The 57,483-nt window shown below is 66.4% G+C and carries 49 protein-coding genes, 1 tRNA gene and 2 pseudogenes (1 of these 52 only partly in view); 23 read left to right on the forward strand and 29 right to left on the reverse strand.

The annotated features are described in order from the left end of the window. A partial coding sequence (locus DM816_RS04090) for a serine/threonine-protein kinase (protein WP_162907106.1) occupies positions 1–930 on the reverse strand: 930 nt, incomplete at its 3' end. Between the two features lie 957 nt (positions 931–1,887). Between DM816_RS04090 and DM816_RS04095 the strand changes: the two are divergent. The 5 genes and pseudogenes from DM816_RS04095 (at position 1,888) to DM816_RS04115 (ending at position 9,378) form a co-directional block, all read left to right on the forward strand. After that, positions 1,888–3,191, forward strand: a pseudogene (locus tag DM816_RS04095) (family 2B encapsulin nanocompartment shell protein). A gap of 49 nt (positions 3,192–3,240) precedes the next feature. Beyond that, a complete protein-coding gene (locus tag DM816_RS04100; protein WP_117208702.1) occupies positions 3,241–5,484 on the forward strand; it encodes a terpene synthase family protein in 2,244 nt (747 codons plus the stop codon). A gap of 5 nt (positions 5,485–5,489) precedes the next feature. Continuing rightward, positions 5,490–6,881 carry a family 2B encapsulin nanocompartment shell protein gene (locus DM816_RS04105; protein ID WP_117208703.1) on the forward strand — a complete coding sequence of 464 codons (1,392 nt, stop codon included), beginning with the start codon at positions 5,490–5,492 and terminating at the stop codon, positions 6,879–6,881. Positions 6,882–7,046: 165 nt separating this feature from the next. Further along, the gene (locus tag DM816_RS04110) at positions 7,047–7,283 is read left to right on the forward strand and encodes a hypothetical protein (RefSeq protein WP_117208704.1); all 237 of its coding nucleotides are present in this window, start codon (positions 7,047–7,049) and stop codon (positions 7,281–7,283) included. 295 nt (positions 7,284–7,578) lie between these two features. Continuing rightward, positions 7,579–9,378, forward strand: a complete 1,800-nt coding sequence (locus DM816_RS04115; RefSeq protein WP_117208705.1) for a CocE/NonD family hydrolase — start codon at positions 7,579–7,581, stop codon at positions 9,376–9,378. Positions 9,379–9,514: 136 nt separating this feature from the next. Here the strand turns inward: DM816_RS04115 and cysD are convergent, their stop codons facing one another. Continuing rightward, positions 9,515–10,423: a sulfate adenylyltransferase subunit CysD gene (cysD, locus tag DM816_RS04120; protein ID WP_117208706.1), complete on the reverse strand. Its 909-nt coding sequence runs from the start codon at positions 10,421–10,423 to the stop codon at positions 9,515–9,517. Continuing rightward, positions 10,341–11,768 (reverse strand): cation:proton antiporter, encoded by a 1,428-nt coding sequence (locus DM816_RS04125; RefSeq protein WP_117208707.1) that lies wholly within the window; start codon positions 11,766–11,768, stop codon positions 10,341–10,343. The genes cysD and DM816_RS04125 overlap by 83 nt, the downstream gene beginning before the upstream one ends. A 53-nt stretch (positions 11,769–11,821) precedes the next feature. Here DM816_RS04125 and DM816_RS04130 point away from each other — a divergent pair, with 53 nt between their 5' ends. Beyond that, positions 11,822–12,568 (forward strand): SDR family NAD(P)-dependent oxidoreductase, encoded by a 747-nt coding sequence (locus DM816_RS04130; RefSeq protein WP_117208708.1) that lies wholly within the window; start codon positions 11,822–11,824, stop codon positions 12,566–12,568. Between the two features lie 5 nt (positions 12,569–12,573). Here the strand turns inward: DM816_RS04130 and DM816_RS04135 are convergent, their stop codons facing one another. Genes DM816_RS04135 through DM816_RS04160 form a run of 6 tightly spaced genes read right to left on the reverse strand, consistent with a single transcriptional unit; the run spans position 12,574 to position 20,272 of the window. Beyond that, positions 12,574–13,971, reverse strand: a complete 1,398-nt coding sequence (locus DM816_RS04135; protein WP_117208709.1) for a class-II fumarase/aspartase family protein — start codon at positions 13,969–13,971, stop codon at positions 12,574–12,576. Between the two features lie 25 nt (positions 13,972–13,996). Continuing rightward, positions 13,997–15,157, reverse strand: coding sequence for a Glu/Leu/Phe/Val dehydrogenase dimerization domain-containing protein (locus DM816_RS04140; RefSeq protein ID WP_117208710.1), 1,161 nt, complete (start codon positions 15,155–15,157; stop codon positions 13,997–13,999). After that, positions 15,154–16,437 (reverse strand): pyridoxal-phosphate dependent enzyme, encoded by a 1,284-nt coding sequence (locus DM816_RS04145; RefSeq protein WP_117208711.1) that lies wholly within the window; start codon positions 16,435–16,437, stop codon positions 15,154–15,156. The genes DM816_RS04140 and DM816_RS04145 overlap by 4 nt, the downstream gene beginning before the upstream one ends. Continuing rightward, positions 16,424–18,037 carry a thiamine pyrophosphate-binding protein gene (locus DM816_RS04150; RefSeq protein WP_117208712.1) on the reverse strand — a complete coding sequence of 538 codons (1,614 nt, stop codon included), beginning with the start codon at positions 18,035–18,037 and terminating at the stop codon, positions 16,424–16,426. The genes DM816_RS04145 and DM816_RS04150 overlap by 14 nt, the downstream gene beginning before the upstream one ends. Beyond that, positions 18,034–19,209: an ABC transporter substrate-binding protein gene (locus DM816_RS04155; protein ID WP_246001530.1), complete on the reverse strand. Its 1,176-nt coding sequence runs from the start codon at positions 19,207–19,209 to the stop codon at positions 18,034–18,036. The genes DM816_RS04150 and DM816_RS04155 overlap by 4 nt, the downstream gene beginning before the upstream one ends. After that, complete coding sequence (locus DM816_RS04160) at positions 19,196–20,272, reverse strand: sulfotransferase family protein (protein ID WP_117208746.1); 1,077 nt, start codon at positions 20,270–20,272, stop codon at positions 19,196–19,198. The genes DM816_RS04155 and DM816_RS04160 overlap by 14 nt, the downstream gene beginning before the upstream one ends. Before the next feature lie 376 nt (positions 20,273–20,648). Here DM816_RS04160 and DM816_RS04165 point away from each other — a divergent pair, with 376 nt between their 5' ends. Then, positions 20,649–21,647, forward strand: a complete 999-nt coding sequence (locus DM816_RS04165) for a bifunctional lysylphosphatidylglycerol flippase/synthetase MprF (RefSeq protein ID WP_117208714.1) — start codon at positions 20,649–20,651, stop codon at positions 21,645–21,647. A gap of 28 nt (positions 21,648–21,675) precedes the next feature. Next, positions 21,676–21,840 (forward strand): hypothetical protein, encoded by a 165-nt coding sequence (locus DM816_RS42175; RefSeq protein WP_162907107.1) that lies wholly within the window; start codon positions 21,676–21,678, stop codon positions 21,838–21,840. Here DM816_RS42175 and DM816_RS44190 read toward each other — a convergent pair. The 7 genes from DM816_RS44190 to DM816_RS04200 form a co-directional block, all read right to left on the reverse strand. After that, positions 21,837–22,517, reverse strand: a complete 681-nt coding sequence (locus DM816_RS44190) for a DNA-3-methyladenine glycosylase family protein (RefSeq protein ID WP_246001532.1) — start codon at positions 22,515–22,517, stop codon at positions 21,837–21,839. The genes DM816_RS42175 and DM816_RS44190 overlap by 4 nt on opposite strands. Next, positions 22,514–23,029, reverse strand: coding sequence for a methylated-DNA--[protein]-cysteine S-methyltransferase (locus tag DM816_RS44195; RefSeq protein WP_117208715.1), 516 nt, complete (start codon positions 23,027–23,029; stop codon positions 22,514–22,516). The genes DM816_RS44190 and DM816_RS44195 overlap by 4 nt, the downstream gene beginning before the upstream one ends. A 104-nt stretch (positions 23,030–23,133) precedes the next feature. Next, entirely contained in the window at positions 23,134–23,481 is a 348-nt protein-coding gene (locus DM816_RS04180; protein ID WP_117208716.1) for a VOC family protein, read from the reverse strand. 223 nt (positions 23,482–23,704) lie between these two features. Further along, positions 23,705–24,694, reverse strand: coding sequence for a VlmB-like protein (locus tag DM816_RS04185; protein ID WP_117208717.1), 990 nt, complete (start codon positions 24,692–24,694; stop codon positions 23,705–23,707). Next, positions 24,691–25,209 carry a flavin reductase family protein gene (locus DM816_RS04190; protein WP_162907108.1) on the reverse strand — a complete coding sequence of 173 codons (519 nt, stop codon included), beginning with the start codon at positions 25,207–25,209 and terminating at the stop codon, positions 24,691–24,693. Before DM816_RS04190 ends, DM816_RS04185 begins: the two co-directional genes overlap by 4 nt. Beyond that, on the reverse strand, positions 25,206–25,727 hold the full coding sequence (locus DM816_RS04195; RefSeq protein WP_117208719.1) for a hypothetical protein: 522 nt from the start codon (positions 25,725–25,727) through the stop codon (positions 25,206–25,208). The genes DM816_RS04190 and DM816_RS04195 overlap by 4 nt, the downstream gene beginning before the upstream one ends. A gap of 29 nt (positions 25,728–25,756) precedes the next feature. After that, the gene (locus DM816_RS04200; protein ID WP_117208748.1) at positions 25,757–26,896 is read right to left on the reverse strand and encodes an acyl-CoA dehydrogenase family protein; all 1,140 of its coding nucleotides are present in this window, start codon (positions 26,894–26,896) and stop codon (positions 25,757–25,759) included. A gap of 205 nt (positions 26,897–27,101) precedes the next feature. On the opposite strand from DM816_RS04200, the gene DM816_RS04205 reads away from it, so the two are divergent. Both DM816_RS04205 and DM816_RS04210 read left to right on the forward strand, forming a co-directional pair. After that, positions 27,102–28,475: a pyridoxal phosphate-dependent decarboxylase family protein gene (locus DM816_RS04205; protein ID WP_117208720.1), complete on the forward strand. Its 1,374-nt coding sequence runs from the start codon at positions 27,102–27,104 to the stop codon at positions 28,473–28,475. Positions 28,476–28,539: 64 nt separating this feature from the next. Continuing rightward, positions 28,540–29,337: an AfsR/SARP family transcriptional regulator gene (locus DM816_RS04210; protein ID WP_117208721.1), complete on the forward strand. Its 798-nt coding sequence runs from the start codon at positions 28,540–28,542 to the stop codon at positions 29,335–29,337. A gap of 8 nt (positions 29,338–29,345) precedes the next feature. On the opposite strand, the gene DM816_RS04215 is transcribed toward DM816_RS04210, so the two are convergent. Genes DM816_RS04215 through DM816_RS04235 form a run of 5 tightly spaced genes read right to left on the reverse strand, consistent with a single transcriptional unit; the run spans position 29,346 to position 36,138 of the window. Continuing rightward, positions 29,346–29,801 carry a nuclear transport factor 2 family protein gene (locus DM816_RS04215; protein ID WP_117208722.1) on the reverse strand — a complete coding sequence of 152 codons (456 nt, stop codon included), beginning with the start codon at positions 29,799–29,801 and terminating at the stop codon, positions 29,346–29,348. 49 nt (positions 29,802–29,850) lie between these two features. Continuing rightward, entirely contained in the window at positions 29,851–30,534 is a 684-nt protein-coding gene (locus DM816_RS04220; protein ID WP_117208723.1) for a thioesterase II family protein, read from the reverse strand. Beyond that, positions 30,531–32,057, reverse strand: coding sequence for a long-chain-fatty-acid--CoA ligase (locus DM816_RS04225; RefSeq protein ID WP_117208724.1), 1,527 nt, complete (start codon positions 32,055–32,057; stop codon positions 30,531–30,533). Before DM816_RS04225 ends, DM816_RS04220 begins: the two co-directional genes overlap by 4 nt. After that, positions 32,054–35,764, reverse strand: a complete 3,711-nt coding sequence (locus tag DM816_RS04230) for a type I polyketide synthase (RefSeq protein WP_117208725.1) — start codon at positions 35,762–35,764, stop codon at positions 32,054–32,056. Before DM816_RS04230 ends, DM816_RS04225 begins: the two co-directional genes overlap by 4 nt. Further along, entirely contained in the window at positions 35,761–36,138 is a 378-nt protein-coding gene (locus DM816_RS04235) for an acyl carrier protein (protein ID WP_246001534.1), read from the reverse strand. Before DM816_RS04235 ends, DM816_RS04230 begins: the two co-directional genes overlap by 4 nt. 160 nt (positions 36,139–36,298) lie before the next feature. On the opposite strand from DM816_RS04235, the gene DM816_RS42180 reads away from it, so the two are divergent. The 7 genes from DM816_RS42180 (at position 36,299) to DM816_RS04265 (ending at position 42,284) form a co-directional block, all read left to right on the forward strand. Then, positions 36,299–36,385 (forward strand) — tRNA-Arg (locus DM816_RS42180). 83 nt (positions 36,386–36,468) lie between these two features. Continuing rightward, positions 36,469–36,849 carry a cupin domain-containing protein gene (locus DM816_RS04240; RefSeq protein ID WP_117208727.1) on the forward strand — a complete coding sequence of 127 codons (381 nt, stop codon included), beginning with the start codon at positions 36,469–36,471 and terminating at the stop codon, positions 36,847–36,849. Positions 36,850–36,861: 12 nt separating this feature from the next. Continuing rightward, positions 36,862–38,115 (forward strand): LLM class flavin-dependent oxidoreductase, encoded by a 1,254-nt coding sequence (locus DM816_RS04245; protein ID WP_117208728.1) that lies wholly within the window; start codon positions 36,862–36,864, stop codon positions 38,113–38,115. Continuing rightward, entirely contained in the window at positions 38,115–38,897 is a 783-nt protein-coding gene (locus tag DM816_RS04250) for an alpha/beta fold hydrolase (protein WP_117208729.1), read from the forward strand. The genes DM816_RS04245 and DM816_RS04250 overlap by 1 nt, the downstream gene beginning before the upstream one ends. Positions 38,898–39,129: 232 nt before the next feature. Beyond that, entirely contained in the window at positions 39,130–40,038 is a 909-nt protein-coding gene (locus tag DM816_RS04255) for an ADP-ribosylglycohydrolase family protein (protein WP_117208730.1), read from the forward strand. A 652-nt stretch (positions 40,039–40,690) separates the two neighbouring features. Next, positions 40,691–41,707: a papain-like cysteine protease family protein gene (locus DM816_RS42185; RefSeq protein WP_211588539.1), complete on the forward strand. Its 1,017-nt coding sequence runs from the start codon at positions 40,691–40,693 to the stop codon at positions 41,705–41,707. Between the two features lies 1 nt (position 41,708). Beyond that, positions 41,709–42,284: a hypothetical protein gene (locus tag DM816_RS04265; RefSeq protein WP_117208731.1), complete on the forward strand. Its 576-nt coding sequence runs from the start codon at positions 41,709–41,711 to the stop codon at positions 42,282–42,284. A 337-nt stretch (positions 42,285–42,621) separates the two neighbouring features. Here DM816_RS04265 and DM816_RS04270 read toward each other — a convergent pair whose 3' ends face one another. Continuing rightward, positions 42,622–42,753 carry an MbtH family protein gene (locus DM816_RS04270; RefSeq protein WP_246001539.1) on the reverse strand — a complete coding sequence of 44 codons (132 nt, stop codon included), beginning with the start codon at positions 42,751–42,753 and terminating at the stop codon, positions 42,622–42,624. Between the two features lie 517 nt (positions 42,754–43,270). On the opposite strand from DM816_RS04270, the gene DM816_RS04275 reads away from it, so the two are divergent. Continuing rightward, the gene (locus DM816_RS04275; protein WP_246001536.1) at positions 43,271–43,879 is read left to right on the forward strand and encodes a S8 family serine peptidase; all 609 of its coding nucleotides are present in this window, start codon (positions 43,271–43,273) and stop codon (positions 43,877–43,879) included. A 302-nt stretch (positions 43,880–44,181) separates the two neighbouring features. Here the strand turns inward: DM816_RS04275 and DM816_RS04280 are convergent, their stop codons facing one another. Continuing rightward, on the reverse strand, positions 44,182–45,249 hold the full coding sequence (locus DM816_RS04280; protein WP_117208733.1) for a hypothetical protein: 1,068 nt from the start codon (positions 45,247–45,249) through the stop codon (positions 44,182–44,184). 418 nt (positions 45,250–45,667) lie between these two features. On the opposite strand from DM816_RS04280, the pseudogene DM816_RS44200 reads away from it, so the two are divergent. Both DM816_RS44200 and DM816_RS44205 read left to right on the forward strand, forming a co-directional pair. Beyond that, positions 45,668–46,003: pseudogene (locus tag DM816_RS44200) on the forward strand (sigma-70 family RNA polymerase sigma factor); the annotation flags it as partial. A gap of 217 nt (positions 46,004–46,220) precedes the next feature. Beyond that, positions 46,221–46,451: a hypothetical protein gene (locus DM816_RS44205; RefSeq protein WP_246001540.1), complete on the forward strand. Its 231-nt coding sequence runs from the start codon at positions 46,221–46,223 to the stop codon at positions 46,449–46,451. 163 nt (positions 46,452–46,614) lie between these two features. Here DM816_RS44205 and DM816_RS04290 read toward each other — a convergent pair whose 3' ends face one another. Next, positions 46,615–47,697, reverse strand: coding sequence for a glycoside hydrolase family 113 protein (locus tag DM816_RS04290; RefSeq protein ID WP_246001538.1), 1,083 nt, complete (start codon positions 47,695–47,697; stop codon positions 46,615–46,617). 158 nt (positions 47,698–47,855) lie between these two features. Here DM816_RS04290 and DM816_RS04295 point away from each other — a divergent pair, with 158 nt between their 5' ends. Continuing rightward, entirely contained in the window at positions 47,856–49,247 is a 1,392-nt protein-coding gene (locus DM816_RS04295) for an aminotransferase family protein (protein WP_117208736.1), read from the forward strand. 15 nt (positions 49,248–49,262) lie between these two features. After that, positions 49,263–50,285, forward strand: coding sequence for an alcohol dehydrogenase catalytic domain-containing protein (locus DM816_RS04300; protein WP_117208737.1), 1,023 nt, complete (start codon positions 49,263–49,265; stop codon positions 50,283–50,285). 63 nt (positions 50,286–50,348) lie between these two features. Here the strand turns inward: DM816_RS04300 and DM816_RS04305 are convergent, their stop codons facing one another. From DM816_RS04305 to DM816_RS04325, 5 genes are read right to left on the reverse strand one after another with little or no spacing between them, the layout of a single operon-like run. Beyond that, a complete protein-coding gene (locus tag DM816_RS04305) occupies positions 50,349–51,566 on the reverse strand; it encodes a cytochrome P450 family protein (RefSeq protein WP_117208738.1) in 1,218 nt (405 codons plus the stop codon). 26 nt (positions 51,567–51,592) lie between these two features. Next, positions 51,593–52,810, reverse strand: a complete 1,218-nt coding sequence (locus DM816_RS04310) for a cytochrome P450 (RefSeq protein ID WP_117208749.1) — start codon at positions 52,808–52,810, stop codon at positions 51,593–51,595. After that, a complete protein-coding gene (locus DM816_RS04315; protein WP_117208739.1) occupies positions 52,810–54,036 on the reverse strand; it encodes a cytochrome P450 in 1,227 nt (408 codons plus the stop codon). Before DM816_RS04315 ends, DM816_RS04310 begins: the two co-directional genes overlap by 1 nt. A 2-nt stretch (positions 54,037–54,038) precedes the next feature. Further along, entirely contained in the window at positions 54,039–55,064 is a 1,026-nt protein-coding gene (locus DM816_RS04320; RefSeq protein ID WP_117208740.1) for an NAD-dependent epimerase/dehydratase family protein, read from the reverse strand. A 2-nt stretch (positions 55,065–55,066) separates the two neighbouring features. Further along, positions 55,067–56,413: a nucleotide sugar dehydrogenase gene (locus DM816_RS04325; protein WP_117208750.1), complete on the reverse strand. Its 1,347-nt coding sequence runs from the start codon at positions 56,411–56,413 to the stop codon at positions 55,067–55,069. A 121-nt stretch (positions 56,414–56,534) separates the two neighbouring features. On the opposite strand from DM816_RS04325, the gene DM816_RS04330 reads away from it, so the two are divergent. Further along, positions 56,535–57,483: the 5' portion of a class I SAM-dependent methyltransferase gene (locus DM816_RS04330; protein ID WP_117208741.1), read on the forward strand. Its footprint extends 266 nt past the window's final position; 949 of the gene's 1,215 nt are visible here — the first part of the coding sequence; the start codon lies at positions 56,535–56,537; the stop codon falls past the right edge of the window.

Genomic DNA, 57,483 nt, shown 5'->3' on the forward strand with positions numbered 1-57,483 from the left:
CGGTTGGGCCGGACGCTCCGCCTTCGCTGGCGCAGGCGTTTCGGCCAACGGTCCGGCTTGCGATCCGGTCGGGGGATTGTGTGCCGCGCCGGTGCCGGCGATGGCCCGCTCGGCCGCGAGCCCGAACTCCGCGGCGGTCTGCCAGCGCTGGGCGGGCTCGGCCGCCAGCGCCTGGGCCACCACGCGAGCCACGTGCTGCGGTACATCGGCAGGCAGCGGCGGTGCGGGGCGATGCACGCGTTGCAGGGCCGCAGCGAACGGATCGTCCGCTACGAAGGGCTTCTGCCCGGCGAGACATTCGTAGGCGACCACACCGAGCGCGTACACGTCGCTGAGCGCCGAAACCGGCTGGCCCAGAACCTGTTCGGGGGCCAGGTAGGACGGCGTGCCCAGGATCATCCCCGGCATGGTCAGCGCCGTGGCATCCGGATTGGTGGCGATACCGAAATCGGTCAGTACGATGGCTCCGTTGAGCCGGATCAACAGGTTGGCCGGCTTGATGTCGCGGTGCACTATTCCGTGCTCGTGCACGGCCTGCAGCGCCTGCGCGGTCTGCCTGACCAGGTCCATTGTGGTCTCGGGAGACAGCCGGCCGACCCGCCTCAGCAGCGCAGACAGCGGCTCCCCGGCAACATGCTCCATGACCAGGAACGCGGCCGTGCCCTGAGGTCCCGATCTGTCGGACAGCTCGGTCTCACCAAAGTCGTGGATAGCGACCACTCCCGGGTGGTGGACGCTGGCCAGGGCCCGCGCCTCGGCCAGAAACCGCCGGCCGAACTGGGGATCGGCCTGCAGATCCGGCAACACCACCTTGACCGCGACCGTGCGGCCGAGAATCGCGTCGGTGGCCCGCCAAACCTCGCCCATACCACCAGCGCCGATCAGCTCGACAAGGCGGTAACGGCCGGCCAAGGCCGCACCCTGCTGCATGGCAGTTCCCTTCGGTCAACCCACGCCGGACGAACCCGACGCCCAAAACAAGCGGCTATATCGCGGCCGGTGCCGCCCTGGGCGGGCGTCATGGCACGGCGGCCAGGCCACGCTAAAAGCGCAGAGAGGTATTATGCACGATCATGGCGGACACGCGCGGATTGCTGTCCACAGTGGACCGGGCCGGCCCGCGTCGGTTCAGCGAACGCCTCCAGTGCTGATCCAGCTCGGCTCATGGACGGTGTGACTCCGAGCCGGGCGCAGGCGGCGGTGGCCCGCACATGACGACATTCGACAGGCGTCGCTACGACCTCGGTCCTTTGGGGTATGGCCGATGCCTGCGCACGAAGGGTAGCGTCCGGTCACAGTCGCCGCACCGGTCTCGACGGTTTTGGTGCCACCTCACGGCGATGTGTGGCTCCAACCATCGGGGAATTCCCCGTTGGAGGCGATTCGCGACGCTGTTTCTCTGCACGCGCTCGGCCACTACCTGAAGCGGCAACGGGCAAAGCCGATGTTGTGTATGCAGCCTTCGAACCGGCAGTGGCCGTCGTCGCACCTCGGACAGCAACAACCCGTGCCAGGCGGCGTCACGTAGCGGCAAGTGACGTCCGTCGAGCTGTGTGACGAGCCGCGGACGAACACAATCTTGGGATCCCGTACAAGACTCCGACCGTCGTCACACCGACTAATCCGGCAACGGTAAAGAACTGTTGCCGTGCTCAAGTCGTACAGACCGACCAACATCAGGATGGAATGAATTCGGCGAGGTATTGCTTTTGTTGAGTTGCCCTCTCAGACTATAGATTCACATGTATCGATCCTTCCTCGAAGAAGGGTGATGTCATGACCGAGTCCGTTGAAATGGGTGTTTCGGTCCACGACGAGCAGACCCCGTTGAGTCTTGGCACCGCCGCTGCTCGGAACTTGGCGACGACAACGAAGTCCGTACCGCAGATGCAGGGGGTGACGTCGCGATGGTTGCTGCGGATTCTGCCGTGGATCCAGGCATCCGGCGGCACGTTCCGGGTCAACCGGCGGTTGTCCTACGCGCCCGATGCAGGGCGGGTGAGGTTCACTGAGACCGGCGGTGGCGCCGGGGTGCGGGTGGATCCTCAGGCGTTGGGCGAGCTTCCGCCGCTGCGGGGGTTCGTGGACGCTGAGGTGTTCGAAGGGCTGGCCGAGCGGTTTGTGCAGCGGCAGTTCGCCTCGGGCGAGGTGGTCGTGCAGTCCGGTCAGCCGGCCGACCAGGTTGTGCTGATCGTCCACGGCAAAGTCGAGTTGATCGGCTCTGGCAGGTACGGCGGCGAGACATTACTGCGGGTGCTGTCCGACGGTGAGTATTTCGGTGAACAATCGCTGGTGGAGCCGAACGCGAATTGGGACTACACGGTCCGCGCGATGACCCCGTGCTCGGTGTTGGCCCTGCCGAGCCGAGATTTTCAGGAGCGGCTTGAGCGGTCCGAGGCACTGCGCACGCATGTCGAGCAGGTGCGTACCCGGCCGAAGCCGTCGCTCAACGAATACGGAGAGGTAGCCATAGAAGTAGCGTCCGGGCATGTCGGGGAGCCGCGACTGCCGGGCACCTACGTGGCGTACGAACTGGCGCCGCGAGAGTACGAGCTGAGCTTGGCGCAGACCGTGTTGCGCATTCATTCGCGGGTGGCGGATCTGTACAACGATCCGATGAACCAGTTTGAGCAGCAGTTGAGACTGACTATCGAAGCGCTGAGGAGCGGCAGGAACGGGAGCTGGTAAACAATTCTGATTTCGGGCTGCTGTACAACGTGGACCCCAGACAGCGGGTCTCTACCCGTACGGGGCCGCCCACGCCGGACGACTTGGACGAGTTGCTCACTCTGGTGTGGAAGGATCCGTGCTACTTCCTTGCCCACCCGAGGGCGATCGCGGCGTTCGGCCGCGAGTGCAGCCGCCGCGGCGTCTATCCGACCAGCGTCGATCTGCAGGGCCACGCGGTACCCGCTTGGCGGGGCATCCCAATCCTGCCTTGCAACAAGATCCCTATCTCCGACGCTTACAGTACATCCTTCCTCCTGCTACGTACCGGGTTGGACAGCCAGGGCGTGATCGGTCTCCACCAGATCGGTATCCCGGACGAGTACCAGCCGAGCCTTTCCGTCCGGTTCATGAACATTAACGAGCAGGCGATCATCTCGTACCTGGTCACCGCTTACTACTCCGTCGCGGTCCTGGTGCCGGACGCGCTCGGCATCTTGGACAACGTCGAAATAGGACGGTAGGCCGACTGACACCCGACCCGGTGCCCAGGCGACAGGGAAGAGGTAGCCCATGCAACCTTTTGACCTCCCCGAGTTCTACGTGCCGTATCCGCCACGGCTGAATCCTCGTCTGGAGCCGGCGCGCCAGAACAGCAAGACCTGGGCATACGAAATGGGCTTCCTGGACGGTGAGGACCATCCGCGAAGCCGGGCCGTCTGGAGTGAACGCAAGTTCGACACCATGGACTTCGCCCTGTTCTGCGCGTACGTGTGGCCGGACGCCTCCGGCCCCGAACTCGACCTGCTGACCGAGTGGACGATCTGGGCTTTTGCCTTCGACGACTCCTTCGACGCCTTCGAACGTGGCAAGGACCTCACCGGGGCGCAGGAGTGGTTCGCCCGCCTGCTCGCGTTCATGCCGACGGAGCCGACGGCCACCCCGGCGCCGACAGATGTGATGCAGCGGGGCTTGACCGACCTGTGGCCCCGCATCATGCGTCCCGCCTCGCCCGACTGGCGGCGCCGGTTCGCCACCGACGTCCAGGACTGTCTCCGGGAACCGTTGTACCGACTGGCCAGGCTTACCCACGGCCGCACCGTCGACCCGGTCGAATACATCGGGATGCGGCGCAAGGACGGCGGCGCACTGTGGGCGGCGGACATGGTCGAGCACGCTGCCGGCACGGAGCTTCCGGCGAGGATTGTGCTGTCCCGGCCGATACAGATCCTGCGGGACACCTTCGCCGACGCTGTGCATCTCCTCAATGACATTTTCTCGTACCAGCGGGAAGCCGAGGAGGAGACGGGGGCTCCCAGCAACAGCGTGCTACTGACCGAGCGATTCCTCGGCTGTACGCCCCAACAGGCCGCCGATGTGGTCAATGACTTGCTGAACTCGCGGTTGCACCAATTCGAGAACACCGTGGTGGCCGAACTGCCCGTCCTGTATGAGGAGAACCGGCTACGGCCGGCAGAACGGCTGGATGTGCTCAGATACATCAGGGGACTACAGGAGTGGTATTCAGGTTCGTACGAGTGGCACAAGCGGTCCAGCCGCTACGCGGATCCCAGTTCGCAGGTCGGTCCGATGCGCGTACCATGGCTTGCCGGTCCTATCGCCTTGGGCACTTCGGCAGTCCACATTGGAGTACGAGGTGGCGCAGCGCGGCGGCGCGGGTGCCCGGCCATCCGGCTCGGGGTGGACGACGGCCGCACGCAGCCCGTGGAGCCACCAGATTTCTACATGCCGTTCCAGGTCCGGTTGAACCCTGACCTGGAGACGATCCGCCGGCACGCGACGGCATGGGCCGAGCAGATGGGCATGTTCGACTGGCCATCCGGTTTCGCCACCCCCACTGTGTGGAACCGTCCGGCATTCGACCGCATGGATCTCGGATTGTTCGTGGCGCTAAGGTTTCCCGAAGCCACGGACCGCGCGCTCGACCTCGTGACCGAATGGACCATCTGGACGGTCTACCTGGACGACTTCTTCCTGAAGGTGTTCAAGCGAGGCCACAACCTGCCGGCCGCAACGGCATACATGCGCCGCCTGATGACGTATCTGTCCGAACCGTCGCTCGATATCCCCGCGCCGACGGATCCGGTCCAGCGAGGACTGAAGCAGGTGTGGGCCCGCACCCGACCGAATCTGCCGGAAGACGCGCGTCGCCGGTTCATCGCCCGCGCCCGAGGATTTCTGGACACGTTTCTGTGGGAACTCGGCAACCTGGTCCAGAGCAGGCTTCCTGACCCAGTGGACTACATGGAAATGCGCCGGCGGTCGGTCGGGGCGCGCTTCGAGGACGCGCTCGGCCAGTATGTCACCGGCCAGGACCTGCCGGCCGAATTCCTGGCGGCCCGGCCGATGCGGATGCTGTCGGACATCATCGGCGATGTCTACGGCATCTACAACGACATCTTTTCCTACCGGCGGGAGATCGAGGAGGAGGATGAAACCCACAATGGACTACTGGTCCTGCGGCGGACCTTCGACTGGGACCTGGACCGCGCCGTCGGAGTGCTCAACAATCTGGCCACCGCACGGCTGCACGAGTTCGAGGGCATCGTAGCCTTCGACCTACCCGCTCTTCTCGACGAGCACCACGCGCAGGACGGCCAGAGGACCAGCCTGCACAGGTACATCGAGGCCGTACAGACCCGCCTGGCCGGGTTCCTCCGTTGGCATTCGGCGACAGGCCGCTACCGCAGCGACGAAACCCGGTACCCGAATCTCCATCGACTCCTTGCCGGTCCGACGGGGCTGGGCACCTCCGCCGTGCGTCTGCCCACACCTGAACCCCGACGGGATCGGTGAGACCTATGTCCACGATAGGGATCCAGCCGCTTTCCGCGCTCGGAACCGCAGCCGCTCGTACCCTGTCCGCCACAACCAAGTCCGTGCCTCAAATGCAGGCCATCTCACCCCGATGGCTGCTGCGCATGCTGCCCTGGGTGCAGGTGGGTGCAGGCACCTACCGACTCAATCGGCGAGCCTACTTCAGGATCGGCGATGGTCGGGTGGATGTCACCAAGACCGGTGATCAGGTACGGGTCATCCCCCGGGACCTGGGCGAGCTGCCGACACTGCGGGGATTACGCGACGTGGAGGTGCTGGAGGGACTGGCCGACCGGTTCGTCCAGCAGCAGATCCAGCCCGGCGAGATGATCGTGGAGTCCGGACAGCCGGCCGACCGGCTGGTACTTATCGCGCATGGCAAGGCCCGGCAGATTGCCACCGGCAAATACGGTGACGAGACTGTGCTGCGTGTGCTCGCTGACGGTGACTACGTCGGCGGTCAGGCTCTCACCACTGACGAGAGCGACTGGGACTTCAGCCTCCGCGCCGAGACCCCCTGCACGCTGCTGATCCTGACCCGCGAGTCGTTCCAGGAGGTGAACAGCCGGTCGGAGACCCTGCGTGAGCACATCCAGCGCGTGCGGGATTCGCTTCTGCCACCGCGCAACCGTGTCGGCGAAAGAGACATCGCGATCGCTGCAGGACAGTCTGGGGAGGCCAGGCTGCCCGGTAGCTACGCCGACTACGAACTGGCACCCCGGGAGTACCCGCTGAGCGTTGCCGAAACGGTACTGCGCATCCACACCCGCGTCGCCGACCTGTACAACAACCCGATGAACCAGCTTGAACAGCAACTACGGCTGACCATCGAGGCGCTGCGGGAACGGCAGGAGAAGGAACTAATCACCAATCCCGAGTTCGGCTTGCTTCACAACGTCGACCTGCGCCAGCGCATCTCAACGCAGACCGGCCCACCCACTCCGGACGACCTCGACGATCTACTCGCTCGCCGCCGCAGGTCACGGTTCTTCCTCGCTCATCCCCGAGCCATCGCCGCATTCGGTCGTGAATGCAGCCGCCGCGGGCTCTACCCGCAGACCGTCGAGGTGCACGGCCGCCGGGTGCCCGCGTGGCGCGGGGTACCCCTGTTACCCAGCGACAAAATCCCCATCAAGGCGGACAACACCACATCGGTTCTGGTCCTGCGTACTGGTGAAGAGGACCAGGGTGTGATCGGCCTACACCAGACCGGCATCCCGGACGAATACCAGCCCGGCCTGTCCGTACGGCTCACCAGCGTCAACAACAAAGCGGTGATGTCGTACCTGGTCAGCGCCTACTATTCGGTCGCCGTCCTCGTGCCGGACGCCCTCGGCATCCTCGACAACGTCGAAGTCGCCCGATACCACGACTAAAACCGCCGCCGAGCAGCTAAGGCTGGAAGCCGTCGCTGCCAGCAGCCGGTAAAGCAAGGCACCGGTGGCCACGGAACGATCATCGACTGAGCGGCCACCACAAAAACAAGGCATGCGCCCGACCCACCACGCCCTACGGCCGCCCCATCCCGAAGGAGGAACCCGGTGTCCGCCCTCGGCCACCCCCACCGGCGACCACGCCGCCGACATCCTGTCACCGACACCGACACCGCCCGCGCCGCCGAGCTCATCAACGCCACCGGCGCCCGCGACTGGAGCCAGCACCAAGCCCGCCAACTCCACACCCAAGCCCTGCATGAACTACACACCGTCAACCCCAACCCACCAGCCGCCGCTCACCTCACCACCCTCGCCAGCCTGATCATTAACCGCCAGCACTGAGCCCCGGATTGGTTGAGGCGGTGTCGGCGTAGCGGACATGATCGCCGACCGGTATTGCGGGCAAAGCCCCGGTGACATGAATGAGCTCATGAATATAACATCATGTTGCGTCGATTTGCATCCGCCGCGAGCTGGTATTTAATCCGAATGGTTGCTCACGCGAGGGTGTATCAGTCCGCCATATGGGCTGCTTATCGCCTCGCAACGTGAATGTTCAAGTCATTCAACCGCAGACCACCCCAAGCTGTAAGCAGGCACCAAGCCTGGCGGCCGATACGCATCAAGGAGTCTGCGCATGTCAAACGACACTCATCCAACGAGTTCCAGCGCACCGACGGTCTTCGACACGGTCTTCGGGCGGGGAGCCCGAGAGATCACGTTGCCGGTGATCGGCAACGACTTCCGCAAGGATTTCATCAAGATCGATGTCGACCCGGAGCCCGAGGACAATATCGCTGTCCAACTCGACGCCGCCGTTTTCGAACCCACGGACGAGTCCCTGTACGGGCCCGGTCCGTATCCGGTGGTGATCATGCCCGCTCCGCTGATCGGCACCGGTTGGCGGGCCTACTACCAGGACCCGGAGGACGGCGGTAGCGATGAGTACCCCGAGGGCTCCGGCATCACCATCAAGCTGGTGCGGCAGGGTTACATCGTGGTCGCCTACAGTCAGCGCGGCCTGTCCCACTCGACCGGTTACATCGACGTCGCGGGCGACCTCGATGTGGCGGACGGCAGGAAGGTCATCGACTGGGTACGGGACAACACCGCCAACCCGAACATGGGCAAGGTGGGATTCGCGGGTGCGTCCTATGGCGCGGGCACCAGCTTGCTGATCGCCGCCCATGATGATCGGGTCAAGGCGGTGGCGGCCCTGAGCGCATGGGCCGATCTCTACGCCTCGCTCTACGAGAACGAGACCCGGCACATGAAAGCGTTCCTGAACCTCAAGACGCTCTTCGAAGGTGGGGTGGGGATCCCGCGAAAGCGGATCTCGAACAAGACCCGGCAGGTCTTCGACAACTACCTGGCCCATGAGGACGTCGAGAACTTGAGGACCTGGGCATTGACCCGGTCACCCAGCGAGTATCTGGCCAAGTACAACGCCAACGGCACCGCCATCTACCTGCACACCTACTACCACGAGACGATTTTCAACAACGCGGCCGTGATCGAGCTCTTCCGCAACCTGACCACGCCGAAGCGGCTGCTCGCACAGATCGGTGACCACGGCAACGCGGAGGGACTGGGTCTGGCCGGGATGGACACGTACCCGACCGGACACCTCTACCAATGGTTCGCGCGGCACCTCAAGTGCGAGGGCGAGGACAATCCCAACACCGTGTTCGTCGAGGAGATGTGGAAGCCGGCCGCAGGTCCGAAACCTTTCCCGGACCTGGCCGCGGTAGAGAATCCGGTTCGACGTCGCTACCTTGTGCAGGGTCTCGGCCTCGACGGCAGGCTCGCCGAAACCGCGCCGCCCACCGTTACCGTCGCCAGGTTCACGGTGGGACAAAACGACGACGTCTCGGTCGAGTCGGCGCCACTGGTGGTGCTCAGCGGCATCCTGGAGCGGCTTGATGTGCCGGTCAACTACAACATGACCGTTCAGCAGCTGCCGCCGGTCCCGGTCCCGGTCATTCCGGGGGCTCCATTCGATCTGGAACCGCACTTCCTGCCTCGCTCACGGCCCTTGCCGCGCCAACATGCCGCGGTGTGGTCGGAGCAAACCGGCGCCGGCAGCCGACCGCGACAAATCAAGGGGCGGCCGACGGCTCACCTGCGGGTCAAAGCGGAAGCCACCCGGATCACCGTCTGCGTATATCTGCTCGTATCGGGTCCGCTGCTCAATGTCGGCAGGATGGTGACCAGCGGCGTGTTCTCCTACACCAACGCCACGCCGGGAGCGGTGAAGGAGATCGACATCCCGATGCAGTTCGTCAACTACATCGTGCCCGAAAATCACCGGATGGTAGTGGTCGTCACGGCGAACGACCCGCTCTACGAGGGTGCCGTCGAGTCGGTGATCGGTACCCCGGTGGAGATCCTGTCCGGACCCGGTGCCGAATCGTCGTGGGTGGACGTTCCCATCTAGACACCCAGTGACCGACGTCGGGGCCACGACACGTCAGTCGTGGCCCCGGCCGCTTGATCAGGCACGCGGCGCCACCGCGCCGGGTTCCCCTACGGCTTGCGCCGTCTGGTCGCCGGGGACTTCGACGGCGGCGGGTTCAGAAGTAGCCTTCGCGCTTGCGGTCCTCCATCGCCGCCTCGCTTACCCGGTCGTCGCCGCGGGTGGCGCCGCGCTCGGTCAGCCGCGTCGCCATGAGCTCGGCGATCACGGCGGGGACGTCGTATGCGTCGGAACGCACGGCGGCGGTGCAGGACGCGTCGCCGACGGTGCGGTAGCGGACCATCGCCTCGAAGGGCTGTTCGTCCTCGCGTGCGGGCAGCGCCGGATGGACACCGTAGAGCATGCCGTCCCGCTCGACGACATCGCGGGGGTGAGCGAAGTACAGCGACGGCAGCTCGATCTTCTCCCGCTCGATGTAGTGCCAGACGTCCAGTTCGGTCCAGTTGGACAGCGGAAACACGCGCAGCGACTCACCGGGTTGCTTCCTGGTGTTGTACAGGGCCCACGGTTCCGGACGCTGGTTCTTCGGATCCCACTGCCCGAACTCGTCGCGCAGGCTGCATACCCGTTCCTTGGCCCGCGATTTCTCCTCGTCGCGGCGCGCGCCGCCGAAGAGCGCGTCGAACCCGTTGTCCTCCACCGCTTTCAACAGTACCGGGGTCTGGATGGGGTTGCGCATGCCGGAGGCGGGTTCGGTGACCAGGCCGCTGTCGATCGCCTCCGGCACGCTGCCCACCACCAGCTGGAGGCTGAGCTCGGCGACGCGCCGGTCGCGGAAGTCCAACACCTCGTCGAAGTTGTGGCCGGTGTCCACATGCAACAGCGGAAACGGTACCGGTGAAGGACTGAAAGCCTTCTCCGCCAGGCGAAGCAGCACGATGGAGTCCTTGCCACCGGAGAAGAGCAGGGCGGGATGTTGCGTCTCAGCCACCACTTCGCGAATGATGAAGATGGCTTCCGATTCGAGGGCGTCGAGCTCCAGGGTCATGTCCAGTTCCAGGGTCATGAGGTGTGGCCTCCGGGGTGGTCAGGCGAAGCAGCGGACCTGTCATCGCGGTGGTCAGAAGCGCCATGATGACGAACATGGCGAACAGCTGGGTGCTCAGGATTCCCAGCTGGAGTCCCAGGCTCAGGACGACGAGCTCGGTCAGGCCGCGGCAGTTCATCATCACGCCAAGCGCCAGCGCCTCACGCGGTGGTGAACCCGTTGCCAGGGCGGCACTTCCGGTGCCCAGCAGCTTGGCGGCGATGGCAATAGCGGTGATCAGTGCGCAGGCCAGCCACTGCCGGGCGCTATCCAGACTGTCCAATTTGGTGCTCAGGCCGACCGCGACGAAGAAGATGGGCAGCATGAACCAGAGCGTGACGCCCTCCAGCTTGCTGGTGAGCTCGGTGACCGCCCGCGAGTCGCGCGGCATGGCCAGCCCGGCGACGAAGGCGCCGAAGATGGGATGCACGCCGATCTGCTCTGTGGTCACCGCCGCCACCAGCACGAGTGTGATCAGGCCGGCGAAGACGGTAAACCTGGGCCAGGCTCGGGCTTCAGACCTTTCAAGAATTCTGGCGAGTACGGGACGGACCGCGCCGAGCATGAAACCCGCGAAGACCGTCACGAGCGCCACCGCGGTCAGGGCCGACAGCGGTGAGGTGCCCCGCACGATGGCCACGACGGCGACCAGCAGGCACCAGGCGGTGACATCGCCGATGCCGGCAGTGGCGATTCCCGTGGTGCCCAAAGGGGTCCGTACCATTCGCAGGTCGGTGAGGATCCTGGCGAGGACCGGAAACGCCGTGATGGCGAAGCAGACGCCGATGAACAGCACGAAGGGCAGCACCCCCGGGTCGCGGGCGGGTGGGAAGGTGGTGTACAGCCACCAGCCCGTGCCGATGCCGGCCAGCAGCGGCAGCGCGATCGAGGCGTGCCCGATGACCAGACCGCGTGCTCCGCTGGCCAGCAGGGTGCGGGGGGCCAGTTCGGCGCCGACGAGGAACATGAAGAACACCACGCCGAACTGGGCCAGTGTTTCCAGGTGCGGCATGATGTAAGGCGGGAAGAGCCACTGCTGCTCGCGTGGGGCGATCAGGCCCAGGACGGACGGCCCAAGCACCAGGCCGGTGGCCATCTCGCCGATGACCCGGGGCTGGCCGAAGCGCCGCGCCAGCGCACCGGCGGCCGCGGCCAGCGCGACGACGACGGCCGTGGCCAGCAGGAGCCGGTAGAGCAGCTGGCTGGGCCCGCCGTGGCCCGCCGGTGACGGCTGAGCGGTCCCGGCCAGCCGTGTCAGCATGAAAACCGTTGCGGCAAGCGGCAAGGCAACGGTCACGAGGTACCCGCCGAAGAGTCTTTTCATCACTTCATCCGCCGATCGTGTTTCGGGTGCACGCCGGCCGGGTAGCGCGGGTCATGACCCGACTCGCCATCGTTTCCGGTGGTGCGACCGGTATCGGCCGCGCCATCGCCGCCGCTTTCGCCGCCGACGGGGTGGACGTCGTGATCGTCGGCCGCCGTGCCGAGCTGCTGGCGGCTTCCGCCGAGGAGATTAACGAAACCGTTGGTACGCCGCGTGTCCGCGCCGTGTCCGCCGACCTGCGGGAGGTCGACGGGGCGGCGAGCGTGGCTGCGTCGGTCTCCGCCGGGCGCGCCGTCGACATTCTGGTCAACAACGCCGGTGGAAACGTCGCCCCCGGCCCGGCGGCAGACCTGCAGGGTGTGCGAGAGTCTTGGATGTCCAATGTGGAGGGCAATGTGCTGCCCGCGGTGTTGCTCACGCATGCCGTGCTGCCGCTGATGGCCCGTCCGGGCGGGCGGATCGTGACGGTGACCTCGATCGCGGCGTTTCGCGGGCCCGCCACCTACGGCGGGGCCAAGGCGGCCCTGCATCCGTGGACGGCCGAGCTTGCCGTTCAGCTTGCGCCCGAAGGGATCACGGCCAACGTCGTGGCGCCCGGCTACGTGCCCGGCACCGAGTTTTACGGCGAGCGCATGAACCCCGAGTTCCATGCCGGCCGCGCGGCGCAGAACCCCATGAACCGCGGCGGCGAAGTGGAGGAGATCGCCGCCACGGTGGTCCATCTGGCGGGCCCGCACGCGGGTTTCCTCACCGGTCAGATCATTCAGATCAACGGTGGGGCGTTGCTGGGCCGCGGTTAGTGCCCTCACCGGCCAACCGGTGCCGGCTCGGCACCCAGGCGCTCGCGCGCCCGGGCCACGGCCCGTGCCGTGAGAGTGGTCGACGATCCGAGGTAGCCCACCGGGTCGAACACGTTGTCCAGCTGTGCCTTGGTCAGTTGCGAGCGCACCTCCTCGTGCCTGCCGATGAGCTCGTGGATGCTGACACCATCCTCAATGGACTGCTGGGTCAGGCCGTAGACGATCTCGTGGGCGCGCTGCTTGCCAACGCCCTCGCCGAGGGCGAGCATCAGTCGCTCGGACATGACCTGGTCGGCGACGGCGGCCACGTTTTGCGACAGCCGGTCGCGGTGCACGATCAGGCCGCTGACGCTTTCCAGCATCATGGTGCAGGCGGCCAGGCAGTAGTGTGCGACGTCGGGAACGCAGGCCCACTCGATGCGCAGGGCGCGGGAGTCCCGCTCGTGGTCGCCGATCATGCCGGCCAGCGCCAGGCCAACCTGGGCCGCGGCCAGGCGCGCCATCACCACGACCTGCTCGCAGCGTTCGGGGTTGCGCTTGTGCGGCATGGTGCTGCTGCCGACGGCGCCGGGTTTCCACGTCTCCTGCAACTCCCCGAACTCCGGCCGCGACAGGATGCGGATCTCGTCGGCGATCCGGCCGAGCGTGCCGGTGATCATCGCCAGCAGCGAGACGAACTCCACCACGCGATCGCGGGCCACATGCCAGCCGACCGAGGGCGCTTGCAGGCCAAGCCGTTCGGCGAAGCGCTCCAGCAGTTGTGGACCGTGCGTCCCGAAACCAGCCATCGTGCCCGCACCGCCAAACAGTTGTGCCACAAGGATTCGCTCGCGCGCCTGGGCCATACGGTCAAGGTGACGCAGCATTTCGTCGATCCAGCTGGCCAGCTTCAGCCCGAAGGCCATGGGCAGGGCGGGCTGCGCATGGGTGCGTCCCAGGGCGACGGTGGCGGCGTGCTCTTCGGCCAGGTCGGCCAGCCGGCCCAGGATGGCGTTCACCAGCGGCTCGATCTCGTCGAGCACATCGCGCATCTCCAGCGCCTGCCCGGTGTCCTGGATGTCCTGCGTGGTCGCTCCATAGTGGATGAACTGCCCGGCCTGCTTGCCACAGGCCGATTCGAAGACCCGCAGCAACCCCACGAGCGAATGCCCGCTGCGTTCGATCTCCTTCTCCACGGCGTGCAGGTCGATCAGTTCGATGCATGCCGATTCGGCGATCTTGTCCGCCGCTTCCTGCGGTATCAGACCGAGCTCGGCCTCGGCCAGCGCCAAGGCGGCCTCGATGTCCAGCCAGCGCTGGTGGCGGCAGTTGTCACAGAAGATGCGACGGCTGGCCGGGGTGGCGTAACGATTGCCATAGAACCTGGAGTCACTGATGTGACCGCGGTCGTGGGCGCAGTCCATGGGCCCCTCTCCTTCAATTGTGCGGCTAGCGGGCGGTGGCGGTCAGATAGCGGCACCGGCCGTAGGGTGCGCCGGCGGGGTCGCAGGAGTCATGGGCGGCCAACTCGGCGGCGGCGACACGGGGGGCCACGCCGTCACGGCGTGCGGTGTACACAAGGTCGTCGACGAGTTCGCGCATCATCGCGGCCAGATTGTCGAGCACCTGCGCGGCGCTGGGTGGCTGGGGCGGGCCGAACAGAGCCTCCATCGAGGCCGAGCCACCGATGCCGCCGATGAAATCGGGTATCACCGGGATGCCGCGGCTGTGCAGGGCCTGTTCGGCGTCTTCGCTGAGCCCGCAGTTGGCTCCCACCACGACCGTGGCAAACGGTGGCGAGGCGGTCTCCTGTTCGCTCATCGCGTCGGCGCAGGCGGCCAGGATGAGCACGTCGGCGGGGCGGTGGAACAACTCGCCGGGTGCCAGCCGCAGGCCGGGGGTCAGCAGCTGCGGCACGGTGGCGCGCAGGGAGCTGCGCAGCATGCCGGCCACATCCAGCCCGCCGGGGTCGGCGACGCAGCCGTGCTCGTCGGCGACGGCGGTCAGGCGCACGTTCTCCTCGGCCAGAGAGCAGGCCACGGCCTGGCCCAGGTTGCCGAATCCCTGCATGGCACAGGTGATCTGGCCGGTGACCCCGGCCGCGCGGGCCGCACCGATCGCGGCGTGCGCCAGCGCGTGTCCGGCGCGGCGTTGCGCCAGGGTGAGCGGTCCGACGCGGTCCTCCAGCCGGCCGATGCGGACGAAGAACTCCGCGGAGCTCAGCCCCTGCGCGGTCTTGATCGCGTACTTGATCGAGGGTACCCCGGCCTGGACTGCAAGCTGTTGCAGCTCATGCCATTTCGTCCCCATGTCCGGTCCCATGCTGAATCGGTGACGCAGCTCGTGTCCGAGGAAGGCAAGGAAGCGGCCCAGAGCCGCCTGAGCGCCGTCTTCGCCCGGGTCGAGGTCGATGCCGCATTTGGCGCCGTCCACGTTGAGCCCGAGCACGCGCTGCTTGAGCGTCATGCGCCCGGCGAGTGTGGACAGCTCGGCCGCGGTCAGCCCGGCGCGCATCCGGCATCCACCCGCGGCCAGTGGGCTTTGCCTGCCGTCGTAGGCGAGCCATCCGCGGAAGCCGGCCTTGTCCTCGTACTCGATGATCTCTGTCATGTGTGTCTCCGTTCCACAAGCCCAATGGGTATGCCTTCTTTGAGCACCACGGCGGTCGCCGGCACGCCGTCGAGGAACTGTCCGTACCCGGCGGCGGGCAGGGGCGGGTCGAGATGCCGGCCCACCGCGTCGTCGGGCGGGGCCGCGTCACCGCGGAAACTTCCGATGATCTCGGCGAAGCGGACCGGGGGCGGCGCGGGCGACACCGGCAGGCAGCTCAAACCGTTGGCGCGCATGAGTTTGCGGGCTACCGCAACGCTCTCGGCGGGATCTACCACGATCAGTGGTGATATCGCGTGGCCGGCGCGCAATCCATCCCCGTCCGGCTGTTCGAAGCCAAATTGGAACAGCCACTCATCGTTGAAGATCTTCGACAGGTAGCCACGCCCCGAGTCGGGGATGATCACGACGATCAGGTCGCGCTCGGAGCCGGTGGCGGCCACATGTAGCGCGGCGGCCACCGCCATCCCACCCGAACCTCCGGTGAGAATGCCCTCTTCCCGCGCCAGTCTGCGGGTGACATTGATCGAATCGGCGTCCGTGATCGGGATGATCTCATCGGGTACCCGCTGATCAAATGATTCTGGAAAGTTGGGCTGACCCACACCTTCGACGAGGTAGGGACGCCCGCCGCCACCGGTGTAAACGGAACCGTCGGGATCGGCGCCCACGATGCGAACGGCACCCTGCGACACCTCTTTGAGGTAGCGGCCTGCGCCGGAGATGGTCCCGCCGGTGCCTATCCCGGCGACCAGATGGGTGATCCGGCCGCCGGTCTGCGCCCAGATTTCCGGCCCGGTGACATGATAGTGCGACGCGGGATTGTCCGGATTGGAGTACTGGTCGGGCAGGAAAGCGCCGGTGATGGTCTGCGCCAGCCGTTGCGCGGTGCTGCGGTAGGAGTCGGGATGCTCCGGTGGCACCGCGGCAGGGCAGATCACCACCTCGGCGCCGTAGGCGCGCAGCACCGCTATCTTGTCCGGCGAGACCTTGTCCGGGCACGTGAACACGCAGCGGTAGCCCTTGCGCTGCGCCACCAGGGCCAGGCCCACGCCGGTGTTGCCGGACGTGGGTTCCACGACGGTGCCTCCCGGGCGCAGATGCCCCGACGCCTCCGCCGTCTCGATCATGCGCAGGGCGATGCGGTCCTTGGCCGAACCGCCCGGGTTCAACGACTCCAGCTTGGCCACCACCGTCGGTGCACAACCGGCGCCCAGCCTCGCCAATCGCACCAGTGGGGTGTCGCCGATCAGGTCGACTACAGACTCATGTATCCGCACGGCTCACCCGCAAGCTTGTGCGTACCTCGACCACGGCCGGGCCGCCACATTCGAGCGCCTTGCTCAGGCAGGGGCGGATCTGCTCCGGCGTGTCCACGCGAAGCCCAAGCGCGCCAAAGGATTCGGCCATGCCGGCAAAGTCTGGATTGGACAGATCGGTGGCGATGACGCGGCCGGGATAGGTGCGCTCCTGATGGCGGCGGATGGTGGCGTAGCTGTTGTTGTTGGCGATGACGAAGAGCATCGCGAGGCGGCGCTGGCAGGCGGTGATGAGCTCGCCGCTGTTCATCAGGAAGCCGCCGTCGCCGACGAAGGCGACCACGGGAGGCGATTGCGGCGTGCGGCGCATTGCCGCGGCGACCGCCGCGCCCACGCTGAATCCCATGGCGCTGGAGCTGATGCCCAGCAGCCGCCCCCGCGGGCCGAAGCGCAAATGCCGGTAGACCCAGCTGGTGAACGTGCCGGAGTCGACAACGGCGGTGACATCGCCGCCGGTGAGCTCGTCGAGGCAGGCCACAACGGCGCCGAAGACGATGCCATCATCGGCCGAGATGCCCTGCCAGCATGCCTGCTCGGTTTCGATGCGGTGCAAGGTTTCCGCCCAGCTCGGGTCGTGATTGGACCGTCGCCGGGCCGCCAGCTGTTCCAGGAACCCCACCGGGTCGGCGGCGATGCCGCAGGCGGTCTCGTGAAAGGTCCCCAGCCGTGCGGCGTCGGGGTAGACGTGCACCAACGGCGTGGCCGACGGTGGATACGAGTGCCCACGCGTGGTGATCTCGTCCAGCCTCGTGCCAACGGCCACGACCAGGTCGGCCTCGCCCAGCGCCTGCATCTGGCGTGATGACGTGCTGTTGTGCAGGTGCCCGGCGTAGCACGGATGCCGGTTGGGCAGCAGGTGCTGGTTCTTGTTGCTTGTCGCCACGGGGATGTGGTGCCGCTCGGCCACCTCGCGCAGCAGTTCGCGTCCATGAGGGCTGTCGACCTCCGAGCCGGCCAGGATCAGCGGCCGTCTCGCGGCGTCGATGAGCGGGCCGGCGTGCTGCAGGCCGTCGTAGGTCGCCGCCTGGCTGGGCCGCGGTATCGCGGTGGCCAGGGTCGGGGCGGGCAGGATGTCCTCGGGCAGCATGAGCACGACCGGGCCGGGGGTGCCGGATTCGGCGAGCCGGAAGGCACGCGCGAGGAACTCGCCGGCCGCGTCGGGCGTGCCGACCGTCCAGGCCGCCTTGGCCACACCGGAGAAAAGCGTGGCGCAGTCGACATCTTGAAAGGTTTCCCGGCCGGCCTCATCGGTCGCGACCCCTCCCACGAGGAGAATGAGAGGGGAGCCGTCCTCGGCCGCCGCGTGAACACCGATGACCGAATTGGCCGCGCCGGGACCCCGGCTCGCCAGGCACACTCCCGCGTGCCCGGTGAGCTTGGCATCGGCGAGCGCCATGAACGCCGCCGAGCCCTCGTGACGGCACGTCACGACGTCGATGTCGGGCATGTCGTAGAAGGTGTCGAGCAGGGGCAGATAGCTCTCTCCGGCCACGCAGAAGACGCGGTCGACTCCATGGGCGGCAAGGGTTTCGGCCATCACCCGGGCCGCTGTGCGGCTCATCGTCCGTCCCGGGCGTAGATGATGGCCGAGTCGTCGAAGACCTGATCGTATTTCTGGTACTGCATGAGGACCACCTCGGGGGCGACGTGATGCCAATGCGCCGGGCCGCGTTCGTAGCGGATCGGGCCCTGCCACGTCTGGAACTCCATGGCTTCCAAGGCATCCAACAGGTCTTCGCGAGTCTCGCCGCGGGCGGCCGCGAGCGCCGACGCGATGATCGTCACGTCGGTGAAGTGGGTCAGCGCGGTGTCCGGGGGGAAGGAGCCGTAACGCTGCCGGTACCGGTCGACAAACCAGCGGCCGGGCGCGGTCAGCCCCTCCCACGAGTCGCGATAGCGCATGCCCGGCCACATGGTGCCCACTCCCGCCTCGCCCGACAGGCGCCAGAAGTCCTCCGAGCGCAAAGGAAAACCAAAAGTGACCATCATGGGGGTACCGGGTAGGAGCCCGATCTCGGCCGCCTGTTGGATGATCATGTAGTTGGTCTTGATGACCGCGCCGTTGATGAACAGGTCCGGCTGGTACTTCTTGATCGCTTCCAGCTGGGTGCGGAAGTCGGTGGTGCCGTCCTGGGCGAAATCGAAGCGCTCGAACTCCATGCCATGCCTGGACTGTCCATAGTCGACCAGGGTGTCGGCCATCATCTGGCCGAAAACGGTGTCGGCCGCGATCAGGCCGATGCGGCGCATGCCCTGTGCGGCGGCGTAGTCGAGCATGACCGGCACCCGGTCCTCGATGGTGAAGTAGCACCGGAACACGTTGGGGCGCTTCTGCGCGGTGATCCGGCTGTGCCCGTTCTCGATGAATATGGGGACCCCGTAACGCGTTGCCACATCGACCACCCACGGTGTCGTGCGCAGGTGCCATTGCCCGATGGCGGCGATGACGTCATCGACGAGCGCGAGCTTCGCCATCTGCGCCGCCGACGAGCGCGCCATGCCCTCCTGCTGCGCGGTCTGCTGATCGTTGTAGAGCACGAACTCCACCGACCGCCCGCCGGTCTCCCGCACGTACTGCGCACCCAGGCAGGCCCCGCGCACGACGAGTTCGCCGGCGGTCGGATCGCCGGGATCGGTCAGCGGGGTGATGATGCCGATGCGGATGGGTGAGGCACCGGCCCGCTCGTTGACCTCGGCGACATTTGCCCGTGCGTGCTTCTCATGCGTGTTCACGTGAAACTCTCCTCCGGGCTGAATCAGCCTGTAGGCCGAATTCGGCGATGTACTTGGCGAAGTGGTCATCGAGGTGCCGCGCGCTGAGGCCGAACTCCTCCGCGGTGTACCGATGACCTTTCGAGCCTCGTTGGGTGGCAAGGAAATCGGCCATGTTCGCCGCCGCCTGCCGGGTCATCGGCGTTCCGGCGTAGTCGCAGACAAGCGCGGCCACCCGCAGCGGGTCGGCGACGAGATCGGCGTAGCGGATGTCGAGGTGCCGGCCGTCGTTGCGGATGCGGTTGAGCGCGATGCTCGCCTCCTCCAGCCAGTAGGCGCCGATCTTCTCGCGGTCGACGCGGTCGGACCGGGCCTTCCGCACGACCGCGGTCAGGCTGGCCGCGCTGGGTACGCTCACGGAAGGGTGGCGATGCAGCCGCACCACTTTGGCGTTCGGGTAGACGCGCTTGAGCGCATCGAGGTGCCACAGGTGTGACGGGCACTTGAGCACCACCGGGTTGCCCGGCCCGCGCCACAGCAGGCAGCGCAACTGGGAGCGGTGGAATTGGTACGCCTCGGTCATGTCCTGCCCGCGCAGCCAGCGCACGTAGCTGGGTACGTGGTAGCGCAGGGCGTAAATGAAGTGGCGGAAGGAGTTGGCGGTGAGCCGGTGGCACTCCTCCGGTTCGTCGGCGGCCAGGGGGTGGATGGTGCGAAACTGTGGCGCGGCCCGGTAGTACTCGTCCACATAGGACTCGCATTCGGCGATGAGCCGCGTCTGGTCGTGCGGCGAGGCCGGAGCCATCAGCTCCCACAGCCGGGGTGAGCGCAGGCCGGGGTGGCGCGCCAGCAGGTGTTGCAAAAAGGTGGTTCCGGTGCGCAGCAAGCCGGTGATGAAGATCGGCTGAATGGGGGTCTGCGCGATTTCCGGATGCCTTTTGTGCAGTCGATGGACGCAAATTTGGGTGGACAGCGCCTTGGCCAGTGCCGCACGCGTTTGTTGGCGTCCTCGGATGGTGAGGTGCGCCTCCGAGTCCAGCGCGGTGGTGAGAATTCGGAGACCATCGAGGAATCGGAGCTGCATGTCCACATGTCAAAGTGTGGCAATGGTGCCTGATCGGGACCTGACGCATGACTGATCGGCGGCGGGTAAAGAGAAACGCCAGGCCGTGTAGCCTGGCGTTTCCTTGTGGTTAAGGAGCGGAGAGGGCAGGATTCGAACCTGCGTGGGGTGCAAAACCCGACCAGCCGGATAAGCCGGCCTCCACTAGGCCGCTATGGAGACCTCTCCTGGTTTCCGTTCAATTTTCGGTGTTGAGTAAAGCATGCCATGGCGGCCTGACGCGGGCCTGACCGGACACTGATGCGATTCCGCGTCTTATCGACCCCCTTGCAAGGCGCCGATAATTGTGCATAGCGTAGCCATGGGGCGGGCCCTATTTTCTGGACGGAGTTTCCCTATGACAGAGGTTCTGACAAAGTCAGATGTGGCCCTGGACGCTATCCAGAGCTATACGGACGCCGACAACCCGAGCGCTTTCCTGGCCGTCAACGAAGGCAATAGCTACTTCACGATGCCGGGCGTGCCGGGTGTCATCGTCTATCGCGAGACCGGCCGCTATGTGGTGCAGTTCGGTGGGCCGTTCGCGCCCGAGGGCGCCCGTGCGCAGCTGCTCAAGGGGTTCGTGGAGTGGGCGGCCGAGCGGCAGCGCGAGATTGTCGCCGTACAGCTGCAGGCGGCCGACGCCAAGGAATATCTGGACGAAGGGTTCGTGGTCAACCAGATGGGCGCCTCGTTCGCCTTGCGGCTGCCCGAGTTCTCCCTGGCGGGGACCAGGTTTATGCAGCTTCGCAACAAGATTGCCCGGGCTCTTCGAAGCGGGCTGGCGGTGCGGGAGGTGCCCTACGAGCCGTGGGCCGATCAGATCAAGCAACTCGACGGCGCCTGGCTGGGCACGAAAGGCGGCGCCAAGCCGTTGGAGTTCCTGGTTGGGCAATGCGGGGGGCCATACCAGCACCTGCGCCGGCTGTTCGTCGCCGAGAACGCCGGCCGGGTCGTCGGCTACATCTCGTATTCGCCCGTCTACGGTTCGCGTCCGGGTTGGATGCACGATCTGAGCCGCCGCCAGCCCGACGCGCCCCCAGGGGTCATGGAGGCCATCAACAAGACGGCAATCGACATCTTCAAGCAGGAGGGCGTGCAATGGCTGCACTTCGGCTTCACCCCGTTCACCGAGCTGGAGTCGCAGCCGAAGTTTCCCAATTACAGTAAGGCTTTCCACTGGTTCATGTCGCATCTGTGGAAGAACGGGGAGATGGTCTACCCGGCACAGACCCAGTTCGCCTACAAGGACAAGTGGGCACAGGACATCGTGCTGGGGGAGTACATCGGCTTCCAACACGGCCGGGCCAGCATCCCGGCGCTCATTCACATCTTCCGGGCCTGCAACGCCATCTAGGCTGGCGGGCCTACCAAGGAGGGACACCATGGCGACCGAGAAAGAGATCGCGGCAGCGGGTGACAAGTTGTTCGAGATGTTCGGCGCGTGCGGGGAAGCGCCCGACGACGTGGAGGTCGGCCGCCAGGCCGATGCCGCGTTGCAGCGGCTTGAGGACCTCTTGCGCGACAACCGAGAGAAGACACGTCGCTAGTGCTGTGGCTGTGGCGGGCCGCCGCCGGGGCCGGCGACCTCGGCCGCCCGCCACAGGTACCAGCTGGCTGCCGTGCGGAACGGCGCCCACTTCTCGCCCGCCTTCTCCAGCTCGGCGCGGCCGGGCAGCTCCTTGGTCCGATAGATGATCGTGTACCCGCGCCGCAGCCCATAGTCGTCATAGGGCAGCACGTCCGGGCGGCCCAACCGGAAGATGAGGAACATCTCCGCCGTCCACTGGCCGACCCCGCGCACCTTCACCAGGTTTTCGATGATCTCCTCGTCGGGCATCTTTCGGATCTTGGCCAGCGTCGGCAGCTCGCCGGAGTCCGCGCGGGCCGCGAGATCCAGCAATGCCAGGGCCTTCGCCTTGGACAGGCCGGCACCGCGCAGCTGCTCCTCGGTGGAGCCGAGAATCTGCTTGGGCTTGGGCCGTTTGCCGTTGGGCGAGTAGAGTTCGCACACCCGTTTGAAGATGGTGGCGGCCGCCTTGCCGGTCAGCTGCTGGTAGACGATGGCCTCGGCGAGCATGCCGAACACGCTGTCGGCCGGATTGATCACCATGTCGAAGGGGCCGGCGCGGTCGATGAACTTCGCCAGCACGGGATCGGCCCTTTTCAGATGCGCTATCGCCTTCTTGGGGTCGAAGCCGAGATCTGGATCTGGATGCTGTGTCACGACCGGTTCTCCAAACGCAACAGGTGGGCCTTGGTGACGACTCCACCGTTGGCGGAGAAGCCGCCGAGCTTGCCGCCGGCCGCGACCACGCGGTGGCAGGGCACGATGAGCGCGAAGGGGTTTCGTCCCAGCGCTTGCCCGACCGCCCGGGCAGCGCCTGGGGAGCCGGCACGGGCGGCGATCTCGCCGTAGGACAGCGTGTCTCCGGCCGGGATGGTCCGCGTCGCCTGGTACACCTTGCGGTGGAAGGGCGAAACGCGCTCCATGTCCAGCACGGCGGTGGACAGGTCGGCTTCCTTGCCGTCGAGCAGGTCGGCGAGCGCGGCGATGGTTTTGCGCAGCCTGGCCGGCGGTGGGGCCTCGACCGCGCCGGGAAGCATCCCGGCGATGCGCGCCCGGGTGGCCCGCACATCGGACTCGGGCAGCTGGACAGCGGCGATTCCCTTGTCGCTCCAGGCGATCCCGCAGGAACCGAGAGCCGTGTCGAAGAGCGTGAACTGATAATCGGTCACGGAGTCCTCCCATGAGCAAGCCAGGTCCGTCCTCAAGGATCCGGACCCGGCATACCCTCAGCCGCCTTCGTCATACGGCAACAACGCTCCAGCTCGCGGTGTGGTTACTCCGCCACGACGCAGAACTGGTTGCCGTCGGTGTCGGCGAGCACCACCCAGCCGCTGTTCCCGTCGGCGAAGCTGTTCACCTCGGTGGCGCCGAGCTTCTTGATCCGCTTCACCTCGCCGTTCATGTCGCTGGCATACAGGTCCAGGTGCAAGCGGTTCTTGCCCTTCTTCGGCTCGGGCACGAGGAGCAGCGAGATCCCCGGGCCGCCCTTGTTCGGGTCCTCAAGGTAGGTCGAGGTGTCGTCGGAGGAGGAGACCTGGTACCCGGTCACCTTCTGCCAGAACGCGGATGCCTTCTCCATGTCATTCGTGTCGATGCCCACGTTACCGATGCGGACGCCCATCTGGTCCTCCTTAGGCAGCCGTAATTGTGGATAAAGCGTGCACTGGTGCCTATATCCAGCGCTCGGTCGATGAAACATTCAGACTTGCGGTGATTCGAGGCGATCAAAAGCGGCGTACGGCGCGAGCTCGGCGGGGATCGCGATCGATCCGCCGGCACGCTGGTTCTGCTCCAGCAGTGCGGCCAGGGTACGTCCGGCGGGCAGCCCGGACCTGCCCGCCGTGCTAAAGGATGCGTGGGGCTTGGGCCCGCAGCAGATCGATCGCCTCCGGGATGCCCATGTACGCCAGGCGCGCGTCGGCGAGCTCTTCGTTCCAGCGTGCCGCGATGTCCCAGCGCTGCTCCGGTGTGGTTTCGATCAGACGGGTGCCGGGGAACAGCTCGTAGTCGCGTAGAAGTTCCCGATGGTCCTGGATGCCTTCCTGGTAGAGGCGTTCGCGATGCATCACGAACTCCTTGTCCTCCAGCTGCTCCCACAGCTTGCGTCCCCGTCGCAGGATCTCCAGCACGTGTTCACGGGATTCGGGGTGGTCAATGAGATGCTGGCGGACCACGGAGCTGCCGACGGCGAGGTGGCGGATCTCGTCAATGGCCGCCCCCCGGGCGATCTCGCCGGCCACCGGGTCGAGCACTCTCCACTTGAGCTCGCTGAGCTCGGTGGAGGCGGCCAGCACCCCCTCGATGATGATCGCGAAGGCCACCACCCCGCCTACGAAGTCTTCTTCGTGCCGGGTGACCTGGGTCGCGAATTCGCGGATGGGGTTGAGGATTTTGCTGGTGTACTCGGCGCCCACCGCGCGAATCCATTCGATCAGCCCATCCTTGGGATGGCCGAGGTCGATCAGGTGATTGCGGAAGATCATGTGATGGCGGGCCTCGTCCAGCAGTTGGGTGCTGAAGAATTCAAGCTCCGGGATGCCGGGCGCGGTGGCGACATAATCGGCCAGCACACGGGTAGCCGCCTCTTCATCCAGTGACCGGTAGATCAGTTCGAGGGTGAGCGCTTCGCGCAGCGGGCCCGGGGTGCGCATGTACTCCGGCGTCTGGACTGTGCCGGAATGCCCCAAGGGACGCCCCCGCAGGGTCCCCTGCGCCACCTCGGTGAACCAGTAGGCCAGGTCGCATCGTTCGACGGTCAGTTCGACGTTGGCCGCACCGTCCAAAAGGGATGGGGCAGCGTCCCAGTCGGCCTCGGCGGCGACGACATTGGTCATGGTGGTCCTTCCTTAGGGGGTTGGCGGATGACCGAACCGGCGAAGCTGATCAGTGGCGTGCCGTCATAGTGGGCACCGGAGACGGCTTGAGCCACGAGCAGATCATGATCGCCAATGTGGTGATCGTCGAGCACCTCGCAGGTCATGTGGGCCAGGCACCCTTCCAACAGGGGCGCACCGGTCAATGTGCACGCCCGCCACGCGACGGCCTGGAACTGGGCATCGCCCGGCCGCCGCTGCGGGTCGGCGAACCGGCTGGCCAGCCACCCCTGCTCCTCTGCGAGGACGTTGACGCAGAAACGCTTGGCGGCCTTGGCCATCCGCGTGAACCCGGAGGGGCTGCGCAAGCAGGCGCCCAGCACCAACGGGTCACGCGACACGGGCACGATCGCGCTCACCGTCGTGCCGTGGCGCAACCCGTCGTGATTGACGGTCAGCACGGTGACGCCGGAAGCGATGCGGCGCAACGCCTCTCGGGCCAGATCATGGTTTGATGCCAGCGAGGCGGTGGTCACCGGTTCGCTCCAAGCTTGGCCGTTTCGGGCATCGCAGCGGGTGACGTCGGCGCCGGTACCCGCGCCTGCGATTGCGAGCCTGCCCGCATGGCGCGCATCAACTGCTCGTAAATCGGGTTGGGCATGGGTTCGAAGGGCAGGCCGAACGGCTTGAGGAAATTGCCGAAGAGCCCGCGGTCACCGAAGACGTGGAACGGGATGGCCAGCAGCGCCCATTCCGGGCCGATCAGCAGCATCCACAAACCCACCACGGCCGCCTGGGTGATCAGGCTGTGCATCGTGTTGTACAGCACGTAGTACGCCTTGGAGATCCGGCCGTCCTTGCTGCGCCGGAACGCGATCGCTCCGGGAATGTAGCCGATCAGATCGATATACAGGAATAGCAGGATAAAGGGTATCCATCGAATCTCGCCGAAGTGCAGGACGATGAGCACGATCGAGGCCACGAAACCGACGAGGTACTCGGCTCGGTGTAGCCGGAAGGTCGTCGGTGTCTCGAACGGGTTTTTCTGATCCATGGGACAACTCCTTTCGCGGTGCCTGCGGATCAGGTCAGACGGAGCGGGTGCCCCTCGTAGTACTCGGCCAACTGCTCGGCCACGCTCACCCGCGACGGGGGATGGAAGGCCAGTGCGCGCACCGCGGAGCTGAGATAGGAGATATCGAACGACCGCATGAAGGCAAGACCGCCGAGCATCTCCACGGTGTCGTCCATCAAGCTCGCCAGCAGGTCCTGGGTGGCATAGCGGGCGGTCAGCACCGCGGCGACGGATTCGTCGCCGCTGAGGCCGTCATCGATAGCCTTGGCTGTGCCGTCGACCAGATTCACCGCCGCCTCCAGCCGCACGCCCAGCGCCGCCCGGCTTGCCGGGGTCCCCCGATCGTTGTGCAGCACCATTTCCACCAGGGCCGAGGCGGTGCCGATATAGGCGGCCGTGGTGAGCAACTCAAACCAGGTGAAGCCCGCGGTTTGCAGGTCGTCGAGGCGGTGCAGGTCCTCCGGGGTGCTGCTGATCACGAGTTCCGTGGGGACCTTGACATTGGTGAGGGTGACCTCGTGGCTCTGTGCCGCACCCAACACCGGGTTGGTCCAGAACGGCTTGGTGGAGATGCCGGGCGAGCCGGCCGGGATCAACAGCAACGCCAGGCTGGGACGGCCGCCATCATCGGTGATCGCGACGCTCGCGGTGAGCACGTCCATCGACGCCGACAGGCTGCACGGCTTCTTCGAGCCGTTGACGATATAGCCGTCATCGCTTTTCTCCGCCACCACCGTGGGCAGCAGGATGTTCTGGTCGGTGCGACCTTCGGCCCAGCCGGAGGCGAGCAGCAGACCGTCGGTGGCGATTGCGGACATGAGCTTGAGCTGTTCCGGGGTGAGCCGGTCGGCCGATGCGGCGAGGCTGAACAACATGGCGACGGTGAAGTGATGCATCACGGAGGCGACCGCCAGCGACGGTGAGAGCGAGCCCACCGCGCGCTGCACCTTCACCGCGTCGGCGGCGCTGGCTTGCGGCCCGGCATACTCCTGCGGCACAAGCAGACCCGGCCCGCCATGCCTGCGGTAGATCTCCACCACCTGGCTGTCCGCGCTTTCGCGGTCGGCCAGCGACAACTTCTTGAGCGCCCTGATCAAGCCCGGATGATACTTCTCGCACGTCTTACGGGCGTCCTTCAAGGAGCGCAATTGCTTTGCGTTGGAAGCCATATGGACTCTCCTACCGGCGTTGACACTCCAGGCAGTATGGCAATTTCGGCTTACCGCGCCCTGATCCTGGCCTGACGGCACCATCCTGGCCTGAGGCACGATCCTGGCCTGATGGCACGTTCATGAATGCGTCAGCGGACGATCAGCAGGACGGACGTAGATTCATGTCGGGAGGTATGTGGACATGGGTATGGATGCTCTGGAGCTAGCGTCGCGACAAGCGATGTCCTATCTGGCTGGACTGGGGGAACGCCGCGTGGGTGCCACAGCCTCCGCCTCCGAGCTACGCGCGCTGCTGGGTGGGCCGTTGCCGCATAACGGTTCCACCGACTCCGACACGCTGGATGTACTTGAGCGGGTGGACGCCGCCGGGGGACTGGTGGCCAGTTCCGGACCACGCTATTTCGGCTTCGTGGTCGGCGGCACCCGCCCGGTGTCGATCGCGGCTGACTGGCTGGTCAGCGCCTGGGATCAGAACAGCGGCGTGTTCGAGCTTGGCCCAGCCGTGGCGGTGGCCGAACAGATCGCGGCCGAGTGGCTGGTGGACCTGTTCGGGCTGCCGTCGGGCACGTCGGTGGGGTTCCCCACCGGCTGCGCCATGGCCCACGTGACCGCGCTGGCGGCGGCCCGGCACCATGTGCTGGCCAAGACCGGCTGGGACGTGGAGACCGATGGGCTGCAAGGTGCACCTGAGGTCACCCTCGTCGTGGGCGAGCACCGTCACCTGACCATTGACTTGTCCCTGCGCTATCTGGGTTTCGGCACCGGCCGGCTCAAGGTGGTGCAGGCCGACCGCCACGGCCGGATGCGGCCGGGACTGCTGCGCGAGATACTGTCCAAATGCAGCGGTCCCGTGATCGTCTGCGCACAGGTGGGCGAGGTCAACACGGGAGCGATCGACCCGATCGCTGAGATCTGTGAGGCGGCACATGCCAAGGACGCATGGGTTCATGTGGACGGTGCGTTCGGCCTGTGGGCCGCGGCCAGTCCCAAGCTCCGGCCGCTGGTCGCCGGCCTCGATCAAGCAGACTCATGGGCCAGCGACGCGCACAAGTGGCTCAATGTGCCCTACGACTGCGGTCTGGTCTTCGTGGCTCGCCCGGAGGCGCATGCCGGGGCGATGCTCAACCAGCGCGCCGGCTACCTTCCGTCGGCGGTCGCCGACAAGCGTGATCCGATCGAGTGGGTGACCGACTTTTCGCGGCGAGCGCGCAGCCTGCCCGTGTGGGCCACGCTTCGCACGTTGGGCCGCAACGGTATCGCCGAACAGGTCGACGGATGCTGCGAGCTTGCCCGCCGGTTCGCCAACCGACTGCGCAAGATCGACGGTGTGCAGGTGCTTAACAAGGTGGTCCTCAATCAGGTCATGGTGCGCTTCGGCGACAGCGACGTCTTGACCCGGCAGGTGATCGACCGCTTGCAGCAAGGCGGGGAATGCTGGTTCGGCGGCACGACCTGGAACGGGCAAGCCGCCATGCGGATCTCGGTCACGTCATGGCAAACGACCGCCGTCGATGTCGATCGGGCGGTCGAGGCCATCCGGGCCGCCATGAAGTGAACATGAATTGAAAACTGGCATTTGAATTTTGTTTAAAACCGGGCGTGGCGCGGAAAATCGGCCTGTGCTCACCTTTTCTTTGCTCGGTACGATCGAGATTCGAGGCGTTGGTCACGTCATCCGCCCGCTGCGGCCGATGCGGCAGACACTCCTGGCTGCCCTTTTATCGGCGGAGAGCAAACTCGTGTCGGCCGACCTGCTGGCAGAGGAGCTATGGGGCACCACGCCTCCCGCCAAAATGGAGAACGCGTTGCAGGCCCAGATCAGCAGGTTGCGCCGGACCCTGATCAGGATCGAGCCGGATCGCCATGAGTGCAGGCTCATCAGTGCCGCGGCAGGATACCGGTTCGCGGCGCATTGGAGTGAGATCGACGCGGTGGCCTTTGTGCACACCATTGAGCTCATCCGCGCACGCGGTGGGGCGGACCTCGCACGTGACATCGCTGACCTGAGAAGCGCTCTGGCGCTGTGGCGGGGGCCGGTCTTCGGCGGCCTGTCCGGCGGCCTGCTGTGCCAGACAGCCGCGGCCAAATACGAGGAGGCACGGCAGGCGGCGCTGGAGATGCTGTATGACCTGGAGCTCAAGAGCGGTGCACATGCGAAGATCCTCCCCGAGTTGGCGGAGCTGGTGGCGAACAACGGCATGCAGGAACAGTTCTGCAGCCTGCTGATGGTGGCCCTCTACCGGGTGGGGCGACAAGCCGATGCCCTCAACGTCTACCGCGACCTTCGCGAGCGCTTCAACGCCCAGTTGGGGATTGAGCCCTCCCCGGTGTTACGCGAGTATGAGAGGGCCATCCTCAACCATGATCCGCTGTTGATGCGGTTCGACTACGACAAGGTGGCAACGCAACGACGCTAGTGCGCGGCTTACTGCCCGGCCGCCACGGGGATGGGACTGGCCTTACGGGTGACCTTGCCAGTCTCGTCGAAACCGTCGTTGTACCTGAACGCGGTGGGGATGCGGTCATGGAATTGGTAATCCTCGACGATGAGCCCGTTTTCGTCGAGCGCCACCACGTTCTGCCCGGCCATCTGCAGGTCGCCGGTGTCGCGGTGGACCATGGCCCAGTTGAAGCGGACCAGGTTGTGGTGGCCGATGGCGGTGTAGGCGGGCCTGAACACGTATCCCATCGGGTGGTACAGATCGGCGGTGTAGGTGACCTGTTCGGCGATTGCTTCGCGTCCGCGGAACGGGTCGCGCCGGTAGAAGATGTATACGGCGTCGGGGGAGTAGAGTTCGTCCACCTTGCGGCGGCGGGCCTGTGGGTCGGTCTCGTTCCACAGTGCGACATAGCGCTCGGCAAAGGCGTTGGGAGACATCATGTTTGAAGTGTCGCAAGTGGCCCTGGCTGATCGCTGACGTGACGCTTACTCAAGGCATCCTCTGCTGGATCACCTGGACCAGATCGGCGGCCACGGCTTCGCCCTGTTCGCGGATGAAGAAGTGCCCGCCGGGGAACTCGCGGCAGCCGAGGTAGGCCGGTGTGCGTTCGGCCCAGGCACGCATCGCGCCGGCCGGCACCAGCGGATCATCGCTGCCGGCGTAGGCCACGACGGGGCAATCCAGTTTGGCACCGTCGTCGCGGTAGCCGGTGACCACCGCGATATCGGCCTGCAGCGCGTCGGTGAAGGCAAGCTCCGCCGTGACTGCGGCGCGGGCACTGTCACTGGCGATAGGAAGGCCCGTTGGCGACCACGCGGCGGCGGCGACCAGGGATGGCCCGGCGAGCCCGGCCGCGCGGAGGGCGACGCCGAGCCGGTAGGCCAGAAGGGCACCCATGGAATGTCCAAACAGGACATAGGGTCGCTCGTCCGGCTCGGACTCGAAGATCTCCACCAGCTGCTCCAGCAACGGCTCGAGCGAGGTCAGCAACGGCTCACGATGGCGCTCGTGGCGCCCGGGGAGATGCACCCGCTGGCATGCGATGCTGCTGGGAAGCAAGGTGGGCCAGCGGCTGTACATGCCGATGCCGCCACCGGCGTAGTGAAACAGGAACAGCCGTACCGTCGCCTCGGGATCGACCTCCGGCGGGCGCAGCCACTGACCCGTGGTCATGGGGTCGCGGGCGCCGTTTCCTCGCGCAAGACCCGGCGCAGCACCTTGCCGGTCGGGTTGCGCGGCAACCTGTCCACAAAGGAGTACCCCGTCGGGATCTTGAAGTCGGCGAGCCGGCCGCGCAGGAACACCGCGAGCTCACGAGGGGTCACCCGCTGGCCGGGGCGCAGCACGAGGGCGGCCCGCACGGCCTCGCCCCAGCGCGGATCGGGGACCCCGAAGACCGCCACATCCGCCACGGCTGGGTGCTCCCGCAGGGCGTTTTCGATCTCGACCGGGTAGATGTTCTGCCCCGCCACGATGATCGTGTCGTTGATCCGGTCACGCAGGAACAGGTACCCGTCGGAATCGAGAAAGCCCGCATCACCCATGCGTAACCAACCGTCGGACATCATCTCCGCGGTGGCCTCGGGTTTTTGCCAGTAGCCGAGGAACGCGGCCGGGCTGCGCAGCATGATCCGGCCCACCTGGCCCGGCGGCAGCGCGCGGCCGTCCTCGTCAACGATGCGCACCTCGTTGCCGGGGCAGACCCGGCCGGCCGAAGCGAGCTTGGGGTTGCCCGGCGCGTGCTCGGCCCCGGTCAGGCACGTGACGAAGCTGCCGGTCTCCGCCGAGGCGTAGGCCTGCACCAGCTCGCAGGGGAAGCTTTCGATGCACCGGCCAAGAAGATCGGGATCGATCGGAGAGCCGCCGTAAACTATCTTGCGCAGCGAGCGGAACTTGTGCCGCGACGCGGCGGGCTCGGCCAGCATCATCTGCAGCATGGCGGGCGCGGCCCAGATCAGGCTCACCCGCTCGCGCTCGATGAGCTCGACGGCTTGCTCGGCGATGAACATGCGGGTGACGACGTTGGTGGCCCCGACGTTGAAGCAGTGCATGAACCAGGCGTAACCCCCGGCGTGCAGGCCGGGAAAGCAGCTCAGGCTGCGATCGCTGGGAAGCCAGTCGATCCAGTCCAACCCCTGTCGGCGCATGTTGGCGATGAAGGTGAAGAACGTGCGGTGCGGCAGGACGACGCCTTTGGGCAGGCCGGTCGTGCCGCTGGTGTACATCTGCGCCACCGGGTCCTCCGGGCCGGTCCCCGGGTCGAGGTCGGCCTCGGGCTGATCGCTTTTCCAGGCGGTGAAACCGTCCATCTGCACCACGGTGCGCAGGGCCGACAGGTCCCCGCGGACCCGATCCGCCACCTTCACGAAGTCCCGTTCGACGAACAGGATTTCGGCACCCGAGTCGCGCAGGACGTGGTCGACCTCGGCCGGGGTCAGCCGCCAGTTCACCGGGACCAGGACGGCCCCGGCCTTGGCGCAGGCGACGGCGAGGTCGTAATAGTGTTCGGATTCGCGGCCGAGGTAGCCGACGCGGGAGCCCGTATCCACACCCGTTGCGAGCAGCGCATGGGCGGTCTGGTTGGTCGCCAGATGGAACCGGGCATAGGTCACCTGCCGCCCCTCGCACGTGATCACGACCGCGTCCGGGCGCTGCTTGGCGTGCAGGGCCGAGCGGGCCCAGATCGTCTCGCTCATGAGGTCGCCTCCCGCCGCGAGTCCACGTGGTCGGCCAGCGACTCCAGGGTGGGATGGTCGAAGGCCGCCGTCGCCTCAAGCTTGACCCCGAACTCCTGTTCCAGGGTGGCCCGAAGTTCGTCGGCGCCCAGCGAGTCCAGGCCCAGTTCCAGGAACGTGGTCCCGGGGCCGATCGCGGTGGGATCGTCCAATTGCAGCAGTTGCGCCACCGCCGAGCGGATGGCCTCGTGCGGTGCGAGCTTCTTCGGCGTGGGCTTCGGCCTGCTGTCCCGCGCGGCCGGCCGGGCCTGTGGCGTGCTCAGCCGGGTGAAGCTCAACCCGATGATCTCCGCGACCACCTCATCGTCCTGCAACAGCAGGACGTCGACGGCGAAATCGGCGGAACCGGGTTCGGCCACCGCCATCGCGGCCCGCAGTGTGTGCGCCCGCGGCTTACGGAAGATTCGGGCCGAGCCGATGCCCACGCCCATCAGGTTCTGGCCCGCCGCCAGCGCGGCCATGCCGTGAGTGGCACTGTCCAATATGGGCGGTGACATGTGCTGCGGGCTGGTCGCGTCGGGAACATCGAGCTCGCTGAGGGCCAACTCGCCGGTGTGGCGGCTCATCGTGCGCACCCGTCGCAGCCCGGGACCGTAGTCCAGCCCCATCTGCGCGTAGGCGGCATACACCTGCTCGGGTGTGAGCGTGTCCTCGGCCGTTCCCGGATGATTGACACGGTAGCGCAGGTCGGTGCCGCGATCGCTGAGCGTGAGCCCGGGATAGGCGCTGATCGTCGCGGTGGCGTGCAGCCGCTCGACGTCGCCGTACCGACTCACGATCTCGACCCAGACCGTCCCATCCGGACGTTCGATCGCCCGGGTCCGCACGTCGACGGGTTCCTCGCCCACGTACAGCGCCTCGGTGAAGCAGACGTCCTCGATCGGGCGGCTCGTTTCCCCATGGATGGCGTCGCTGACCTCAAGGAACATCTCCAGGTAGAACGCGGCCGGGACAAAGGCGCGCCCGCGCATTCGGTGATCTTTTAGGTACCCGAAGGAGGCACTGCTGAGCTGGGAGCGGAACTCCGTGACGCCGTCGGCGTGCGCGGCCCGCACGCCCAGGGGTGACTGCGGCGACGCCGCGCCCAGCCCGTGCCGGGGACCGTGGATCGGCAGCCAGTAACGCTTGTGGTCGAAGACGTATCCCGGCAGGGCGATGCGACGCCCGGCGCGTCCCTCGTGGTAACGCGGCCACGAAATGTTGAGCCCGGCGGTGTAGACCTGAGCCACCGCCCGGTGCACGTCGCCGCCGCCGCCGACCCAGCGGTGGCCTTCCTCCGGTGCGCTCTGGCGGGCCAGCGCGGTGAGCGCGGAGGACGGCCCCACCTCCAGCATGAGGTGCTTGCCCCGGCCGGAGATGGTCTGGATACCCGCGGCGAAGTCGACCGGCTCACACAGGTGCTTGACCCAGTACTCGGCGGTGGCCAGGTCACGCGGCATCGCCACGGCACCGGTGAGGTTGGAGATCAGGGTCAGGGAGGGTTCCTTGAACCGGATCCGCCGCAGCGCCTCGGCGAGCCGCTCGGTGATCCCGGCCATGAGCGGGGAGTGGAATCCGGTGGAGACCTGCAGCGCGGTCACGCTCAGGCCGTCGGAGCTCAGTTCGGCGGCGAACTTGTCCAACGGTTCCTTCGCACCGGACACCACAGTCTGCCGGGGCGAGTTGATCGCGGCGATGGACAGGTCGGGCCACCCGGAGAGCAACGGCGCGATCTGTGCGGCGGGCGCCTTGACGGCGAACATCCCGCCGGGCACGGCGATCGACTCGATCAGCTTGGCCCTGGTGACCAGAAAGTCGATCCCGTCTTCGAGGCTGAACAGGCCGGCGACGGCCGCCGCGATGATCTCGCCGACGCTGTGTCCAATCAGGACATTGGGCCGGACGCCGAACGACATCCACAGTTTGGCCAACGAATACTCGAAGGTGAACAGGGCGGAGTGGGTGTGCAGGGTGGTATTGAGGATCTCCATCGGCCGCGGATCGAACATGAGATCCCGAACCGACCGCCCCAGGTGCGGGCGTAGCAGCGTGTCGCACTCGTCGACCATCCGGCGGAAAAGCGGGAACTGCTCGTAGAGCTCCCGGCCCATGCCGGGATGCTGCGCGCCGGAACCGGTGAACAGCAGCGCCACCTTGCGATAGGCGACGCCGGAATCCGGCGCCGGCTGCCGTTGCAGCCACGCACCCAGGGAGCCGGTGTCGTGCGCCACGGTCGCCAGCCGGTGAGGGAAGTGGGCGCGGCCGACATTGCGGGTGTAGCACAGATCGGCGATGCCGACGCCGGGGTGCTCGGCCAGGAACTCCTTATACCGGTTGACTTGCAGCGCCAAGGCTGCCTGACTCTTGGCCGAGAGCGTGAACACATGATCGCCTCCTGCGGGAGACTTTTCGTGGCCGTTGACGGACGGCGGCGCCTCTTCCAGCACGGCCACCCCGATCGCCCCAGCGAGCCCGAAGCTGTTGACCGTCGCCCGCCTCGGCTCGCCGTCGCTTTGCCACGGCTCGCAGGTGCTCGGAATCGCGATCGGGTAGGCATCCCATGGGATGCGCTTGGAAAGGGTTTCGTAGCGATGCGGATAGATGGTGCGACGATCGAGCTGGAGCACAGTCTTTATCAGGCCACCGATTCCGGCGGCCGGTTCCATGTGGCCAATGTTGGATTTGAGCGAGCCGACCACGATCGGGCGGCGGCCGGGGGTGGCGAATACCCCGTTGATGGAGCCCAGTTCGATGGGATCTCCGAGGGGGGTACCGGTTCCGTGTGCCTCGACATAGGACACCTCGGCCGGACTCACCCCGGCATCGGTCAGCGCCGCCCGCATGATGGCCTCCTGCGCGGCGCCATTGGGCGCGGTCAGCCCGGCGCTCTCACCGTCCTGCCCGATCGCCGTGCCCCGGATAACCGCCAGCACCCTATCCCCGTCGCGCTGCGCGTCGGGGAGCCGCTTGAGCACGACGACCCCGCAGCCCTCGGCGCGCGCGTAACCATCCGCGGCGTCATCGAACGCCTTGCACCGGCCGTCAGGGGCGAGGACCTGACCGGCCGAAAGGATCGTGAAGATCCGCGGATGGTGTAGCGCGTTCACTCCGCCGCACAACGCCAGATCGCACTCGCCGTGGCGCAGTCCTTGCACCGCAAGGTGCAGCGCGGTCAGCGAGGATGCGCATGCGGTGTCGGTGGTAAGGCTGGGCCCGCGCCAGCCGAGGAAGTAGGACAACCTGCCGGACAGGGCGTAGGCGCCCATGCCGGTGGCCAGTTGCCCGTCGAGCTCGGCGTAGGGCACGGCCTCCAGCTCGAGCGCGAAGTCGAACGGTGTCGCTCCAATGTAGACACCGCTGTTGCTGTGCCGGGTCGCGGTCGGGTCAAGGTTGGCGCTCTCCAGCGCCTCCCACGCCGTCTCCAGCAACAGGCGCTGCTGGGGATCCACATAGACGGCCTGTTTCGGCGCGATGTTGAAAAACGGCGCGTCGAACTCGTCGATGCGGTCCAGGAAGCCGCCGGCCGTGGTGGTGATGCCGTCGAACGCGTCGACCTCCCAGCGGTCATGGGGCAGGGGGCCGATGCCCGAGGAACCGGCACTCAGGAAGGCGTCCAGGCCGTCCAAGGTTGTGCTCCCGCCGGGGAAGCGCAGGCCCGCGCCGATGATCGCGATACCGTCGCCGGTCATTTTCCGCACACATCCCTCATCACGTCGTCCCACAGGGCGCGGTGTTCCGGCGGCTCGCCGGACGTGTCGCCGTGAGCAGACTCGATGAACAGGTCGGGGAGCACCTCGTCGGCCAGGTAATGCGTCATGCTGTCGATGGTGGGATTGTTGAACACCACCGTGGCGCTGATCTGACAAGCCAGCTCCGCTTCGAGATGTTCCTTCGCCTCCGTGAGCTGCAGCGAGGTGAGCCCCATGTCGAAGAAACTTTCCGAGGTGGACAGCTGTTCATCCTCGCCCATCAGGAGCGACGATTTCAGTACAGCGATGATCATCGACTCCAATGCTTCGCGCCGTTCGGACAGGGGCAACGACCTCAGCCGCACAATGCTCACAGTGGATTGCATAGTTAAGTAGTAGCTCCCGCATGTGATGTTGCCCTGACCCTGCACTGACGCGTGGTGCGGATCCGCCGGTCAGCGACGGGCAAGTCAATCGTCAGCGCCCTCTGGCAGAGTTCAATACGCCAGGCAGAACAACCACTGAAACAACCACGGAGAGGTCTCCGTAGCGGCCTATCGGAATCCGGGTTCTGCCCGGGGGAGCCTCTGGCTCACGCAGGTTCGAATCCTGCCCTCTCCGCTTCGAGGAGCGCGGTGAACCGTCCGGGAGGTTCACCGCTGTTCCCATGTCCATCAGTGAACTCGCGTGATTGAGGGAGAACAATGGCAGCCGAAGCCCGTAAGATCAACGTAACTCGGCTCTACACCGACGCCGTCGGCGAGTCGCATTTTCTTGACGAGACGCTGGAACTTCAGGAAGCCAACTTCGCGCCACCGGCGCCGCCGATGTACCTGTCGTCGCCCGTCGAGGCCAAACAGGCCGTCTTTCTGCTGCTGCCCAGCGGATACTTCGGCGACCTGCACCCGGCCCCGCGGCGGCAGCAGATGACGCTCGTCAACGGGGAGCTCGAGGTGCGCGTCAGCGATGGCGAGGTCCGCCGGTTCCGTCCCGGTGAGACGGTTCTCGTGGAGGACACGTCCGGCAAGGGGCACGCGACCAAAAGCATCAACGGAGAATCCGTCGTCTTCGTCGTCCAGCTGTGACGGGACCGTCTCATGAAAATCACCTTGTTTGAGCAGGCCGCCTACCGCTACCTGCCACCGGACTTCGCCGAGCACCACGACTCCGTGTGCGATACCCCCTACTCGCTTGTCACGCACGACGGCATGTACTCGTCGATGCGCAACTTCCTCGACGAGCTGATGTTCGGTGCACGCAGCGGGTTCGACGGCATCGCGGTGACCGAACACGCCCAAAGCAGCTACGACCTGATGCCCAACCCCAATGTGGTGGCCGGGATCCTGGCCTACCAGACCGAGCAGGAAGAGCTTGACGTGGCGATCTTCCCGATGGGACGGTCGCTGGGAAAGACGCGCGAACCCGTGCGGGTCGCGGAGGAGTACTCGATGCTCGACGTCATCAGCGGTGGCCGGCTGGTGGCCGGCTTCCCGGTCGGGCTCAGCTACGACGCCAGCCTCAATAACGGCATCCCGCCGATCGACGTGCGCGGCCGGTTCAACGAGAACCTGGATCTGGTCCTGCGCAGCTGGCAGGATCCCAAGCCGTTCGCCTTCAACGGCAGATACAGCCAATATCCACAGGTGAACATCTGGCCCCGGCCGTTGCAGCAGCCGCCGCCGGTCTGGCTGACCGGCGTGGGCAACCCGGCCACGATGCAGCTGATCCTCAAGCGGGGCTTTGGTTTCACCTTCTTCGGCTTCGCCGGCAGCAAGCTGACCGCGCAACGCATCTTTCCGCGTTTCTGGGAGCTGGCCGATGAGGCCGGCCTCGAACACAACCCATACCAGGTCGGCTTCCTGCAGCACATCGCCGTGGCTGAGACCGACGAGCGGGCCGAACGCGAGTACGCAGAGCATGTGGAGTACGCCTTCCACACCGGGCTGGGCGCCATCCCGCCGCAGATGCTGGCCCTGCCCGGTGGGATCGACATCCGCGGAGTCCAGGCGCTGCTGCGGGATCCGTCGGACTTCGGCATTTATTGGCAGATGCGCCAAGCGTCGCTTCGCGACCTCATCGACAGCGGGACCGTCATCATCGGAAGCCCCGAGACCGTGGCCGACCAGCTCACCGACCTGTGCCGGCAGCACCGCATCGGGAATCTGCATGCCCTGCTCGGATTCGGCTCGATGCCGCGCGAGCTGGCGATGCGCAATATCAAGCTGTTCGCCGACGAGGTGGCTCCGCGGCTGCGCAATCTGTGGCAGGGCAGTGGCTTCGAGCATCACTGGTGGCCGGAGCGGCTTGGCGGCACGCTCCGCCGGAATCTGGGAGAGAAGGTGTCGGCCTGATGGTAAAGACAGAAATCGTCGAGACCTGGGGTGGCAAACTGCCCATCACCGTCAGCGTCGCGGGCGCGGGCCAGCCACTGCTCTACCTACACCAGGCCGCCGGCCTGGCTTGGGATCCGTTCCTGCAGCACCTGAGCGAGCGGTACACCGTATATGCGCCACAGTTTCCGGGGACCACGCCCGGCAACCCGTATGCCATCCACACCGTCGACCACCTGTGTGACCTGGTGCTGATATACGAGGAGCTGGTGCGCCACCTAGGGCTCAACCAGCCGGTGGTGATCGGGCAGTCTTTCGGTGGCATGCTCGCTGCCGAGCTGGCCGCGCACTTCCCGACTCTGCCCAGCCGTCTGGTGCTGCTGGCCCCGCTGGGTCTGTGGCGTGACGACGCGCCCGTGGCCAACCTGCTGGCTGCTTCCGCAGATCGGTTGCCGGGGCTGCTGTTCCACAATCCAGAGGTTGCCGCCGCCGCGCTGGCCATGCCCGAGGATCCGGAGGCGGCCGTGACGGCGACCTCGCAGATGGTGTGGTCGTTGGGCTGCGCGGGCAAGTTCTTCTGGCCGATTCCCGACCGCGGACTGCGTGGGCGGCTGCATCGCATCACGGCCCGCACCCTGGTGGTGTGGGGAAGGCAGGACGCCTTCGTGCCGGTGAGCTACGCCGACGAGTTCGCCGCGATCGCCGACAGCAAGGTGGTGGTGATTGAGGACAGCGGGCACCTGCCGCAGATCGAGCAGTTCCAGCAGACCTCATCCGCGGTGGACGATTTCCTCGTCCGCTGAACGTGACGTTTGCACTCGTCGGCGGGGTTCGTGCCTAGCCGGGTCAGTTTGCGGACGGGCATGGGTTTCTCCCCCGGTCGGCGGCGTGGCGTGCCAGCCGCAGCGCGCCCTTGTCGCCGACGTAGGCGAAGCGGCTGGATGATGTGGCCTATGTCGACATGCGGCCATTGGGTCCGGGCGGAAGGGTTGCCAGCGGCATGGCACTCTGGTGGACGTGCGTGCGACTGGTTCTATGTTCGGTCTTGCTTATGGTGATGCCCTTGGCAAGCCGGTCGAATTCAAGAAGTATCCGGCTATTGTGGCCGCTTTCGGGCCCGGTGGTCCGACCGAGCTGCCGAAGAAAGCACTGGTGACCGACGATACGCAGATGGCTTTGGCGGTGGGTTGGGCGCTGCTCAAGGACGGCGATCTGGTGCAGAATCTCACCGCTAACTTCATCACGTGGATGAAGTCGCCGGATAACAACAGAGCTCCGGGAAACACTTGTATGCGGGCATGTTTGAAGCTTGACTACGGGCTGCCGTGGCAGCAGGCGAGCATCCGCAGCTCGAAGGGCTGTGGGGCGAACATGCGGGTGACGCCTGTGGGGCTGGTGAAGTCCTATGACGACGACACCGTGGCCTATATCGCGCAGCTGCAGGCGGCGATCACCCATGGGCATCCGACGGCGCTGGCCGCGGCGGAGCTGACGGCGTTCGCGGTGCGGTTTCTGATAAACGGCGCCGCTCTCCACGAGCTGCCGACGCTATTGATTGAGCGGTGTCGCTCGCAGCGCGACGTTATGCGATTGGATGGCTTCAGCTCGCCGGACGGGTGGGACGAATGCCGAGCAGCACTGGAAAACGTGAAGGTAGCACTGTCTGCAAAGGATGACGGCGGGGACGTCTGCGCGAAGACGGGCGAGGGGTGGATCGCCGAAGAGGCGCTGGCGTCGGCGCTGCATGCCGCGCTGCGACATCCCGATGACTCGGTGGCCGCGCTAGGGCGCGCCTGCGCCACCAACGGTGACTCTGACTCGATCGCCTGTCTGGCCGGCGCTTTCCATGGCGCGGCGTATGGGATGGATATCTGGCCCGTGGAGTGGAGCAAGAGGATTGAATACCGCGACCAGCTGACCCGGCTCGGCGCGGCCTGGGACTGAAGTCGCAAACCATTGCCCATCCGCCTCAGAGCCTGGTGGTAAAGGGTGTCAGTGAGCTGTTGCCCCGATCCTCGTGGATGACTGACGGGGATGGCGACCACGAAGCATGTCCATATTGGACAGGAAGGCGGGATCCCCGCTATAGAAGAGGTTGTCTAGGCCTTTGTTCTGTGGCAAGGAATTCCGCCCGTGTCTTTGCACCCTATCGGATCGCTGATGCCGGATGCGCGGCCGGTGATGTTCCAAGCCCAGGAGATCGTCTCGTCGGTGCCGGGTCGCGGTGATCATAGAGCTAAGTTGGCTCGCGGAAGGCAAGTGTCAGGCTTCGCGTCCCGCCGCCGGAGCTCGAGGTGGCGCGCCGCGGTGGTCAGGAAGCGGACGCGCTCCGGAAAGGACGGTCATGTGTAGCGTGCCCGCCGTCGACAAGATTCGTCAAATGGTCAACATTCAAGATATGGAAAATGACATCGCCACAACGCCTTGCAGGAATCGATAAATTGATTGATACTAATTACCGGCCGTGAGGAGCCAAGCACGTTCGGTGAAACCCTACCTCCACCACCCGTGTCGCTGTCCTTCGCCGTGCCAGCGGAACGGAACTCTGGCCTGCGCCAGAGTAACCCCTCAAGACGGAAAGGGAACCATTATGCCCTTGTCAGAGGCGGACCTCAGGAACCTCGGGGACACGCCCATCACGTTCGAGTCGACGGCATACCCGGAAGTGTTCCTGCGCATGGACGGCACCGGGGTGAACAGTCAAACCAGTAGCGGCGGCGGAAAGGTCAACTGTAACTTCCGCCCCGCCGACAAGGAGAAGTTCAAGCTTCGCTCCCAGGCCGACGGTACATTCTCGATCGAGTCGATCGCCTTTCCGAACGTGTTCCTGCGCGTGGACGGCAGCGGGGTGACCTCCCAAACCACCAACGGCGGCGGCACAGCCAACTGCCAGTTCAACGCCAACGGCGGCATCTACGAGAAGTTCAGACTCCGGCCCCAGGCCGACGGTTCGTACTCGGTCGAGTCCGCCGCCTTTCCCAACGTGTTCCTGCGTATGGTCGGCACCGGGGTGACCAGTTACACGGCTCAGGGCGGCGGGCTGGTCAACTGTCAGTTCAACGCCAATGGCGGCAGCGACGAGAAGTTCAAGCTCCACATGGCCGATCAGAGCCTCAACTTCGCCAACGCCGAGATCCAGCAGCGGAACATGTGGTGCTGGGCCGCGAGTTCCATCAACATCGAGAAGTTCTACAACCCGGCCTCCGCGTGGACCCAGTGCACCCTCGTCAACGACCAGTTCGGCTTGAACAATTGCTGCGGCGACGCGGGCGGGGTGGCCCCATGCAACAACGGGAACTGGCCGACCGGGTCGCTGCGGCGGATGAACCACCTGCGCGAGGAGCTATTCCGAGCCCTGACACCCGTGGAGGTCGCTGCCGAGTTGGCGAAGTCGCAACCGATCGGGGTCGACACGCATTGGGAGCGCGGCGGAGGACACATCGTCGTCATCCGCGGACGCTGGGAGTCCGGCGGCACCGAGTGGCTCAGGATTCACGATCCCTGGGACGGATTCGTGGACGTGACGTTCAATGTTTTCCGGGACAATTACACCGCCAGCCGCGGGGTCTGGTCCCGCAGCTACACGACCGCGCGCCAAGCCCAAGGAGCTTAGGATGCCACTGCACCTTCCCGAACCACCCAACGGCGCGCCCGACGATGTCCGGTCGAAGCTCCGCAAGTTCGCCGAGGAGGGCAAATTCACCGGCAAGGCGCTGCACGGCGCCCGGAAAGAACAGCTCGATGTCTCCACCCCGCACCAGGTCTTCACGATGGGACTCGACGACGTCCTCGCCGGCGGCGGTGTTGACCGGGCGCGGCCGGCGGGCTGGCGTTACCTCATCGAGGAAGCCGGGCAACCGATCGCCAGCGCCGAGACCTCGGCCGGGCCGGACGGGACCCAGGAGGTGTCCCAGTTCACCGAGGGGCCTTTCGTGGCCGCCACCGACAAGGCCATGAAAATCGTCCGGAAACTGCCCAAGCTTGAAGCAGCCGGCTTCGAGCTGCGGCTGTTGCGCATCCCCGCTGTGTATCAGATGGCGTTGTGGCTGCACTCCGCGGAGGAGGATCTGCTGGTGCCACTGGAACCATCGTCGATCGGCAAGGAGGGTAAGGCCATGCCGGCGGACGAGTTCTTCAACGATCTGGCCGAGCTGGCCCGCGCAACGTCTTTCCGTGCTGAGCCGGATTAGCCCTTTAGCAGGCGTCGGTGATTGTTTCTAGCGCTCCAAAGTAGAAGGGCCTTGCCCTGCTTGGGTTGCGACTCCAGCGCAACCCAAGCAGGGCAAGGCCTTGTGGTGACCACGATATCGCGTGAGCCGAGCGAAACTCGGCCCGGCGACGCAAGGTGGCGGCCCGGCACGGGCTGCCGGGGCATTGGGACGGGCGGCCGGCGGCGATACTCAAACAAGACTCATATGAGATCGGCGGCAATGGTGAAGCGATCCCGTTCGGTGGGCTGTTCGCGATGCACCCACCAGCCGCGAAGGATCAGTCGCTGTGATCCATGTGCTCGCGGAGGCTGTGTGGTCACATGTCGGTCCACACCTCGTCCACGTGAGCGGAGCATTCGTCCCGGCTGCCGGTCGTGCCGTCCGGCCGCCAGCCCGCGGGCACTTCCAGGTCAGCGGGCCAGAGCGAGTATTGGCCCTCATCGTTCAGACCGGGGTCCCGGCGGCGTGGCTGGACACCTGCACCCTGGACGCCGCCGTGGTAGGTGCGCATGCGGCGCCGGCCTTCGTCGGCATGGAACCGCCGGTCGTCGATGCCAACCCGAACGACAACCTGGCGCGGTCAGCGACGCCCACCGCGTCTTCGACGTTCTCGGGTTACTCCCCGGCCCGCGTCAACGACGGAGTCCGGGACACCCGCCTCGGACCGTCATACAGTTGGGCCAACAACCTCGGCACGTACCCGCCGAACAACCCCGAATGGTCATGCTCAACTTCGGCGCTGCCAAGACGTTCCGCCGCGTCGTCGTCTACACCAGCGAGAGTTGTCCCATCCGGGAGTTCGGCATTCAGGTGCTGAGCGGCGGTACGTGGGTCACGCCCGCCGGCGGTTCGGTCCGCGGCAACACGCAGCTCAGCCGGACCATCAACTTCGCTACCGCGCAGAGCTCGCAGTACATGCGCGTCCTCGGTATACGTGGACCGACCCATAGGGCGCACCTGGAGCCATGTACAGCACCGTCACCGACCGGTACGCGCACACCGCCCAGCTGGTCAACCCGAGCCTCAACTTCCGCGCCGTCTTCCAGAGCAGCAGCTGGGGCAGCGCGCCGACCACGGCATACACCACGGTCTCGGCGGACATGGACCGGATCGTGTTCGACCACGACCTGCTGATCTGCCAGTCGCAGAGCAACGCCGGCACACGCAACTCCCGCCCGCAGGCGTGGGCGAAGAACGTCGTCAGCGTCAGTGGGCAGTACCACCGCAACACCCTGGCGCGCACCGATGACGCGTGGAGCAGTGGCGCCTTGATCGGCCCGGCCGCCGACGGGCGCCTCAAGCCGGATCTGTCCCACTGCTACGACCAGATCAACACCACATCGTCCGCAAGCGCCACCTCGTACACCTCGACCTTCGGCGGTACGAGTGGAGCCACCCCGATCACATGCGGCAACTTCGGTCTGCTGTTCCAGATGTGGGCCGACGGTGTCTTCGCCGGCTCCCCGGGCCTTGGCCGTGATGTGTTCGACTCCCGGCCGCATGCCGCGACCGCCAAGGCGCTGAGATCAATCAGGCGAACCAGTATCCCTTTAGCGGCACGGCACACGACCTGACCCGGGTCCACCAAGGCTGGGGCACCGCCAGTGTCGGCAACCTCTACGCACAAGCCCAGGCGAACGGCTGGCGGCTGCCGATCCTGGTAAACGAGACCGACCTGCTGACCGCGGGCACGCGTCGCGCGTACACCATCACCACGGATGGCACCCAGCCGCTGAGGGCGACCCTGGTCTGGACCGACCCGGCAGGCTCGCCCAGCGCCGGACTTCCCGGTCAACGACCACACCACGATCGAGAGCCCGGGTCGCGGAACGATCTGCATGTGGTCGCGATCTGCTGATTGGGGCGACGGCTGCGGTCAGGACCGGCGCGCCACGTCGCTGGGCCAGAACTCGATATAGGTCACAAACCCTTGATCTTTATCGAACCTGACGTAGGCGACGATCGGGCCGAACTGCCAGCAGTCCACGGCGAGCAGCAACGCGCTGCTATGGGGTACACCGAATCTGTCATGGACGGCATGCCTGCTGTCGTACAGCGAGAAGCCGTACGGCAACGGCACTTGCAGCGGGTGCTGCGGCGTCGGCCGGCGGAATCTGACCGAAAACAGCCACCAGTCGTGGTCCTCGTCCTGGTACAGGGTGAGGTCGGCGTTTGCGACCACCGGCTTGAGGCGGACCTCGCCCAGGCCGTCGTCGAGGGTGGCGATGGTGGCCGCCGGGTCGGGGTAACCGAGCCGCGCAAGCCACGTACGCAACGGGGCATCGGTGATCCGCAAACCGACAAGGGCGATGTGCTCGTCGGCAGCAGCCTGCGCACCGACTGTGTCGGCCCACGGCGGGCGGGTGGTGAACGGCTGGTATCGGCGGTACAGCTGGTCGTGCAGTATGCCAGGATCCACCACAATCTCGGGTTTGCGCAACTCGTCGCGGCTGCCGGCGGTCAATGGGATCTGATGCCGTTGGCAGAACGCCACGACCCGCGCGAAGTAGTCCTGGTCTACGTCGTATCCAAGCCAGTCGAAGATCATGGCCTCGACCAGCGTCTCGCCCTCCAGGACGGCGAACTGTCCCTCGGTGTCGAGCCTGACGATCGCCGGTCGGTCGGTCGCCGGCTCGTCGGGGTGAAGCCAGTAGCCGAAAAGGTCACCGTTGAACCCGTCGACGACCACGGCCATGTGCCCGAGGACCTCGTCGATGGCGCGGTTGTTGGCGATCACACCGGGGTCTTGCTCGCCCTGCTGGTATTGCGGGTCCAGCAACGGATGCAGCTGCCCCGGGGTAAGCACGTGCACCTCGGCGAACGGCGGCACCGAGCCTTGCCCGCGCAACACCCCGTCGAGCTCCAACTCCGCCAGCCGACGCAGGTCGTCAGGAATAGCGCGGCCGCGCAGGCGGTCGCCGAGATGATCCTCCACCCGACCCATGAGGCTCCCACTCAATCTCAATCGGACGACGTTTGCCGCCGACCATAGCAACGCGGTAACGCGGAGCGGCTCCGGCCCGTTCGTCCACTGCGAGTGCAGGCGTCCCGTCTTCTCGGCACCACCGCGAAAGGCCGCACCACAGGGCCACCCGGATATCCGTAACTGAAGACAAGTGGCATGATCGTAATGCACTGGCGGTATCCAGCAGGCCGCACGCTGGGCTGGCGGAGGTCTTTGCGCGCTTTCAATCGTCCGTTGTGGACGATCGCGGCCGTGGATGAGGCGGCGGCAATCGCAGGGCGCGGCAAGGTTGGGCACACTGGTGCAACCTGGCGCCTGGCCTGAAGTGTGAACGAGCGTGACTACGGCCGACTTCACGAGCTTCTACCACGCTCATTTCGCTGACACGGTGACGCTGGTGTACTCCTTCACCGCGGACATGCCCGCGGCTCAGGATGTTGCGCAGGAGGCGTTCGCACGGGCGTGGCAGCGGTGGCCGCATGTGTCGGGCTATGACAACCCGCTGGCCTGGGTGCGCCACGTTTCCATCAACCTGGCGAACTCACGCTGGCGGCGGCTGCGCACCGCGCGCGGATTCCTGGAGCGCCAGCGCGAGGAACACGAGGCCGAACTCAACCCCGATCACGTGATGGTGGTAGCCGCGCTGCGCAAGCTGCCACGTAATCATCGCGAAGCGATAGTGCTGCACTACCTGGCGGACATGCCGATCGACGAGGTGGCGCAGCATCTGAACGCGCCGCTGGGCACGGTAAAGTCGTGGTTGCACCGTGGCCGGGCGGCGCTGGCCGCAGCGCTGGTCATCGAGTTGCCTGCGGTAACGACGCCGCCAGCCGATCAAATCATCAAGCGGGGAACACAACGTCGGCGGACCAGCGGTCGCCGCCGATCTGCGCAACCGCAAGTTCGCCGTTGGCCGTGTCGAAAACGAACAAGTCCAGCCTCGCGACGAGGTGGCCATCATCAGGTACGGGCCGCGGACCATTGGTGCTGCCCATCTGCTCAACGCCTACATACTCAACGAGGCAACGATGGACTTCGACATCACACGGACAACCGATACTGTGGACCTGGTGGTCGGCGGACGGTACCGGCAACTGGCGACACCGACACAGATGCGCCAGGCCATCGCCATCATCGGCCGCCCGAAGCTCCCGCCGGGCACGTGCGCCCCGCCGCAGTGACCTGCCTAGCCGCTTTGCCCAGCGCCGCAACGGGCCAATTCACAGACCGAGCACCTGGCCTTGTTGTCGACGGTATCCGCGGTATGCATCGCCTGGAGACACCATGTCGTGTTTGTTGCGCGGCCGGGCCCGCCATCGACCTGGACGACAGGTGCTTCGAGGCCTACTTGATTCGCCCACCCTCGTGACGACTTTGAAAGCCCGCATGCGCGTAGTGGTCGGCGATGAGATGAAACGACTCCTTCGGCTCCCAACGGTAATCCGAGGCGGGATCGGAGAAGTCGTCCCGGATTGTCTTGACAATCGCCATGCTCGCCGTGTCCAGGTCCAGACGTGGGTCGGTGGAATGCGGATGGGTGGGGTGGATGAGTTCGGAGACGGCGACTCCGGCGACGCGCGCTTCGTCGAAGATGTCCAGCATTTTCAGGTGGTACGCGGCCTGTGCGCTCTCGTCCCGGCAGTATCCATCCAGGATCGTCGGCACGGGCCGGGAGCGGTCGACGATATCCCAGAAGAAGAAGGCCCGTTCCTCCGCAGCGGCGTAGGTCGCCGTCCCGAACTCGGCGATGAGGATGGGCTTGCCCCAGCGACGGTATCGTCCCACCTCCGCCAGGTGCTGTTCGCGCGTCTTCGAGGTGGGCAGGTACTGGTACATCAGGCCGATGTAGTCGAACCACCGCCAGTCAACGTCTTCAAAGTATGCCGCCGAGTAGCTGAGGCTGCCCCGGAAGTTGGCGCGGGCAACGGCCGCGGCTTGCCCCAGGAAGGCGTCCAGCCGTGGTGCGGCCGCCGTGAAGTCGACTTTCGCGGTCGGCGTGAGCAGGTGGTGGTCGGCATCGGCGTAGATGTTGGCCATCCGTTCGTGGTACTGGTCACCAGGGATGATGCCGGGCGTGAAAAGGAGGTGGACGGCGCCGACGGTCAAGCAGATCCGGGCGCCGCCGGTCCGGAGTGCCTCGGCCAGCCGGGCCGCCTCGGCAAGGTGATCGAGAATCTCCGTCTGCGGCCGGTCGACGAGCCGCGGCTGCAACCATACGTGCAGATCGCGCTCGGCCGCGGCGGTGGCGGTGGCGGCCAGGCGATCGAGGTCGCTGCCGTAGACCGTCACGGAGTTGGCGTTCAGCTGGTCGCTGATCAGGCTCAGCTCGGAGTTCATGTGGTCATTGCTCCACCTGGCCCGCGACAGCGCACCCTGGCCGGTGGCGAAGTTGGTGCCGGTGTCGTAGGCAACACCTCGGAATGTCATGACTGGCATTTTCGCGCCGGGTGAACGCGGCAGGCATCCTCGAACGTGCGCGGTCACCTGACCGGTTGCGCATGCACGAAGGTGTCTGGTCGTGCGCGGAGTGCCATCGTATCGGCACCAGGTCGTTTCAGCTCAAAGAGAGCATCGAGGAGTCACCTATGACGATGGCAGGTACCATGCCCGCCGGGTCCGCGACTTCCGCGGAGAAACTGTCCGAATTGGACCGGCGGCATATTGTTCATCCGCACCAACGGCACGACCGCCGCGACCGCCGGATCATGGTGCGGGGCGAGGGATGTAGCGTTTGGGATGCCGGCGGCCGGGAGTACCTGGACGCCATCGGTGGCGGCATCTGGGTGGCACAGGTGGGTCACGGGCGGCGCGAGCTCGCCGCCGCGGCCACCGCCCAGATGACGGAGCTGGCCCACTTCACCGGCTTCTTCGAGTATGGCAACGACAAGGCGGCCTTGCTCGCGCAGCGGTTGGTTGCGTTGGCCCCCAGCGACATCACCAGGGTGTACTTCACCAACAGCGGCTCGGAGGGCGTGGACACCGCAATCAAGGTGGCTCGGATGTATCACCATCTCCGCGGCCAGCCGGACCGCAACTGGATCCTGGCGCGTCACTTCGGCTATCATGGCTCCAGCTATGGCAGTGGGACGGTCACCGGCATCCCGATGATGCAAGAGAGGGTGGGGCCCAACCTGCCGAACGTGGAGAAACTGTCCGCCCCTTACCCGTACCGCTCTGAAATGTACGGTGGTGAGGAAGTCACCACCTTCCTGTTGCGGGAGCTGGCCGGCACCATCGAACGCCTGGGCGCGGAAAACATCGCCGCCATGATCGGCGAACCGATCCTCGGTGGCGGCGGAGTCATCGCACCGCCGCCGGATTACTGGCCGCGCGTTCGCGAGCTCCTTTCCCAACACGGCATCCTGCTGATCGCCGATGAGGTGATCACCGCTTTCGGGCGTACCGGTGCTTGGTTCGACTCTCCCGGGCGCGGCATGGACGCCGACATCATCGTTACCGCGAAGGGACTCACCAGCGGATATGCCCCGTTGGGCGCCGTGCTCATGCGCGAGGCAGTCGGCGAGACGGTGGCCCACGCCGGGCCGAGCTTCTTCCACGGGCACACCTACTTCGGGCACGCAGTCTGCTGTGCGGTAGCGCTGTCCAATCTCGACATCATCGAGCGGGAGGACCTGCTGGGCCGGGCACGGCAGATCGGCGAGTGGTTCTCCACCGGCCTGGCGGCCGCGGCCGGGCTGCCCGCGGTGGGCGAGGTTCGGGTGGAGGGCGCGACCGCAGGGATCGAGCTCGTCGCCAACCGCGAGACCCGCGAGCCGGTCGCTCCCGACCTGGCGCTGGCCGTCGCGGACGAACTCTATGACACCTATGGCATCATCACTCGCAATTACGGGCCGACGCTCGTGCTGTCACCGCCGCTGGTGCTCGACGAGCGGCAGGCACGCCGCACCACAACCGCGATCCTCGAAGTGCTGTCCCGTCTCGACGTCGCCGCAGGCCGGATCTTCCCGAGTATCTGAAGGAGTTGTGGTGCTGTGAAGGCTGCCGTCATACCCGAAGTCAACGCCGCATGGGAGCTTCGCGAGATACCCACCCCGCAACCCGGGCCAGGTGAGGTGCTGATCCGGGTGCGCGCGTGCGGGGTCTGCTACAACGACGTTCTGGCCACTATGGGTGCGATCCCATTCCCGGCAAGCAATCCCGCGGTGACCGGCCATGAGCCGGTGGGGGAAGTCGTCGCCGTCGGACCTGGCGTCACCACCCGTCACAACGGTGATCGTGTCGGCGTGACCTGGGTCCGCTCCGGTTGTGGCCGGTGCGACTACTGCCGCCTGGGTCTGCCGGTGACCGGCCAGACGGCGATGAACTGCCCGGCGGCGGTGACGACCGGGTTCAGCGCACCCGGCGGGCACGCCGAATATCTGGTGACGCGCGCCGACGACACGATTCTCTTGCCGGACAACCTCGCCGACGAGCTTGCGGCCCCGGTGCTGTGCGCCGGTTACACCGCATGGTCGGCGCTACGGGCGGCCGATCCGCAGCCGCACGAGCGGGTGGCCGTGCTGGGTATCGGCGGGCTCGGCCACCTTGCCGTCCAGTTCGCCCACGCATGCGGCTTCGAGACCATCGCCGTGACTCGCTCGCCGCAGAAGTTCCAGACGGCCAAGGAACTCGGCGCCGACCTCGTTGTGGCCAACGGGGAGAAGCTGCGCAAGGCCGGCGGTGCGGACGTGATCCTGTTGACCGCGCCGTCGCATGGGGTCGCGTCGGAGGCGTTGCAGGGGTTGCGGGTCAACGGCCGGATGGTACTGGCAGGCATCGACGGTACCGAACCGTTCACCATTCCACCGGCGTTGCAGTACCCGTTCTTCGCCCAGGGTCAACGAATCATGGGCGCGACCCACGGCGGCCAGAGCTACCTGCGGGAGGCGCTCGACCTTGTCGCCTCGGGCAGGGTCACGCCACGCGTCGAGGTCTTCCCGTGCGACCGGGTGGCCGAAGCGGTCGGCCGGGTCGCCAAGGGCGAGGTGAGATTCCGCGCGGTCATCACCTATTGAACGGCGCGAAAGTGAGCCCCCGGCCATGAAATGGACCGGGGGCTCACTGCCGCGGTGAAGCGGCTACGCCGCAGTGAACCGGACCGGCAGTGCCCGCAACCGGTGCAGCACGAAGCTTTGCTTCCATTCCAATGCAGACTCCGGCACGTCCAGCTTGAGCTGAGACAGGCGGCGTAGCAGCGTGCCGAAGGCGATCTCACCCTCGGCCCGGGCCAGCGGGGCGCCCAGACAGTAGTGGATCCCATGGCTGAAGCCGAGCAGGTACCCAAGATTCTCCCGGCCCAGGTCCAACCGGGCCGGATCGTCGAAGACGGCCGGATCGTGATTGGCCGCCGCCGCGGCGATGACCACGTGCTCGCCTTGCTCGATGGCAAAGCCCGCCACCTCCAGCGGCTCGGCCGCGAAGTGGTAGGTGATGCAGGAGACCGGACTGTCGAATCGCATCAGCTCATCGACGGCGTTGGGCAGCCGGCTCGGGTCGGCCCGTAGTTCGGCTTGCTGCCGCGGGTGGCGCAGCAGCGCCAGGATGCCGTTGGCGAGCAGGTTCACCGTGGTCTCGAAGCCCGCGGTGAGCAACAGCAGGGCGTTGGACCGCAGCTCGAGGTCGGTGAGCCGGTCGCCTGCCTCCTGCGCGGCGATCATGCCGGAGATCAGGTCGTCGCCCGGCTCTGCACGGCGCCTGGTGACCAGCTCGGCGAGGTAGGTGTCAAACCAGCGCCCCGCGGCGATGATGTCATCGAAGCCAGACGATGCGTTGATTCCGGTCAATACCTCGGCGTGGCGCTCGAATTCGGCGCGATCGGCGAACGGCACGCCCAGCATCTCACTGATGACCGCGATCGGCAGTGGCAGCGCCAGCGTCTCGACCAGGTCGGCCCGGCCTTTCGGCGCGATGACGTCGATGAGCTCATCGGTGATTTCCTGTATCCGTGGGCGCATCTGCTCCACCCGCCGCCGCGTGAACGCCTTGGATACCAGCTTGCGCAGCCGGGCGTGATCGGGCGGATCGGCGAACAGCATGTGCCGCGACAACGGATAATCATCGCTGGCCAGAGGATGGAAGCGGTGGAGTTCCGGAGCGGCCGCGCTCACGCTGCGTACCAATCGTGGATCGGAAAGCGCCTCCCGGGCGGCGCCGTTGCCGGTGATCAGCACGGCCGGCATGCCATCGGGCAGCGCCACCCGGTGGACGGGACTGCGGTCACCGAGCGCGGTGAACAGCGCCTCGGGGTCGCCGAACACATGGGTAGTCAAGGGAATCTCGCCTGTGCGCTGGAGCATGTCAATCCTCGTTGGATAGTCGGTTATTACCAGGCCACCGGCAGCGACGCGAGGCGCTGCACGTCCGCGTCGCGGTAGGTCGGGACCTCGCCGGCCGGGACGGCGAGCCGCAACGTGGGTACCCGCTCGACGAGCGTGCGGAATGCCACCTCGAGTTCAAGCCGGGCAAGGTTGTGCCCGAGGCAGTGGTGGATGCCGAAGCTGAACGCGAGGTGGTTGGCCGGGGGCGGCCCGGTCACGTCGAGGCGCTCGGGATTGCTTGTCACGCTCGGATCGAGGTTCGCGGCCGCCATGCTCACCAGCACTGGGTCCCCGGCTTTGATGGTGTGTCCGGCGATGTCCACGTCGGCGACCGCCACCCGCGCCAGCTGCTCCACCAGCGACACGTAACGCAGGATTTCCTCGACCGCGCCCGGCACCCGGTCCGGATCGGCGGCCAGCTGCGCGTACTGCTCGGGATGGTCAAGCAGCGCCAGGGTTCCCAGCGCGATGACGCTGGATGTGGTGATCGTCCCGGCGACCAGGATGGCCAGGGCGAAGGCCGCCAGCATGGCGCGGTCGAGCTTGCCTTGGCGCAGCGGTCCGGCGACAAGCGAGTCAAGCACTCCCGGTCCGGGATCGCCGGCGGCCTTCTGATCGATGAGCCGGTGGAGGTACGCGGTCAGCTCTGCCATCGCCGCGTCGGCTCGCTCCGGATCGAACAGCCTTCGAACCGCCGGTTCGAAGGTCTGCCGATCGGTGTAAGGCACCCCGAGGTGGGCGCAGATCACCATCAGCGGCACCGGGGCGGCGAAGTCTGCCACCAGGTCGGCCGGCGGCCCCTGGGCCAACAAAGCATCCAGCTGCTCGTCCACGATCTGCTGGATCCGCGGGCGAAGCGCGGCGACCTGCCGGGCGGTGAACCGGGGCACGAGCAGCTGCCGTTGCCGGCTGTGCTCAGGCGGGTCGACGCCGAACAGCGCACCGGCGAAGCCACCCTCCTGTTCCCGCGCCATCTCCCGGGTGGCCCGCATCCTCAGGTGGCGCGGATCCATGACCGGGTAGTTCGGATGATCGGAGCGGCTTGACACGCGTTTGTCGGCGAGCAGGGCCCGCGCCTCTGCCGGGCCGGTGACCAGCCAGGCGATCCGCCCGTCGTAGAGGCGGACGCGGGTGAGCGGGCCCATCTTGTTCAGCCTCGCCATCTGCGGCGACGGGCGGTAGGGACATTCGCGTGCCAGCGGATAGGCGGGCAGTTCGGCCATCACCACACCACCGGCAGTTCGTAGAGCCGTTGCAGCGTGCCGTCGTTGTTGTTGCTGCGCAACTGGTCGGTGGGCTTCAGCGAGCGCAGGTTCGGCATGCGCGCTGCCAGCGTCCGGAAGGTGATCTCCAGTTCGAGCCGGGCCAGGTTGTCACCGGGGCAGCGGTGAATGCCATGGCTGAACGAGAAGCTCGGCCGCGGCGGGCGCCGGATGTCGAAGCTGTCCGGGTCGGGTGTGATCGCCGGATCGAAGTTGACCCCGGCGCAGCTGATGAGGATCCCCTCGCCCTTCTTGATCGTGTGACCGCCGAGGTCGATGTCGTCGATGGCAACCCGGGCGAACGCTTCCACCAGTGACACGTACCGCAGGATCTCCTCGGCTGCCGCGGGGACGAGGCCGGGATCGGCGCGCAGGGCGGCCCACTGCTCGGGATGGTCGAGCAGCGCCAGCGTTCCGAGCGAGATGACGTTGGTGGTCGTGTCGGTACCGGCCACGAGCATCGCCATCGCGATGTGGATCAGTTCGTCGCGACTGAGCGTGCCTCGGTGCAGGTGCTCGGCGATGAGGTCGTCGATGAGCCCGGCCCGGCCGGCACCGGGGTTGCCCTCCTTCTTGGTGATCAGCCGGTCGAGGTATCGCCCCAGCTCATCGGTGGCCTCCTCGGCGAGCTCCGGGACGAACAGCTTGCGCGCCGGCACCTCGAACTCCTCGTGGTCTTCGTAGGGCACCCCCAGCAGCAGGCTCATCACCATCGACGGCACCGGCTGGGCGAGCTGGCTGACCAGGTCTGCCGGCGGCCCCTGGCGCAGCATCGCGTCCACTTTGCCATCGACGATGCGCTGAATGTCGTCGCCTAGCTGGGCCGTGCGCCGCAGCGAGAACCGCGGCATGATCATCTGCCGCTGCCGGGTGTGCTCCGGCGGGTCGACGCCGAACAGCACGTCGGCGTAGCCGCTGTCGACGACCTTCTCGAACTCCTCATTGAGCAACGGGTAGTTGCCGTGATAGGGCCGGATGGACACGCGGCGGTAGTCGGAGAGGATGGCCCGCGCCTGCGCGGCACCGGTGACCAGCCACGCGGTCCGTCCATTGTAGAGCCTGATCTTGGTCATGGGGCCCGATTCCCGCATGGCCACATGGTCGGCGGATGGCCGGTACGGGCAGCGCGACGGTCGGGGGATCGGAAACGCCGGCAATATCGCATCCGGTGGCGTATTCGGTGGCATAGTCATGGTGTCATCGTCGAGCCGGGCTGTGCGACCGGGCACCTCTCATCGTGCGCGGCCGAGGCGCCGCTGTCGGGCAGGGCGAGCCACCACGGGTTCGCCCGCGCCCACTCGATCGTGAGCTGCAGCCCGTCGCGTAGCGACGTCCGGCAGGACCAGCCCAGCAGCCGCGAAGCCTTGGTGGTGTCAGGGATTCGGCGTTCCAGGTCCTGGTACGCCGGCCCGAGCCGCCGCCCGGCGTCGACCGCCACCGTGGCCGCTGCCCCGGTCAGCTCGGCGATGAGCTCCACGGTCTCCCGCACGGTCGTCTCGACCATGCTCCCGATGTTGAAGACCTCCCCGACCGCGCGCGGGCTATCGGCCGCCAGCAGCGTGCCCGCCACCGCGTCGTCGACGTAGGTGAAGCAACGAGTCTGCCTGCCCTCGTCGTAGACCACCATCGGCCGCCCGTTGAGGGCGCGGTGCAGGGATCGGCTGAGCACATACGCCGGACGCTGCCGCGGGCCGAACACGTTGAAGTAGCGGACGATTGTGGCCTCGAGCCCGTGTTGCCGGACGAAGGCAAGGGTCAGGTGCTCGGCAAGCGCCTTGGCCGACGAGTACGCCCAACGGTCGGCCGTGGTGGGTCCGAGCACCCGATCGCCGTCCTCCGGCCACGGCACGGCGGGGTTCTTCCCGAACACCTCGCTGGTGCTGGCAAGCACCAGCTTGCTGCCGCTTTCGCGGATCAGATCGAGGACGTTGCGGGTACCCAGAAAATTTATGTCTATGACGTCCAGCGGCCGGGCGAGATAGCGGTCCACGCCGACGACGGCGGCCAAGTGAAACACGATGTCGGTGTCCCGGGTGATGGCCTGGCGCAGGCTGCCGGGATCGGTGACGCTGCCTGCGACGTAACGGGCCTGACCGCAGGGTGGATCCGGTGCATGAGTGTCGAACACTGTCACCTCGTCCCCCCGCGCCAGCAGTTGCTCCACCAGATGACTGCCGACAAAACCACTCCCGCCGGTCACCACCACACGAGCCATGTTCAGCGTCCAATCCCGCGATAGACGTAGCCGAGCTCATCCAGGAGCGCGACTTTTTCCTTGGGGTAGTGGGCACGCCCGTCCACGATCACGCACTGCTTCGCCACCGGCAGGGCGGCGAAGTCGAGGTCGGCGAACTCCTTGTGCAGAGCCAGAATCGCCAGGCAGTCCGCGTCGGCCACCGCGTTCACCAGCGACGGCGCGGGGGCGATCCCGAACGCGGCCTTGACCTCTATCGGGTCGGCCAGCGGATCGTAGAGGCGTACCGTGGCGCCGCTGGCGGCCAGGGCGGCGACCGCCGGGACGACGGGTGTGGCCCGCAGATCCCCGGTGTCGTTCTTGTAGGCCAGGCCGAGCACCGCGACCGTCGCCGACGCCGGATCCTTGCCAAGCCGGCGCAGTTCGTCGATCACCAGTTGGGCGGTGTAGCGCGGCATCCCGTCGTTGACCCCCCGCCCGGCGGGAACGGTCCTGATCTCCAGCCCCCTGCGGCGGGCCGTGTGCGCCACCATCCACGGATCCTTCGTCAGGCAGGAGCCGCCCACACCGACACTGGGCAACAGAATGTTGACCTTTCCGTTGCCTTTCGGGATCGTGTTGGCGGCAGCGATGACGTCAAGCACGTCCACATCGAACAGTTCGCTGAACATCGCCAGTTCGTTGGCCAGAGCGATGTTCAAGTCGATCCACCAGTTGCTGGCCAGCTTGACGATCTCGGCGGCCTCCAGTGACTCGACCACCACCACGTCCACGCCCATGGCCCGGCGCCAGAACGCGGCCACGCTCGCCGCGCTGCCGGTACCAAGCCCGCCGACCACGACGGGCAGCGTGCGCAGATCGCGCAGGGCGCTTCCCTGCGCGAGCCGCTCCGGCACGAACGCCAGGCCAAAGTCGATCTCACCGGCCAGGCCGCCGCGCTCCAGCAGCGGCAGCACCAGCTCGCGAGTGGTACCCGGGGGAACGGTGCTCTTGAGCGCGACGAGCTGCCCGGCGCGCAGGTGCCGGCCAAGCTCCAGGCATGCCTGCTGGAGCTGGTCGCCGGCCAGTGAACCGTCGTCGCGAATGGGCGTCCCAACCGTGACGAGCACAACGTCGCACCCGGCGACCGCGGCGCAGTCGCCGGTCACGCGCAGGCGGCCGGCCGCAACCTGAGCGCTGACAAGGTCTTCGAGGCCGGGCTCGCGCATCCGGCAGCGGCCCTGGCTCAGCTCGGCGATCAGGTCGGCGTTGATGTCAACCCCCACCACCTCGGCACCACGTTCGGCGAGGGTGGCCGCGAGCGGGATCCCGACATAGCCAAGACCGACCACGGCCACGCGGAGTGTTGTCTGTGCCGGCAGGAACCGCATAGCCACATCGTCGATGTCGCGCACCGGCGTGGGCATCTCCCAGCGTGCGAGTTCGGCGTTGCCGCCACCGCCTCGCAACGCCGGAGAAGCGCCACATGCCATGCCGCCCTAACGTGATCGCATGCCTAGCTGTCGTATCTGCGGCGGAGTCGTTTCGGAGTTGCTCGATCTGGGCCGGCAACCCTCGGCCAATCGCTTCCTCGCGCGCGCGGACATCGCGCGGGAGTTCATGTTCCGGCTGGCCATCGGGATGTGCCACAGCTGCACGATGGTGCAACTCATCGAGGATGTGCCGGAGGAAATCCGGTACCACGACGGGTACCGGTACCGGGCGTCCGGTTCCGCAACACACCGGCGGCATTTCGCGCGGGTCGCGCGGGAGCTGCTGGCGACGGAACTGGCCGGCCCGAACCCGTTCATCGTGGAGATCGGGTGCAACGACGGGGTCATGCTGGAGACGATCGCCCGCGCCGGCGTCCGCCACCTGGGAGTGGACCCGGCCAAGGAGGTCACCGAGCTGGCGCGGGAACGGGGAGTCAACGTGCTTGACGCGTTCTTCGGCGATTCCGTCGCGGAGGGCATCCGCGCCGAGCACGGAAGCGCGGACGTGATCTTCGGCGCCAATACCGTGTGCCACATCGCTTACCAGGATTCGCTGTTGCGCGGGGTAGACACCCTGCTGGGTCCGGATGGGGTATTCGTCTTCGAGGAGCCTTATCTGGGTACCGTCATCAGCCAGATGGCCTTCGACCAGATCTATGACGAGCATGTCTACTACTTCACCGCACGCTCGGTGCAACAGATGGCGCAACGGTACGGCTTCGAGCTTGTCGATGTGGGACGCTCCCCGCTGCACGGCGGGGAGATCCGGTACACGCTGACCCGGCCGGGGCGGCGGCGGCCCTCGCCCGCGGTGGGCGAGCTGCTGGCCGACGAGCGTCACCGGGGGCTGGCCGATCCCGTGACGTTTCAACGGTTCGCCGACGCGGTGGCGAAGATCCGCGACGACCTTCTTACTCTGCTGCGGGACCTGCGGGACCGGGGTAGCACCGTCGTGGGCTACGGCGCAC

It is taken from the genome of Allorhizocola rhizosphaerae (assembly GCF_003426775.1).
In the GTDB taxonomy this organism is placed as follows: domain Bacteria; phylum Actinomycetota; class Actinomycetes; order Mycobacteriales; family Micromonosporaceae; genus Allorhizocola; species Allorhizocola rhizosphaerae.

What these genes read in the sequence shown, in the direction of transcription:
- DM816_RS04100 (WP_117208702.1), top strand. Translation starts at nt 3,241, where the DNA reads ATGCAACCTTTTGACCTCCCCGAGTTCTACGTGCCGTATCCGCCACGG.
- DM816_RS04105 (WP_117208703.1), top strand. Translation starts at nt 5,490, where the DNA reads ATGTCCACGATAGGGATCCAGCCGCTTTCCGCGCTCGGAACCGCAGCC.
- DM816_RS04115 (WP_117208705.1), top strand. Translation starts at nt 7,579, where the DNA reads ATGTCAAACGACACTCATCCAACGAGTTCCAGCGCACCGACGGTCTTC.
- cysD (WP_117208706.1), bottom strand. Translation starts at nt 10,423, where the DNA reads ATGACCCTGGAACTGGACATGACCCTGGAGCTCGACGCCCTCGAATCG.
- DM816_RS04125 (WP_117208707.1), bottom strand. Translation starts at nt 11,768, where the DNA reads ATGAAAAGACTCTTCGGCGGGTACCTCGTGACCGTTGCCTTGCCGCTT.
- DM816_RS04130 (WP_117208708.1), top strand. Translation starts at nt 11,822, where the DNA reads ATGACCCGACTCGCCATCGTTTCCGGTGGTGCGACCGGTATCGGCCGC.
- DM816_RS04135 (WP_117208709.1), bottom strand. Translation starts at nt 13,971, where the DNA reads ATGGACTGCGCCCACGACCGCGGTCACATCAGTGACTCCAGGTTCTAT.
- DM816_RS04140 (WP_117208710.1), bottom strand. Translation starts at nt 15,157, where the DNA reads ATGACAGAGATCATCGAGTACGAGGACAAGGCCGGCTTCCGCGGATGG.
- DM816_RS04150 (WP_117208712.1), bottom strand. Translation starts at nt 18,037, where the DNA reads ATGAGCCGCACAGCGGCCCGGGTGATGGCCGAAACCCTTGCCGCCCAT.
- DM816_RS04160 (WP_117208746.1), bottom strand. Translation starts at nt 20,272, where the DNA reads ATGCAGCTCCGATTCCTCGATGGTCTCCGAATTCTCACCACCGCGCTG.
- DM816_RS04165 (WP_117208714.1), top strand. Translation starts at nt 20,649, where the DNA reads ATGACAGAGGTTCTGACAAAGTCAGATGTGGCCCTGGACGCTATCCAG.
- DM816_RS42175 (WP_162907107.1), top strand. Translation starts at nt 21,676, where the DNA reads ATGGCGACCGAGAAAGAGATCGCGGCAGCGGGTGACAAGTTGTTCGAG.
- DM816_RS04180 (WP_117208716.1), bottom strand. Translation starts at nt 23,481, where the DNA reads ATGGGCGTCCGCATCGGTAACGTGGGCATCGACACGAATGACATGGAG.
- DM816_RS04185 (WP_117208717.1), bottom strand. Translation starts at nt 24,694, where the DNA reads ATGACCAATGTCGTCGCCGCCGAGGCCGACTGGGACGCTGCCCCATCC.
- DM816_RS04195 (WP_117208719.1), bottom strand. Translation starts at nt 25,727, where the DNA reads ATGGATCAGAAAAACCCGTTCGAGACACCGACGACCTTCCGGCTACAC.
- DM816_RS04205 (WP_117208720.1), top strand. Translation starts at nt 27,102, where the DNA reads ATGGGTATGGATGCTCTGGAGCTAGCGTCGCGACAAGCGATGTCCTAT.
- DM816_RS04215 (WP_117208722.1), bottom strand. Translation starts at nt 29,801, where the DNA reads ATGATGTCTCCCAACGCCTTTGCCGAGCGCTATGTCGCACTGTGGAAC.
- DM816_RS04220 (WP_117208723.1), bottom strand. Translation starts at nt 30,534, where the DNA reads ATGACCACGGGTCAGTGGCTGCGCCCGCCGGAGGTCGATCCCGAGGCG.
- DM816_RS04225 (WP_117208724.1), bottom strand. Translation starts at nt 32,057, where the DNA reads ATGAGCGAGACGATCTGGGCCCGCTCGGCCCTGCACGCCAAGCAGCGC.
- DM816_RS04230 (WP_117208725.1), bottom strand. Translation starts at nt 35,764, where the DNA reads ATGACCGGCGACGGTATCGCGATCATCGGCGCGGGCCTGCGCTTCCCC.
- DM816_RS04240 (WP_117208727.1), top strand. Translation starts at nt 36,469, where the DNA reads ATGGCAGCCGAAGCCCGTAAGATCAACGTAACTCGGCTCTACACCGAC.
- DM816_RS04245 (WP_117208728.1), top strand. Translation starts at nt 36,862, where the DNA reads ATGAAAATCACCTTGTTTGAGCAGGCCGCCTACCGCTACCTGCCACCG.
- DM816_RS04250 (WP_117208729.1), top strand. Translation starts at nt 38,115, where the DNA reads ATGGTAAAGACAGAAATCGTCGAGACCTGGGGTGGCAAACTGCCCATC.
- DM816_RS04255 (WP_117208730.1), top strand. Translation starts at nt 39,130, where the DNA reads ATGTTCGGTCTTGCTTATGGTGATGCCCTTGGCAAGCCGGTCGAATTC.
- DM816_RS04265 (WP_117208731.1), top strand. Translation starts at nt 41,709, where the DNA reads ATGCCACTGCACCTTCCCGAACCACCCAACGGCGCGCCCGACGATGTC.
- DM816_RS04275 (WP_246001536.1), top strand. Translation starts at nt 43,271, where the DNA reads ATGTACAGCACCGTCACCGACCGGTACGCGCACACCGCCCAGCTGGTC.
- DM816_RS04280 (WP_117208733.1), bottom strand. Translation starts at nt 45,249, where the DNA reads ATGGGTCGGGTGGAGGATCATCTCGGCGACCGCCTGCGCGGCCGCGCT.
- DM816_RS04290 (WP_246001538.1), bottom strand. Translation starts at nt 47,697, where the DNA reads ATGACATTCCGAGGTGTTGCCTACGACACCGGCACCAACTTCGCCACC.
- DM816_RS04295 (WP_117208736.1), top strand. Translation starts at nt 47,856, where the DNA reads ATGACGATGGCAGGTACCATGCCCGCCGGGTCCGCGACTTCCGCGGAG.
- DM816_RS04305 (WP_117208738.1), bottom strand. Translation starts at nt 51,566, where the DNA reads ATGCTCCAGCGCACAGGCGAGATTCCCTTGACTACCCATGTGTTCGGC.
- DM816_RS04310 (WP_117208749.1), bottom strand. Translation starts at nt 52,810, where the DNA reads ATGGCCGAACTGCCCGCCTATCCGCTGGCACGCGAATGTCCCTACCGC.
- DM816_RS04315 (WP_117208739.1), bottom strand. Translation starts at nt 54,036, where the DNA reads ATGCCACCGAATACGCCACCGGATGCGATATTGCCGGCGTTTCCGATC.
- DM816_RS04320 (WP_117208740.1), bottom strand. Translation starts at nt 55,064, where the DNA reads ATGGCTCGTGTGGTGGTGACCGGCGGGAGTGGTTTTGTCGGCAGTCAT.
- DM816_RS04325 (WP_117208750.1), bottom strand. Translation starts at nt 56,413, where the DNA reads ATGCGGTTCCTGCCGGCACAGACAACACTCCGCGTGGCCGTGGTCGGT.